The organism is Rhizobium sp. BR 317, assembly GCF_047445835.1.
Classification (GTDB): domain Bacteria; phylum Pseudomonadota; class Alphaproteobacteria; order Rhizobiales; family Rhizobiaceae; genus Rhizobium; species Rhizobium paranaense.
Genome location: NZ_JARWLB010000028.1, coordinates 1 through 57671, shown reverse-complemented (window position 1 = coordinate 57671; position 57671 = coordinate 1). Strand labels below are relative to the sequence as shown.

The window sequence follows — 57671 nt, the reverse complement described above, 5'->3', positions numbered from 1 at the left end:
AAAAACATGTTGGACGGGCACAGGCGAGCAAGAGCCTGCACATCATGATCATAGACGATGCGCTCCATCCGGAAAAACCGCAGCCGGGAATTCCAATCGATCTGAAGACGCAAGATCCGATGGTGAAACGCGCGCTGCTCATCATGCAGCAGAATATCGACACGCCTCTCTCGATCAGCGATATCGCGCGCCGTATGGGAAACAGCAAACGACAACTGGAGAGGCACTTTCGAGCAGAACTTGGCAACTCTCCCCAGACCGTTTTTCTCGGAGTGCGGCTTTCATTGGCGCGCCGTCTGATCGAAACCACGCAGAAATCAGTGGCATCCATTGCCGTCGAATGCGGCTTCTGTGACTCGTCCCATCTCAGCCGCATGTTCCGCCGTCATTTCAATTGCGCGCCGCTCGATATCCGCAGATCGCAGGGTGTGGGTGAAGATCTGGAAGGAGAGCCGCGCGGACCCGCGTACGCGTAAATAGAAGTCCTCTGAGACAACCAAATCGCTCGTACATGCGTGCCAGAATGACGTTGCTGTGGCCAAGTAGCGGTGCGCATGGCGCATTCATTCAAGTCAACTGGCGCGAAAGTTCCGGAAGCATTTGCTGATGTAAGTATACTGCCGCCCAGTCTTTCTCTTGAAGTGGCGGCTAACGATATGACGCGTTTTAGCGCATTTTCTCTCCTCAAGAATGCCCTGACGGGGCACAAACATTGGACCGAGCAATGGCCCGACAGCCAGCCGAAGGCCGAATATGATGTGGTCATCGTCGGTGCGGGCGGCCATGGTCTCGGGGCGGCATATTACCTGGCCAAGCAGCATGGCATCACCAATGTCGCCGTGATCGACAAGGGCTGGCTCGGCGGCGGCAATACCGGCCGCAACACGACGATCATTCGCTCCAACTATCTCTATGACGAAAGTGCTCGCCTCTTCGATCACGCCGTCGACCTTTGGGAGGGGCTGAGCCAGGAACTCAATTACAACGTCATGTATTCGCGCCGGGGCTGCCTGATGCTGGCCCATACGGTGCATGACGTGCAAAGCTTCAAGCGCCATATCCATGCAAACCGCCTTAACGGCGTCGATAACCGCTGGCTCAGCCCAGAAGAATGCAAGGAATTCTGCCCGCCGCTCAGCCTGTCGCCCAATGCGCGTTATCCGATAATGGGCGGAGCCTTGCAGGAGCGCGCAGGCACGGCGCGTCACGATGCCGTGGCCTGGGGCTATGCGCGCGGTGCCGCCGCACGCGGTGTTGATATCATCCAGAATTGCCCGGTTATCGGTATTCGCCGCAAACCGGACGGCTCCGTCGCGGGTGTGGAGACCGTCAAGGGCTTCATCAAGGCGAAGAAGGTCGCCGTTTCGGCAGCGGGTCATACGTCTGTCGTCATGGATACCGCCGGGGTGCAGTTACCGCTTGAAAGCTTCCCGCTGCAGGCATTGGTTTCCGAACCGGTCAAGCCGATTTTCCCCTGCGTGGTCATGTCGAATGCCGTTCACGCCTATATCAGCCAGTCCGACAAGGGCGAGCTTGTTATCGGCTCCGGTACGGACCAGTACACGTCTTACTCGCAGCGCGGCGGACTGCCGCTGATCGAGCATACGATCGCCGCGATTGTGGAAATCTTCCCGATCTTCAACCGCATGCGGATGCTGCGCAAATGGGGTGGCATCGTCGATGTGACACCCGATCGCTCTGCCATTCTCGGCAAGACGCCGGTCGAAGGCTTGTATGTCAATTGCGGCTGGGGGACCGGCGGGTTCAAGGCGACGCCAGGCGCGGCGCATACCTTCGCCTGGACTATTGCCAAGAACGAGCCTCATCCGATCAACGCACCATTCACGCTTGATCGTTTCCGTACCGGCCGCCTGATCGATGAGGCCGCCGCGGCGGCTGTGGCGCACTGAGGGAGCTCACCCATGCTTTTGATCCGTTGCCCCTATTGCAATGAAACCTTGCCCGAGGCGGAGTTCACCTATGCCGGCGAAGCGCACATTGCGCGCCCGCTTGATCCTTCCTCCCAGACCGACGCGCAGTGGCAGGAATACCTCTTCATTCGCACCAACGTGAAAGGGCCGCATTACGAACGCTGGCGGCATCTGCATGGCTGCGGCCGGTTCTTCAATGCCGTGCGCGACACGGTCAGCGACCGCTTCCTGACAACCTATCCGGCGGGCAAACCTCGCCCTGAACTTGCTCCGCTGCCCGGGGTGCCAACCGATCTTGAGGTGCTGAAATGAACCAATATCGTGTTTTCGGCCGTGGCCGCGTCGATCCGGGGCGTCCCGTCACCTTCGCCTTTGACGGCAAGACCTATCGCGGCTTGAAGGGCGACACGGTTGCCTCCGCGCTCCTGGCGAATGGCGTCCACCTGATGGGACGGTCGTTCAAATATCACCGTCCGCGCGGTCCTGTGGCGGCGGGGTCCGAAGAGCCCAATGCGCTGATCGGCACGCGCCGTGGGCTTGGCCGGTTCGAGCCGAATACCCGCGCCACGGTGCATGAGATCTGGAACGGGCTCGAAACCACGTCACAGAACAGATACCCCAGCCTGAAATTCGATGTGGGCGCGGTCAACGATGCGGCCTACATGCTGTTTTCGGCCGGCTTTTACTACAAGACCTTCATGTGGCCGAAGAGCTTCTGGAACAAGGTCTATGAGCCTTTCATCCGGGCGGCCGCCGGTCTTGGCGTATCCCCGACCGAGGAAGACCCTGACACCTATGCTTCGCGCAACATGCATTGCGATGTGCTGATAGTTGGCGCGGGGCCTGCCGGCCTGGCGGCGGCGCGGGCGGCGGCGGTCGATGGGTTAAAGGTGGTCGTGGTAGATGAAAATCCCGAGGCGGGTGGCACCTTGCTGTCTGAGCCTCAGGTGCAGATCAATGGCCGCCCGGCATGGGACTGGCTGGCCGCGGAATTGAAGGCTCTGAAGGGGATGGGGGTGAGGATCATGACCCGCACCACGGCCATCGGCTATTACCATCAGAACATGATCGGCCTGTGCGAACGCTTGACCGATCATCTGGAGGTTTTGCCCAAGGATACGCCGCGCGAGCGCCTGTGGCGGGTGCGGGCGCGGCAGGTGGTGCTGGCGCAGGGCGCGCTGGAAAAGCCGCTGGTCTTTCACGGCAACGACCGTCCGGGTGTGATGCTGGCGGGAGCGGCGCAGACCTATCTCAATCGTTATGGTGTCAAGGTCGGCAATGCGCCTGTCGTCGTCACCAGCCATGACAGCGCCTGGTATGCAGCTTTCGATCTTCACGATGCGGGCGCGCGCATTCAGGCAATCGTCGATACCCGCGCCGATGTGCGGCAGGATCTGGTGAACCAGGCGCGTACCCTGGGTATTCCGGTCAAGCTGTCCCATACGGTGACGGCGACGTCGGGGCGGCTGCGCGTAAGTTCGGTCCGGGTGAATCCGGTTCGTGGTGGTTCGGTCGGCGCGGGGCAGGCGATCAAATGCGATGCCCTGCTGATGTCCGGCGGCTGGACGCCGTCGCTGCATCTCTTTTCGCATACCCAGGGCAAGATCGCATGGGACGACGATCGCACCACCTTCCTGCCGGCGATGACACGCGAAGACTGCGTGATCGCGGGAGCGGGGCGGGGGCTCTGGGGCGTCGAGGCGGCGCTGAAGGACGGCGCTGAGCGTGGCCGCGAGATCGCCGCCGCGCTCGCCAAGACAAGTGCTCCGGTCAGCTACACGGTGGCCGCCGATCGCAAGGGCAGTGGCGTGTCGCACACCGAACTGCCGACGGACCGCTATCCCGGCAAGGCAAAGGCCTTTGTCGACTATCAAAACGATGTKACTGCCAAGGACCTGCGTCTGGCGGTACGCGAGGGAATGCGCTCGATCGAGCACGTGAAGCGCTACACCACCAATGGCATGGCGACCGATCAGGGCAAGATGTCCAACATCAACGGCCTGAATATCGCCGCCGATGCGCTTGGCAAACGCCAGCCTGAGGTTGGTCTGACCACGTTCCGGCCGCCCTATACACCAACGACCTTCGGGGCGTTTGCAGGTTATCATCGCGGCAATCATTTCGAGATCACCCGCAAGACGCAGATCGACGCCTGGGCCGAGGCACATGGGGCAGTCTACGAACCGGTCGGACAATGGCGCCGCGCCCGGTATTTCCCCAAGCAGGGCGAGGATATGGACGCCGCCGTCAGCCGCGAATGCCGCGCAGTGCGTGCGAGTGTGGGCATCTTCGACGCTTCCACCCTCGGCAAGATCGAAGTTGTCGGCCCGGATGCGGTCGAGTTCATGAACCGCATGTACACCAACCCCTGGACCAAGCTCGTGTCGGGACGCTGCCGCTATGGCCTGCTTCTGGGCGACGACGGCTACATCCGCGATGATGGCGTCATAGGGCGCATCACCAAGGACCGCTTCCATGTCACCACCACCACCGGCGGCGCGGCGCGTGTCCTGAACATGATGGAAGATTTTCTCCAGACCGAATGGCCCGACCTGAATGTCTGGCTGACCTCGACCACCGAGCAATGGTCCACCATCGCGCTCAACGGTCCGAATGCGGCCAAGCTTTTGGCCCCGCTGGTCGAGGGTCTGGATCTCACCGATGCTGCTTTCCCGCATATGTCCTGCGCGGAATGCACAGTCGCAGGCATTCCGGCACGTCTCTTCCGGGTCAGCTTCACCGGCGAGGTCGGGTTCGAGGTGAACGTGCCCGCTCCCCTCGGCCTGAAGCTCTGGAAGATCCTGTGGGATGCGGGGCAGCAATACGGCATCACGCCTTATGGGACCGAGACCATGCATGTGTTGCGCGCCGAGAAGGGCTACATCATCGTCGGTCAGGATACTGACGGCACGGTCACCCCCTATGACGCGGCCATGGGATGGGCCGTGGGCAGCAATAAACCCGACTTCGTCGGCAAGCGCGGTCTTGCCCGCCCCGATCTGGTGGCGAAGGGTCGCAGGCAGCTTGTGGGCCTGCTGACGGAGGACCGTTCCAAGCTCGAGGAGGGTGCGCAGATCGTCTTCGATCCGAAACAGCCACTTCCGATGACGATGGTAGGGCATGTGACGTCGTCCTATCATTCGGACGCGGCCGGCCGGCCGATTGCGCTGGCGCTGGTCGAAGGCGGGCACGATCGAATGGGCGAGACCGTCCATATCCCGATGCCCGAGCGCACCATCGCCGCGAAAATCACCGGGACCGTCTTCGTCGATCCCGAAAACATCCGCCTGAAAATCTGATCCGGAGCCGAAGATGAGCGTAAAGATTTCTTCCCTCACCCCCGGCATTTTGGTCGAAACAAGAGCGGCGCGGGTCAGTGTTCTGCCCGAACGGGGGCGCCTCTCGCTGCGCGCTCGTGGTGATCTCAAAGCACTGAACACGGCTTTTGGTCTGCCCTTGCCCGATATCATAGGCCGGCGCGCCAAGAATGCCGAAGCCGAGGCCGTTCGGCTTGGTCCTGACGAATGGATAATCCTGTCCTGCCCGGAGCAAATGGCCAAGCTGATTGCTGCATGTGCCGCGATCTATGAGCATCACCCGCACAGCCTGGTCGATATTTCCGGGCGTGAAGTCACACTGCTGATCGAAGGGCCGATGGCTGCGGAGCTTCTGACCCTTGGTTGCCCGCGCGACATTGAAACCATCCCCGTCGGCGAAAGCCGCAGGACAGTCTTCGACGGGGCCACGGTGGTGCTTTGGCGTGATGCCGAAGACCGTTTCCGCATGGATATCTGGAACAGCTTCGCGCCGCATCTCGGCCATCTGCTGGAAACTGGCTGTAAGGAACTTGCCGCCGAACACGCGTGATCCGTAAAGGGTCCTCGCTACGTTTCGACGCTTTCCCGAGCTGAGCATTTCCGAAACGTTTGTCGACTGTGGTTCGCCAGATTCTGAGAGGAATCGCGACAGACATCATTTCGCGGAGAGGGTTGGCGTTGCTCTGAAAAGGTCGAACGCAGCCTTGGAGCCAGGAGGCTGGCCTCGGCGGTGGCTCCCAACGCTCGGAATAGGTTCTCGAAGATTGGGCAATTGCGAGACTAGAGCAAAGTGCGTTCAAGCGGGAACGCCTCTTTGCTCTAACTCTTGTTCGACACATCTTGCCGGACTTTGATGTGCCCGCGGGGTCGCKAACCTTTAGTGCGAGAAGCCGGCGGCCGTCTCGCTGAGGCTCTTGCCCTTCGTCTCGGGCGCTAGCCATTGCGACAGGGCGGCTCCGACACCGGCGATGCCGGCAGCAATCAGCATCGTCCCCGATGTGCCGAGGTTGGTCATGGACCACGGCAGCAGGAAGGTGCCGAGGCCGGCCCCGACGCGGCTGACGGCGGCCGCAAAGCCTGTGCCGATTCCGCGGATCTCCGTCGGGAAGACCTCGCCCGGGTAGATGCTGGTCAGCGTGCCGTACCCTGCATTGAAGAAGGAGAATGTGAGGAACAGGGCGAGCACGACCATCGCCGGCGCGCCTGCCCATAGGCCGAGAACCGCAAGCAGCACGGTGGCAATCCATTGTGGTGGTGCGGTCAGCGTACGACGGCCGCACTTTTCGATCAGGAGAACCGTGGTCACGCTTCCGGCMAAAGCGACAGCGGAGAGCCCCACCCCACCGGCCAGCCCACCGCCGAGGCCGTATTTCTGCAGCACGCTATCGGCGAATGTGGCGATCGCGAAGTATGGCGTGACGGCGCAGAACCAGAATCCCGATACGAACAGAGTGGCTCGCCAATACCGACGGGAGAACAGCATCCCGAAGCTGCCCTTCTGGTGGCTACCTTCGTGCTCCATATCAGCCGTGTCGGCGGAGCTTTCCAGATATCGGTTGGCGATCGCGCGGGCCTGTTCGGTACGCCCCTGGTTCCAAAGCCAGCGTGGCGATTCCGGCATGCCGAGCCGACCGAGGAATAAGGCTACCGAGATCAGCGTGCTTGTGCCGAGGATCAGTCGCCAGCCGAGGTCCGTATACTCGTTGAGCAAATAGCCCACGATGAAGGCAATCATGAATCCGGCGTACCAGGCTATAAGCGTCAGGCCCATGAGCCTCCCACGCAGCCGGGCAGGCGCGAATTCCGACATCAATGGCCAGCCGACGGAATACTCGGCGCCGATCGCGATGCCCATCAGCAGACGCACGATGAATAGCTGCATGGGCGAGTCCACGAAAAATTGCACGGCGCCGACGAAGAGCTGCATCATCGAGGACAATAGGAACAGCGCCATGTCCATCATGAACAGCGGTTTGCGGCCATATTTGTCGCCGGCCCAGCCCCCAAGCGGAGAGCCGATCAGAATGCCGAACAATGCGCCCGCGGCGATCAGGCCCTCCCAGAATGGCGAAATGGCGAGATCAGCAGTCATTTTGCCAGACACCGGTCCGACGATCCCGAGGATATAGCCGTCCAAGAACATGCCGCCGGTAAGAACGATGATCATCCTCAGCATAAAGCGTCGTTTGAACGCCGCAGACGTTTCCTCCTCGGCGGTTTCGATCGAAATCGCCGCTGTTTTGTCCAATATTGACATGGTGTTCCTCCTTATTTTCCTTGGGGCTGGACTGTGTGGATGCGCTCGGATCGCGCTGCATGGCGGTTCGCATGCGCCGCCAGATCGCTCTTCCGCCTGCTTTGGCTAAGCGGCTGCGCTCCGCTCGTTGTCGATCCGATGTCCGAAATCAGGATCGAACTCGTCGTGAGTCGAGAGACGTGCAGAGAGATCGTCGGGATGGCGTCGAGGACCGTGATTTCGGCGTCGGGGGCGGTTAGCCCCAACAGCTCATCAATAGCCGGCCACCAAAACGCCAGCCGTATCGTCAGGCCGAGGCGTGATCGTCCTGGTTCGTGAATAGCTTTTTCACGGTGGGGAGCGGCGAAAATTTCAGCTCTAGGCGGTGCCGGAAATGCATATCTTCCATCGGCAGTTTCACCGCCTGGAACTTCTGCTCTGGAATGTGAATACGGCTAGGTATGAAAGGATGGTTGTAGCCTTGCATGTTTCCTCCGATGCATGCAGCGCGTCCGCGGGCGGACTGTTCCTCGCGCTAAAATTGCCTTTCCTGGCATGTCTGCACAACACTCGTTTAGGCAGAAAAGAATGCCAGATGTGCAGCCAATGGATGGCCTGGATGGGTGGCGGCTGGAGGAGGTGGGTAGGTCTGGCCTACCCGGCGGGCAGTCAATCCAGACTTGCGCCGGTGCTCGTGGGCACAAAGAGGCAATGGCTGTGGCGTGATTGTTCGCTTCGCACTTGCGAAAATCGCGGATGTCGATTCGGGCCTGTAGTCAGAAACTCTGGCTATCGACCGGGCGGTTAGTGCGCCCGGTCGATAGAGTCGTCAGTGAAGCCGTATAAGGATCATTAGGCTTTGGCTGCCGGAGCAAGCAGTCCGGCTTCCTTGAGCAGATTATATTGCTTCAGCGCGCTGTCAGCGAGCAGCGACCGATAGCGATCAATGATGCGGGCACGATGAGCATCGTCGGCKACCGCGTTTAGCGCCCCCACGATCGAAGCGATCTTCTCGCTTGCCAGGCGCAAGTCGGTCAACAGATTCGCATCGTCGGCGACTTGGACCATGTCCGCCCGCGTGACGTAGCCAATTCCCGGCGCGGTTCTCGCACCCTTCGATACATAGCCCTCGGGAAGATCGCCCTTGAGATTTGTGATCGCCCGGTTCCGAATGGCATCGACGATCTGATCCACGGCCTGCTTGGCGCCGGCGACGCGCGTCGGGTGGTCGGTGTCGGCGGCGGCATGCGGCAAGAGTTCCAGCTTGTCCGCATGTTTCGGCAACAGCGAAAGATAGGGTTTCATGGGACCCGTCGGACCGTCCTCGCTTTTGAAGATATCCGCATCGATCGCCGCATGCCGGACCTTGCCCGAAGCCAAGGCTTCGTCAAGCGCATTGACATCAACGAGTTCGCCGCGGTCGTAGTTGATCAGAACGGCCCTGTCATTGAGCGCGAGCAAGACGTTCCGATCGACCAATCCGGCGTTCGAGAATGCTCTCGTGACCGGATCCTGCCGACCGAGGCCGAGATGCACGGAAAGAACGTCGGCTCCGCTGGCTGCGGCAACCGGGCTTTCTGCATATTCGTAGCCTTCAGCCAGAATATTGTAGCGATGGGTCGGGCGAGCGTAAATAACCACGCTCATATGAAAAGCCTTGGCGATCCGTGCGAGTTCGCGTCCGATGTTGCCGTAGCCAAGAATGGCGACTCTTTTGCCTTCGAGTTTTTCCGTCGGGTATTCCGCCAGGTTTTTCCCGGTGTCGAAATCACCCTTGATGACACGCTCATGCAGTTCGCCAACCGGAAGATCGGGCGTTACCTTGAGCAATGCCTTGATCGCCATCTGCGCCGTCGCCCGGCTATTGATGCCCGGCGTGTTCATGAGCGGCGCCTCGCCGCCTTCGCCGTTAGGACCGCCCCAGGAGGCTGCGCCCATATTGCCGGTTCCGGTGCCGATGCGTACCCCGCCAAGGCGGAACTTGGCGTCGGACGGGATGAACGTCGCGGCTGCGATGACGGCATCGTATTGGCCCCGATCGGTTTGAGCGAGGATCTCATCGGCCTTGCTGAGGTGGGGCTGATAGAAGAAGTGGATCTTGCCGTCATTCGCGACGTCTGCCGTCTGGATCGACGTCTCATGGAAAACGCCATTCTTTTCGGCGATATAGGCGGCGAGTTCGCTATGGTCGAGGCGCCCCTTGGCATCGAAGCGCAGGCCGATGGCGTCTGCGATCAATACCTTGAAGGTGCCTGCACGGGTGCTCTCTGCGGAATTGTTGCCGGCTAGGGAATATTCGACCTGGCGGCCTCTCCGCTCAAGCTCCTCCTCCAGGACGACGATCTTGGCCCGGAGATAGGCATATTTCAGATTTTCGAGCAGTGCCGTGATGTCAGACGGTTCGCGAATGCCGCCAATCCATGCCCGGTAATCGCCGGGCGTTCCAGGGAACGCGTTGACATACCGCGCCGCATCGAGCCCGGTCTCATGAGTGCCGTTCGGATGGGTGATACCCTCATAGCCCAGTATCTGCTTCGAGCGGGCGATGATGCGGGCATGCAGGTCGGACGACGAGATGGCGCCGTCGTTGACCTTCAGGAGTGTGACGGCAGCGCCGCGACGCTCCTCTTCGCTGACCACCAGGCTGAACAGCGGGTTCTTTTCAACCAACTCGTTGACGACGATGCGGTTGCCTGCCGAGCGCTTGTTGAGTTCAATCACCGAGCCCACGCGCCGTTCAGTTTGCAGCAGGCCAAAGGTCGTCTCGGCAAATGCCAAGGTGCTGTAGGTATTGATAACCCCGCCGAGCATCTTGTCTTCCTGAGCGTCGTAGAACGGGCCGGCGTCGACCGAGCGCTTGCTGGAAAGCGGCTGCTTCGGATCGAGCGGCGGGGCGATTTTCAACTGACGCGGTATTGCCCAGGAGGGATTGCTCTGGTTGCGTTCGATAAGCGCAAGAGCAGCCGGCGTGAAGGACGCGATGAAGTAGCCGGAGATGCCGCCGATCGCTTTCTGGAACGGCATKAACAGGCAGCACTTGGCCATCACGGCGCGCACCGTCTCGGGCGACCAGGGCATTGCGCCAAGCATCGATGTGGCATCGAAGACCGCGTGCCTGTTTTCGGGATCGCCATCCAGCCACGCCAAAAGTTCGTTGATTTCTTCGTTGGTGTAGGAGTTCGCACCGGTGGTTTCGTGGCCTACACCGACGAAGATGGAGATCCCGAGCTCGGCCAGGCGCTTTGCAGACGGGATTGCGCCTTCTTTTTCCGCGAAATGGATGCGGCTTTCATCGCCCTTTTCGGCAAATCGGTGCATTTCGATAAGCTGGGTTGCCCAGGACTGCCGGAAAAAACCGGAAGCTCCCGCGCCACCGCTTTCCGGTMGCGGCGTGTCGACATAGACCCGCTGGCCCGCGTCGTTGGCATTCAACAAGTGCTGGACGCACACGGTATAGCCGCTATGGCCGCCGCCGAGCCCGACAGCGACCCGGTTGGACTTCGGAAACTCAAAGTAGCGGTGAATTGCCCGCATCATATCCAGCAGGATCTTATCTGCCGGGTATCCACGATGCATGCTTCGCGCCAGCTCAGCCGTTGTGAACGGACCGATGTCCTTTCCGGTATCGTCCAGCTTTCGGTAGGTCTTTTCGATCCAACGATCAAATTCAAAGCGCCGCAGCCTGCTGTCGACCTCATCAAGCGTAGCGTCGGTAATCGGCCCAACGCCGAAGAATGGGTTCGAGGGTATCGGAGGAGCGCCATCCTTTGTCTGTTCAAGCGCATCAAGCCGATTGGCATGCAATTCTGCGTCGGAGATCATGTAAAACCCTCTACTCCCAATTCGGCAGCGCCGTCTGCGCTGGGCCGTTCCGCTTATAGTGTTGGAGAAATCAGCAAAACGCGTCGTGCAGATTCGAACCTATTCGGACCAAAATGCGACATCACGCACGGCAAAGGGCCTAAGAAACAGGGTCATCTTGCCAATCCACTCCGTCTTCGTCGCCTCGTAAGGCCTGCTAAAGACGATGGGCAGCTGGGTTTTCGTTCTTTATCAGACCAAAGTCCCATTCAATCGTAGGACTTACGTCCGAAGACGCAATCTTTGGTCCGAATGCCATGGATTTGTACCAACCGCTGCTCCAGTTCCTCCCGGCAAAGAAAGCGGCGTCACCGCCCGCTTTTGCGAAGCATGCGGAGAAGGTCGATGAACATGAATGACGTCCCCAAGAACGGCATCCCCGCCTCGGCACTCGCTATGATTTCCGTGAGCGACGCCGCCGTGTTGGCCGACGTCCGCGCTAAGGGCTGCAATGATCGTGGGAAGTGAGCGAAGTGCCACAGTCGCGGTCGTGGTGCCAATGTTCAATGCCGAGCGAACAATCGGTGCGACCTTGGCCAGTATCTGCCAGCAGACGCATCAGGCATTGGACATCGTCGTCGTCGATGACGGTTCGTCGGATAGTTCGACGTCGATCGTAGCCGCTTATGCGAAACAAGACCGGCGGATTCGGATGCTCCGGCAGACCAACAGCGGGGTCGCCGCAGCACGCAACACCGGCGCGGCTGCGACTGACGCCGAGTTTCTGGCGTTTGTCGATGCCGACGATTTATGGGCTCCCTCAAAGGTCGCTCTTCAATGGCAAGCCCTCGATAAGGGCGGCCCGTCGGCAGGATTGGCCTATTGCTGGTACGCTCTTATCGACGAGGATAGCCGCGTATTCTCGCTCCATAACCAGCCGAGCGCCGAAGGGCACGTGCTTCAACGCATGTGCAGGAACAATTTCGTCGGCAATGGCAGCTCGATGCTCATGCGCCGATCCGCCTTCGAAAAAGCCGGGAAATTCGACCCCTCGCTGAGGGCTCGGAAAGCCCAGGGCTGCGAGGATCTTCTGATCTGTCTCAGAATTGCGGAGAGCTACGAATTTCGCGTCGTGCAGCAACACCTTGTCGGCTACCGCATGACGAACACGAACATGTCGAGTGACGTCAAGCAGATGCTTCGTTCGTGTGAAATCGTCCTTGCCGAGTATCGCAAGAAATATCCGCAGTACGACGCCGATCTCGACGCGCATTTGGTCKACATGATTCATTGGCTGGTCATCCGCGCCTTTGTCAGCGGGCGGTTTTTCGATGGCTGTGATCTGTTGAAACGATTTTTGGCTTTGGAGCCACGCCTGGCGATTTCGAACCTGCCGAACATGCTGGATGTCTATTGCCGGGCCAGGCTGGTTCCCAATTGGATCAAGGCTCGCCTGAAGAGGTTGCGTAGCAAGAATGCCGAGTTCCGACCTCTCTATACGGAGACGGTCCAGTGACGTCGGGCACTTCCCTCTTCAAGCGATTGCGACGGCTCTTCGGTCTCGCAGGAGCACCTGCGTGGGCCGGTCCGACCATCGTGGGACTCGGGCTCGCCGCGGCGGTCCTCGAAGGTGCCGGGCTCTTTCTTTTCATTCCCCTCATTCAGAGCCTCGGTGCTGCAACGGCGCAGGAGGGGGAATGGCAGCGAATTTTCGACCACCTCCTGGCGCCTGTTCCGCAACAGCATTTGACGGGATTCCTGGTCGGAGTGTTGTGCATCAGCATCCTCCTGAAGAATGCGGTCCATCTCATCAACACCTGGGTGACCCGCTATGTCGACGGCCTCGTTGCGCATCGGCTGAGAGCGAGGGTCTTCGACCAGACGATAAGTTCGTGCATCGACTACAGGGTGGAAAACAAGCGCTCGGATATCATCACGACCATTGCCAACAACACCTGGAAGGTCAGCCAGGCACTGAGCCTCGCCTATCGATTGATGATCTGCTTCTGCACGTTCGTCGTCTTCATTCTGCTTATGCTGCTGATTTCCATCCCGCTGACTTTCTTCTCGATGATGTTCCTGCTGCTTGGCGCCATGGCCATTCGTCTCGCCACGCGCCAGGCCGACGAGACCGGCAAGGCCGTTGTCGAAGAGAACAAGCAGTTCGGCCTTAGGATGTGGGAAAGCATCAACGCGCTGCAATTGATCCGCGCTTTCGCCCAGGAAGACTATGAACGCAATCGGTTCCTGAAGACTTCGGACAACGTGCGAAGACGTCTGCTGAAGCTCGATATGTTATGGGCGACGCCCGGGCCTGTCTCGGAAATCTCGATCACAATCCTGATCGGCGCGCTCGTTCTCGTGGCGCAGTCGGTCGGCTTGGGGATTGCTGCATTGGCCGCCTTTCTGTCGTTGCTATACCGTCTTCAAGGTCCGACCCGGGAATTGCTGCAGTCGAAGATTGCACTGGACGGGCTTACCGGCAGCATCGACGACGTTGACGATTTTCTGCAGAGGACGGAGAGGCCTTTTCTATCGGAGGGGCATCTGCCGGCGCCGCAGTTCGGGAATGCCGTCGAGTTTCGGAATGTCTCGTTCCGCTACGCACCCGGCCAGCCGCTCGCCCTGCAGGAGGTTTCCTTCAGCATTCCCGCGGGCAAGACCACCGCGATCGTGGGAGAGTCGGGGGCAGGCAAATCGACGGTGATGGCGCTGCTTTTTCGTTTTATGGACCCCACCTCCGGTGCGATCATCGCGGATGGCGTACCTCTTCCCGAATTMGACCTTCGCAGTTGGCGCAAGCGCCTGTCGTTGATGTCGCAGGAGGTCCATCTCTTCAACGATGCGATTTCGGCCAACATCGCCTATGGCGACCTGGAGGCTGGCGAGGCTGAGATACGCAAAGCCGCCGAGATTGCCAAGGCGGATGATTTCATCCGACTGCTTCCGGATGGATACGAGACACGGATAGGCGATGAAGGGATGCGGCTGTCGGGCGGACAAAGGCAGCGTGTCGCGCTAGCCCGAACAATACTTCGAAATCCCGATATTCTGCTCCTGGACGAGGCGACGAACGCGCTCGACGCCGAAACCGAACAGGCGTTTCAGCTCGCGCTCGATGAGTATTCGCATAACCGCACCGTTGTTGTGATCGCTCACCGGCTTTCGACCGTTCTGGCGGCCGATCAGATCATCGTCATGACAAAGGGTCGGGTGGTCGAGGCCGGCTCGCCGGATGAACTCTTCAAACGGCAAGGCCATTTTTCCAGGCTCCATGAATTTCAGCACGGCCGCCGCAATGGGCGGGAGTTGGGTGATGAGTTACAAACTTATTGATATCGAGTTGTCGGAGCCCTTGGCGCCGATCGAACTTTCGGCCGAGCAGAATGGGGTCGGCTTGATCGCGCGCTGGCGGGGTCGGCTCATCGCATTTGAAATGATCGAGCTACCGGCCGGATCGGTGCTGACGGCCGAAAGGCTGAAAGCCCTTGCGGACGAGCGCTTTGCCGAGCGCATCCTCGTCGCAAAGCTGGAAGACGAGCTGAGAAAGCGGCAGCCGATGGAAGCGGCGGCGCTGCCAAGCCTCAGCATCGCGATCTGCACTAAGGACCGCGCGCAGCGTCTTTCCCGGCTGCTAGCCTCGCTCGATCGGGTCCGGGCGGAAGCCGCCTTCCAGTTCGTCGAAATCGTCGTGATCGACAATGCCTCGGTGGACACGGCCACGCGCGATGCCGTCGCGGGCTTCAGGGATATCCGCTACGTTTTCGAACCGAAGGCGGGGCTGGATTTTGCTCGAAACGCCGCCCTGCATGCGGCTAGGGGCGATATCATCGCCTATCTGGACGACGACGTCGTAGTGGATCGCAATTGGCTTGCGGGCCTTGCGAAAGCGTGTCGGGACAATCTCGGCGTCGGCGGCTTTACGGGCCTCGTGCTGCCGTTTCGCCTCGACACCGAGGCGCAGATCTTTTTCGAGCGACGAGGCGGGTTTGGCCGAGGCTTTGCTCGACGGGAGTTCCACAAAGCGCGATTTGACAATCCGCTCCATCCCGTGGGGTCCGGCGTTCTCGGTGCCGGCTGCAACATGGCCTTCGACCGTGCATTGCTGATCAGACTTGGCGGCTTCGACGAAGCGCTCGATACGGGAGCGCCGCTTCCCGGAGGCGGCGATCTCGATATTTTTTACCGCGTGCTGCGTTCCGGGCGTCCCATGATCTATGAGCCCGAGTATGCCGTCTATCACGAGCATCGCGAAACCATTCCGCAGCTCAGGCGGCAATATTGGACCTGGGGTCTCGGCATGATGGCTTTTCTGGTCAAAAGCTATCGCACCGACGATGAATTGCGGGCGCAGCATCGCGCCATGGTCCGGTGGTGGTTCTTCGACCAGTTGAAGGCGCTTGCTCGTGCTGCAGGGCGGTTTCGCGGCCATGACCTGCGTTTTGGCATGGCGGAGCTGTGGGGCGGAATCTACGGCCTTGCGGGCGAATATGACCGCTCGCGTGCGCGCATTCAGGCGATCCGGGAGCGCAATCCATGACCGCAGGTAGTTTTGATGTGAGGCATGTCGATCTCGCTGCCGGCGATGCCGGCGGCCATGGCAGGCCCGCATTGTCGATCTTCTGGTGGAAAGACCTGCCGCTTGGAGCGCGAGCGTCCCTGCAGGACGAACTGCCCTACGGAACGCCGCAGCTGCGCCAATTCGCCGCCGAATATGCTGCTGCGCAATTGGAAGCACGCAGCAGCGGGCTGGGCGCACCGTTGCGGGCCACCTATGAAAGATGGCCGAAGCGGGCGCTGTCGCTCGAGGCGGCGCTCGAAGCGGAAAATCTGGTCGAAACCCTCGATGGGTTCGCAACCCCATCGTCCGCTCCGGCGCATGATATCTCCGTGGTGATCTGCACCCGCGATCGCGGCCCGGCCCTGAGCAAATGCCTTGCCAGCCTGGCGGCACAACGCAGCGCTCCGGGGGAGGTCATCGTCGTCGACAATTCCCAAGATGGGAATGCCAGGGATGTGTGCGGGCAATTTCCTAATTTTCGCTATGTCCATGAGCCGCGCGCTGGCTTGAGCCGGGCCAGAAACGCCGGAATTCATGCAAGCCGGCTAAATATCATTGCCTTCACCGACGATGATGTCGAAGCCCATCCAGGCTGGACCGCGGAGATCGCGCGTGCCTTTGCGGAACGGGACGTTGAGGCGTTTACCGGTCTTGTGCTGCCGGCGCGCCTCGATACGGTCGCGCAACGCAGCTTTCAGTTCACCATGGGTGGCTTCGGAAACACTTTCGTACCGCTCACCTTTGACAGGCGTTTCTTTGAAGAGACGCGGCCGAGCGGGGCGCATGTCTGGAAGATTGGTGCCGGTGCTAATATGGCCTTTCGGCGGTCCGTATTCGAGCGGGTCGGCCTGTTTGACGAGCGCCTCGGGGCAGGGGCGGCAGGATGCTCCGAAGACTCGGAGCTTTGGTATCGGCTGCTGGCAACGGGCGGAACCTGCCTCTACGAACCCCGGGCCGTCGTCTTCCACCATCATCGCAGCGACTGGCCCGGTCTGAAGCGGCAGATAAGGGCCTACATGAAGGGCCACGTGGCGGCCCTCGTGGCGCAGTATGACAATTTCGGCGATCGCGGAAACATTGTGCGCATTGGCAAGCAACTGCCGGTCTATTTCGTGAAGACTTTCGTCAAGTCGCTTTTCGAGGGGCCGCCGGGCCGCCTCGGAATTTTGGCCTCCGAAATGCAGGGTTGGCTGGCCGGGCTGCAGTTTCTCCTGCGCTTCGGCTGGAGAATGCGGCGAACCTCGATGGGTGTCGCCGCGACTGCTGACAAGGAAACAGCGTGATGATCAAGAAAGCACCACTTGGCCGGTTTCTATCCGGGAACCCTTATCCGAACGGGCTGACGGACGGTTTGTTCTATCGCGAAAAGATGCGCGCCATCCACCGCGTGGCTCCCGCTGAAACCGGAGGCTTCGGACGGGTGTTGGAAATCGGCGGTGGTCGCAGCGGCCTTGCCAGCATCCTCTATCCGGAAGCGGAGATCGTTACGCTCGATATCGATCCGGAGCTGGGCGAGCATCAGCCTTCCTGGGCGAGATCGACCTTCATTTGCGGAGACGCCTGTTCGTTGCCGCTCGACGATAACAGTTTTGATGTCGTCACCATGTTCGATGTGCTGGAGCATATCGAGGATGATCACCGCGCCGCGCAGGAGGCGTTACGAGTGGTGCGGCCCGGCGGTTATGTCCTCATCTCAACCCCTGAGATGAATTGGCACTATCCCTATTTCAACGCGATGAAACGCTATTGCCCGCATGAGAGCGCGTTGATGCGCGAATGGGGCCATGTCCGGCGGGGATACCGCGACCCGCAACTGACGGCTCTTTTCAACAGGCGGCCGGAACGGCGGGCAACATTCATCAATCCCGCCACGGCGTTCTTTCATGACGTCTCGTTCTCTCGCATTGGACGTCGCCGTCGCAAGGTACTCTATGCGCTAGCGGCGCCCGTAACGCTCGTCGGCTATCTGATGCACCGGCCATCCACGCGTGGCACGGAGACGGCATTCGCTTGGCGCAAATGATCGGCCATCGGACGCCGCAGGTCATAGCGCTCTTCCCATGGGGCGATGTGATCGAGGAGTTTCTCGACCCGATTGGGCTTGAGCTCAATGATTTCGTCGAGCGAATGACGGGAGGCTGGTTGTTCGGCTATGCCGCCGCCTTAAGCTCGGTAGGCCACAAGCCGATCATCGTCTGCGCATCTGAACGGGTGACCAAAATCGAGCGCTACGAGCATTCGGGCACGGGCACGCCGATCTGGGTCGCCCCGGCAAGGCGGCCCCGGCAAGGCCATTCCCCAGCCGCCTACAGCCTGCGGCGCTGGACCGCAACGCCGCTTGCGGCCTTCCAGGAGATTCTTAGCCGCTCCCGATGCGATCTGCTGCTTGCCCAGGAGTATGAGTATATTCGCTTCGACGCGCTTGCGTGGCTGGCGCGGCGTATCAACGTTCCCCTCTATGCCACCTTCCAGGGCGGGGATCGCACGCTGTCCCGGATAGAGGCGGTTGCGAGACAGCTTTCCCTGCGCGCTTGCCGCGGCCTGATCGTTGCATCCTCCGCAGAGCGCGCGCGCCTCGCCAAGGCCTATCCGCGCATTGTGCTCGACATCGCTGACATCCCGAATCCGCTGGATACCGAGGAATGGCAGGCGATGGATCGCATAGAGGCGCGCAACAGCCTTGGCCTGCCGCAGGATTGCTTCATTGTCCTCAATCACGGCCGTATCGATATCCGCCGCAAGGGGCTCGACGTTCTCCTGAAGGCTTGGAGGCGGTTTGCCGACGATTCAACCAGCCAATTGGTGATTATTGGCTCGGGCCAGGATAGCGACGCCTTCGCAAAGCTCGTGCGTGAAAGCGGCTCGTCGAATTTGCGATGGCTTTCCGGCTACACGACGGACCGGCCGTTGATCCGGCGCTGGCTTTCGGCCGCCGACGCCTATGTCACAGCCTCCCGCATCGAAGGCATGCCCGTTGCGCCACTGGAGGCGATGGCCTGCAGCCTTCCAGTCGTTGCCACGGATGCGCAAGGTTTGCCGGATATCCTGGCCGATGGAGAGGCCTCGGGCGGTCTGATGGTGGGGCAGGAGCGGCCGGAGGAAATTGCGCAGGCCCTGGCGCGATTGAAAGACGACAAGGTCCTTCGAGCACGGCTCGGCGCGGCTGCCAGAAAGCGGGTGACGGAAAAATTCTCGATCGAAGCGGTCGGCGCCGCTCTCGATGAGTTTTTKACCGCGACACGCCGGTAAGGGTCACATCCGGCTGCGATACCAGGCGAGTGCCGTGTCGATGATCCCATCGATGTCGGAATGCCTGGGCGCCCATCCAAGCTCCCGCTCGGCCTTGGCGGCAGAGGCGACGAGAGCTGGCGGATCGCCGGGTCTGCGGGGTCCGTAGGCTATGGGAAGTGTATTTCCGGAGACGCGGCCGACGGCGTCGGCGAGTTCCTTCACGGTCGTTCCGTTGCCCGTGCCGAGGTTGTAGACATGCACCCCTCGATCCCGCAATAGCTTCTCACCGCCAAGGACATGCGCACGCGCCAGATCGGTGACGTGGATGTAGTCGCGGACGGCGGTGCCGTCTCGCGTATCGAAATCGGTGCCGTTGATGGTAAAGACCCGGCCCGGCTTGATCGCCGCCTCTATGGCAAGTGGAACGACATGCGTCTCGGGTTCGTGCCGTTCGCCGATTTCGCCATCAGGGTCGCATCCGGCGGCATTGAAATATCGCAGCATCACTGCATTGAGGCCGCGAGCACGGGAGAAATCTTCCACCATCCGTTCGATCATGAATTTCGACCACCCATAGGGATTGATCGGCCACTGCGGATGGGTCTCGTCGATCGGGGTTCGCACCGGAATGCCGTAGGAAGCGCAAGTACTTGAAAAGATCAGCCGGTTGACCCCGGCTTTCAGCATTTCCTCGATGAGCACCAACGTCCCGAATGTGTTGTTCCGGTAGTAGAGTTCCGGAAATTCAACGGATTCGCCGACATAGGCGTAGGCGGCGAAATGGGCCACGACGTCAGGGCGATACTGGCGCAGCGCTGCCGCGAGAGTCTCGGCGTCGGCAATGTCACCCTCGACCAGAGGCCCCCATTTTACAGCGTCACGCCAGCCGCGGGAGAGATTGTCGTAGGTGACGATCGACCAACCGGCCTCCGCGAACGCCTTGCAGCAATGCGATCCGATATACCCGGCTCCGCCTGTGACGAGGACGGTCGTCATTCAGCAGCGACCGCGTGCGAATCGTCCGACGAAAGCAGCTCGTCAAAATAGGCGATCGTTTTGGCAAGCCCGTCTCGCAACTGGAGCTTCGGCTTCCAGCCGAGTTCACGCATGGCAACGCCGATGTCCGGTTGCCGTTGACGGGGATCGTCGGCAKGCAAGGGCAGGAATTTAATCTTCGATCGGCTGCCGGTCAGTTTTATGACGAGTTCGGCAAGCTCCAGCATCGTAAACTCCGCCGGATTGCCAAGGTTGATCGGGCCGGTGACCTCTTCCTTTGTTCCCATCAGGCGAACCAGGCCGTCTATGAGGTCGTCGACGTAGCAGAACGACCGCGTCTGCTGGCCGTTGCCGTAAACCGTTATCGGCTCGTTCTGCAGCGCCTGCACGATGAAGTTGGAAACGACACGGCCGTCATCGGGGCTCATTCTTGGACCGTATGTGTTGAAGATGCGCGCCACTTTGATCTGGAGCCGGTGCTGGCGCCAGTAATCGAAGAACAGGGTCTCGGCGCAGCGCTTGCCCTCGTCGTAACAGGAGCGCGGGCCAATCGGGTTCACCCGGCCCCAATAATCCTCCTGTTGGGGATGGATCTCGGGATCGCCATAGACTTCGGACGTGGAGGCCTGGAGGATCTTTGCACCGACCCGTTTGGCGAGGCCCAGCATGTTGATCGCACCGTGGACGCTGGTCTTGGTCGTCTGTACCGGATCGTATTGGTAGTGAACCGGACTTGCCGGACAAGCGAGATTGTAAATCTCATCGACCTCTACGTAGAGGGGAAAGGTGATATCATGGCGGACGATTTCGAACGACTTGTTGTCCAGGAGGTGCGAGACGTTGCTCTTACGTCCCGTAAAGAAATTATCTACGCAGATAACCTCCTGTTTTTCCTGAAGAAGTCGTTCGCACAGGAATGATCCGAGGAAACCTGCACCGCCTGTAACTAGGATTCGCTTTGCTTGCTGCATGGCCGATTATCTCGCAGCCAACATGGTGACGCGGCTACCGTCTGAAACCGCGACAGGCGTCGGGGCGAGGATGCTGTCTTGGGCGTTCATCTTCATCGACCTTCTCCGCATACTTCGCAAAAGCGGTCGGATACCCCGCCGCTTTCTTCGCCGGAGGGAACTGGAGCAGCAGTCGGTACAAATCCATGGCGTTCGGACCAAAGATTGCGTCTTCGGACGTAAGTCTTGCCATGAGTAGGACTTTAGTCTGATGGCGAGCGGACCTATTCGGCTTGGTCTGCCGAGGCTGTGGTTCCAGGGTTGACACAAGCCGAGCCCCGGACATAGTCTTTGCGACATTCACCAGGGGGGTCCCGGCAAGGGGCTGAGATACTGCTGAACAATACGGCTTTGCCGATTGTGGGCGCAGTGACCCGTTGAACCTGATCCAGTTCATACTGGCGTAGGGACGGTGCAAGCGCTCGAAGGCTTCGGATTCCCGCGTGGATTCTATGCCGGCGTCTTTCCATCATTCCGGCTGATTGACTGGGTCTCCAACTGCAACTTGGAGCCTCAAACCATGAACATTGCCGCAAAAAACCTCACCCCGACTGTCACCACCGGCGCGCTGCCGGCGTCGCGGAAGATCTACATCCCCGGAGACCTTCACACCGATATCCGTGTGCCGATGCGCGAGATCAGCGTTCATCCGACATCGGGCGAGCCGCCGGTCGTCGTCTATGATTCCTCAGGCCCCTACACTGTCGAAGGGGCTGATATCCGCATCGAGCAGGGCTTGTCACAGCTCCGCCGCGATTGGGTACTCGCGCGCGGCGACGTCGAGGCCTATGAAGGTCGCCATGTGCGTCCCGAAGACAATGGCTTTGTCAGCGGCGAGCGGCTGACGCCGGAATTTCCGGCTAAGCGCCAGCCGCTGCGAGGCAAGGACGGCAAGGCCGTTACCCAGCTTGCCTATGCGCGCGCCGGCATCATCACGCCGGAAATGGAATTCATCGCTATCCGCGAAAATCTCGGCCGCAAGGCCAAGGCCGAAGCCCTGATTCGCGATGGCGAGAGCTTCGGTGCCCATATTCCCGATCATGTGACCCCGGAATTCGTTCGCCAGGAGGTCGCGGCGGGTCGGGCGATCATCCCGGCCAATATCAATCATCCGGAAAGCGAGCCGATGATCATCGGCCGGAACTTCCTGGTGAAGATCAACGCCAATATCGGCAATTCCGCCGTCACCTCTTCGATGGCGGAAGAGGTTGAGAAAATGGTCTGGGCGGCCCGCTGGGGCGCCGATACGGTCATGGATCTCTCGACCGGCCGCAATATCCACAACATCCGCGAATGGATCATCCGCAATTCGCCGCTGCCGATTGGCACGGTGCCGCTCTATCAGGCGCTGGAAAAGGTCGGCGGCATTGCTGAGGAGCTGACCTGGGAAGTCTATCGCGACACGTTGATCGAGCAGGCCGAACAGGGCGTCGATTACTTCACCATCCATGCTGGCGTGCGGCTGCATTACATCCCGCTGACCGTCAATCGCGTCACCGGTATCGTCTCGCGTGGCGGCTCGATCATGGCCAAGTGGTGTCTGCATCATCACCGCGAGAGCTTCCTCTACGAGCATTTCGAGGAAATCTGCGACATCTGCCGCGCCTATGACGTTTCCTTCTCGCTCGGCGACGGCCTGCGCCCCGGCTCGATCGCTGATGCCAACGACGCCGCGCAGTTTGCCGAACTGGAAACGCTCGGCGAACTGACGAAGATCGCCTGGGCGAAAGATTGCCAGGTGATGATCGAAGGCCCCGGCCATGTTCCGATGCATAAGATCAAGGAGAACATGGACAAGCAGCTCGCCGTCTGTGGCGAGGCGCCCTTCTATACGCTCGGGCCGCTGACGACCGATATCGCGCCGGGCTACGATCACATCACCTCAGGGATCGGCGCGGCGATGATCGGCTGGTTCGGCACGGCCATGCTCTGCTACGTCACCCCGAAGGAGCATCTCGGCCTGCCAGACCGCAACGACGTCAAGACGGGCGTCATCACCTACAAGATCGCCGCGCACGCGGCCGATCTTGCCAAGGGTCATCCGGCCGCCCAAGTGCGTGACGATGCTCTGTCGCGTGCCCGCTTCGAATTCCGCTGGGAAGATCAGTTCAACCTGTCGCTCGATCCCGACACCGCCCGCAGCTTCCATGACGAAACCTTGCCGAAGGAGGCCCACAAGGTTGCGCATTTCTGCTCGATGTGCGGCCCGAAATTCTGCTCCATGCGGATTTCGCACGACATCCGCGCCGAGGCGCAGAAGGAGGGGCTGGAAGCGATGGCGGCAAAATATCGGGAGGGCGGCGACCTCTACATGCCGATTGACGGCGCCGCACATCCGGCCGAATGACATGCGTGTCCTCGTCAAAGGGGCCGGCGTCGCCGGCCTCACGGTCGCTCATGAACTGCTTCGGCGCGGTGCAGAGGTCAGGATCATAGATCCCAGCCGGAATTTCCGCCAAGCCGCCTCCTGGCTCGCCGGCGGCATGCTGGCGCCCTGGTGCGAACGGGAAAGTGCCGATGAAGCCGTTCTCGAGCATGGCCGCGATTCCGTCGACCGATGGGAAGCAATTGTTCCCGGCAAGGTCGTCCACAATGGAACGCTCGTCGTCGCGCTGAACCGCGATCAAAACGAGCTGAAGCGATTTGCCAGCCGCACGACCGGCTATCGCTGGGTAGAGGAACACGAAATCGCCACCCTCGAACCCTCTCTTTCGGGTCGATTCCGGCATGGCTTGTTCTTCCCGCAGGAAGCGCACCTCAATCCCCGCGAGGTGTTGCAGTCATTGAAGAACGATCTCTCAGCAAAGGGCGTGACCTTTGCCGATGAAATTGAGGATGACGGCGAATTCGCCGAAGTCGTCGATTGCACGGGCGCCGCCCGCATCGGTCAGAACGGGGAATTGCGGGGTGTCCGGGGCGAAATGCTCTATCTGCAGACGGAGGAGGTCACGCTTGCGCGTCCTGTCCGACTGCTGCATCCACGCTTTCCCGTCTATATCGTGCCACGCGGCAAAGGCCTGTTCATGGTCGGCGCAACGATGATCGAGACGGATTTCCAAGGGCCGATCACCGCCCGCTCGTTGATGGAACTGCTGAACACTGCCTATGCGCTGCATCCCGCTTTTGCCGATGCCGCCATCGTCGAGACCGGCTCCGGCATCCGTCCTGCCTTTCCAGACAACCTTCCGCGGGTGTCGCGGGAGGGCAATGTCATCATCCTCAACGGCCTTTATCGCCACGGTTTTTTGCTGGCACCCACCATGGCGGTCGAAGCCGCGGATCTGGTCTTTTCCGAACAGACGAGGCAAAGGAGCCCCCGATGCGCCTGATCATAAACGGCGAACCCGAGACAATTGCCGCAACCACACTTTCGCAGCTTCTGGCCGTGCTCGATTATGAGGGCGAGTGGCTGGCAACCGCCGTCAACGGCGAACTCGTCCATCGCGAGGATCGCGATGATCACCTTCTGAACGACAATGACAGGATCGAGATCCTGACCCCGATGCAGGGAGGCTGAACCATGCTTGATCTCTATGGTACCCAGGTTGGATCGCGTGTTCTTCTCGGCACAGCACGTTATCCTTCGCCGGCMGTCCTGGCCGAAGCTGTCAAGCAATCCAGGACGGAGATCGTCACCGTGTCGTTGCGCCGGGAAACGGCCGGCGGGCGCAATGGCGGCGCATTTTTCGATATGATCCGGGCGCTCGGCGTCTGCGTTCTTCCCAACACCGCTGGTTGCCACGGCGTATCCGAGGCGGTGCTGACGGCCAAGATGGCGCGCGAGGTGTTTCAGACCAATTGGATCAAGCTGGAGGTGATCGGCAATCACGATACGCTGCAGCCGGATGTCTTCGCGCTAGTGGAGGCCGCCCGCATTCTTGCCAGCGACGGCTTTGAGGTCTTTCCCTATACGACTGACGACCTAGTGGTGGCTGAGCGCCTGCTGGAGGCGGGATGCAAGGTGCTGATGCCCTGGTGCGCTCCGATCGGCACTGCGGCGGGGCCACTCAATCCTTCGGCCCTTCGATCCATGCGCGCGCATTTTCCAGAGGTGCCGCTGATCGTCGACGCAGGCATCGGCCGGCCGTCGCATGCGACGGCCGTGATGGAGCTGGGTTTCGATGCGGTTCTTCTGAACACCGCGGTTGCCGGTGCGGGCGATCCCGCCGCGATGGCAGAAGCCTTCGCCAAGGCGATTGAGGCTGGCCGCCAGGCATTCGGCGCCGGCATGCTGGAGCCGCGCGACATGGCGGTTCCGTCGACACCCGTGATTGGAAAGGCGGTATTCGCATGAAGCTCGATCCCTTCTACCTGATCGTCGACAGTGCCGCCTGGATCGAAAGGCTGGTTCCGCTCGGCGTCAAACTCGTGCAACTGCGCATCAAGGAACGCGCGCTACCGGACATCCGCACAGACATCCGGCGGGCAAAAGCAGTCTGCGCGGCGCATGCGTGCCAGTTGATCGTCAATGATTATTGGCAGCTTGCCATCGAAGAAGGCTGTGATTTCATCCATCTCGGCCAGGAGGATTTGGCGACGGCCGATCTTGCCGCTATTCGTGAGGCTGGCCTTAAGCTGGGACTTTCCACGCACGACGAGGCGGAGCTGGCAACCGCGCTTGCGGCGCGCCCGGATTATATCGCGCTCGGTCCGATCTATCCCACGATTCTCAAAGTGATGCCCTGGGCGCCGCAAGGTCTTGACCGTCTGCGCGACTGGAAGAGCCGCATCGGCTCGCTGCCGCTCGTCGCTATTGGCGGGCTGACGGTGGAGCGCATTGCCGGCGTCTTCGAAAATGGGGCGGATAGTGCCGCCGTGGTGACCGACATCACGCGCAATCCCGATCCCGAACAACGGACCCTGGCGTGGATTGGTGCAACCCGGTCATTTCACCGAGAAGGTTGAAACTACGATCTGCTTCCCGGCTTCTGGCCCATCCATTGCACATGGCGCGAAAGGACCGCCGTGGCGACGTCCACATTCCCAGCGCGCAACGCGTTGAGAATGGCACGATGATCGCGGTCGGTCGGCGCTTCCCACTCCGCCCGCCAGCCGGAAAACAGGAAGCGTGCGCTGACCGCATGCAGGTCTTCGATCGTCTTCAGCAGGCGCGGCATGTTGCAGGGAGACAGAATGAGACGGTGGAACGTGCCGTTCGCCTCTTCCCAGGCCTGAACGTCAGTCGCGCGATCGCCGGCGTGGATCGCCTCTTCGGCCTGGTCCAGGATGGCTTTGGTCATATGAGGTGCGGCATTGCGCAGCGCCAATACTTCGAGGGCGGCGCGCATTTCGGCTACTTCGCGCACCTCTTCGACGCTAAAGCCGACCACACGCACGCCCTTGCGCGGCTGGCTGACCACCAGCCCCTGGGATTCCAGGCGACGGAAAGCCTCGCGCACGGGCACATGGCTCGCGCCGAATTCCTCGGCAATGTGATCCTGCCTGAGCTTGGCGCCGGCTTCGATCACGCCTGAAATAATGCGATCCGCGAGTGTCCGGCTTATCCGCACGGCAATTGGATCATCTTTTGCAACGCTCATTGAATTATCATCGGTTTCAGAAGGGGCGCATCGACTCAATGTCCTATGCTTACCTGCCCCTTTGTTGATTCTCCATATTCTTCATACAACTGTAGCTGTTCCACAGCGTCAGTTTAGACCGCAAGGATGACAGCCCCGCCCGCCAGGCCAGCACCGGCGGCGGCCATGAGAAGGCGCTCCCCGGATTTGAATGGTTTGCGGCGATTTTCGACGGAAAGGGACAGCGGAATGGTTGCGGCCGAAGAGTTGCCGAATTCCGCGATCGTGCTGACAAGCTTGCCTTCTTCCAATTCGAGACTATGGCGAACCGCGTCGCAAAGACGGAGGTTCGCCTGATGCGGAATKAAGCGGTCGATGGCGGAGACCGTTACGGCTGCCTCGTCCATCGCCTGGCGTGAGGTGCGTGTCATCAGATCGACAGCGCGGGAGAAGACTTCGCGCCCGTCGCGCATCGTCATTAGTACTTCGTCTGCCGCAGTCTCTGGAGAAAAAGGCTTATTACTGCCGCCGGATGGAATGGTAATCAGATCATAGCCACTCCCATCCGAAGCCATCACGGCTGCCTTGAGGCCGCTTTGACCATCGCGGCACGGAGCAAGTACGACAGCGCCGGCACCGTCGGCAAACAGAACGGCGCTGGCCCGTTCCGCCGGATTGATGCGGCGACTGAGAATATTGGCGGCAACGACGAGTACCGCTCGTCCATGCGCCCGCACGAAGCCATCCGCCAACGTCAGCGCGTAGAGGAAGCCGGAGCAAGCTCCGGCAAGATCGATGGCTCCGGAATTTGGCAAGCCGAGCTTGTGCGCCAGAAGCGGCGCCGAGGGCGGCAAAAGATGGTCCGGCGTCGAGGTGGCAAGCAGGGTCATGGCGATCTCGCCCGGCGCAATCGCGGCATCCTCAAGGGCCATTTTTCCGGCCTCGGCTGCAAGGCCGCTCAGTGTGTCGCCCTCGGTTGCCCAATGGCGAGATCGGATGCCGGTGCGCCTTTCGATCCAGCCTTCMTCGAGGCCGAGTCGGCTTTCGATTTCCGCATTGTGGACGATGCGGGATGGAACGGCATGACCGAATCCGGCGAGGCGGGAGGAGAGAGGCGTCAAGATCCCGTCTCCTCCAGAACGAGCGAGGCGACTTCGTCGATCGCGTCATAGGCGGCGGCGATGTCCGCAGCGCTCGTGCAATAAGGCGGCATCAGGTAGATGACGTTTCCGAGCGGGCGCACAAGCAGCCCGCGTTCGCGAAACAGCTTGCGCATGCGCGGCCCCGCTTCGGCGAGGTAGCCGCCTGACGGTACCGCAAGATCGAGGGCGGCGATCGTTCCGCATTGCCTAACGTTTACAAATCTCTTGTCGTTCCGGAAGCGTTGGAGATGCTGGGTGTGCTGCGCTGCAAGCTCGGCAATCCGGGCTTCCACTGGTTCGTCCTGCCAGACCTGCAGATTGGCGACGGCCGCCGCGCAGGCGATTGCATTGGCGGTGTAGGAACTCGAATGGAAAAAGGTCTTGCGCCGGTCGCGAGACAGATGGGCCTCGAAAATCTCTGCCGTGCAAAGCGTTGCCGCCAGCGGCAGGGCGCCCCCGGTTAGGCCCTTCGAGGTGCAGAGGATATCCGGGGTGACGCCTGCCTGTTCGCAGGCAAAGCGTGTGCCGGTGCKACCCCAGCCGGTCATCACCTCATCGGCGATGAACAGGCAGCCGTATCGGCCGGCAATTTCCTTCAAAGCGGAAAGCACGGCGTTGCCATAGAATTTCATGCCGCCCGCGCCGAGCACCAGTGGTTCAACCAGAATGGCGGCGACCTTTCCCAAACGGCAGATGGCTTCGAATGCGTCGAGCGTCTCCTGTTCCCGGCCGGGTTCGGGGAAGGGCAGGCGGTCGACGCCGAAGAGCAGCGGCTCGAAGGGCGCATTGAACACGCCACGCTCTCCCGCGGACATGGTGCCGATCGTGTCGCCATGATAGCCGTGTTCCATCACAACGATACGATCACGCGCGATGCCACGATTGTGGAACGTGCCGAGCGCCATCTTGATCGCCACCTCGACCGCCGTCGATCCGCTGTCCGAATAGAAGACGTGTTTCAGTTTAGGGGGCGCGAAGGCGAGCAGACGTTCCGCGAGTAGTTCTGCGGGCTCGTGGGTAAATTCGGCGAAGATGATCTGGTCGTAGGCCTTCGTCGCCTCGCGGATTGCCGCCATGATGCCGGGATGGCGATGGCCATGTGTGATCACCCACCATGACGAGATTGCGTCGAGGATGCGATTGCCTTCCTCGTCGAACAGATACGCGCCTTCGGTCGCGACGATGCGCTTCATCGGCGGTTCGAGGGCATGCTGAGTAAAGGGGTGCCAGACGGGCGAGGGGGTCACGCGTTTGCCTCCATCAGGGATGCAATGTCGAAATTCTCGCGGAAGGCGCGGCGTAGGGTTTCGCCCGTCAGGCTTTCCAGCAGAGGCAGCCGTCCCAACACCTTCACTTGCCCGACGGCCGCAATGGTCGCTTGGGTGTCGGCATTTTCCGCGCCGATGAAGGCTACGCCGCAAAGGGGGATATCGCGGCTGCGCAGAGCCTCGATGGACAGCAGCGTATGATTGATGGTGCCGAGCGAGGTTCGGGCGCAGAGAATGACGGGAAGGCGCCACCGGGCGAAGACATCGGCAAAGACCGTATTTTTCGTGACCGGCACTAGCAGGCCGCCGGCTCCTTCGATGACCAGTGGATCGGTGCAGGCTGGCGGCTCGAGCCGGGCCGGGTCGATTTCCACGCCGTCGAGACGCGCCGAAAGATGCGGTGAGAGCGGGGCGGAAAGGCGATAGGCTTCCGGCAGGATATGCTCAGCGGGCAGCCCGCTCAGTCGGGCGACGGCTTCGCTGTCTGTCTCATCTTCCAGTCCGGATTGCACGGGTTTCCAATATCGGGCGTTGAGCGCGCCCGTCAGCGCCGCGGCAAACACGGTCTTGCCGATGCCGGTATCCGTGCCGGTTACTACGAAACGGGCGGTMATCTCCTGTGTTCCTCCATGGCAGCAGCGAGGCAATCCAGCATGTGCGCAATCTGCTCCGAATCGACGTTGAGCGTGATCGACAGCCGCAGGCGCGCGGTGCCCTCCGGCACGGTCGGCGGACGGATCGCGCGGATATCGAACCCTTGAGCCTGAAGAGTTTCGGCAATTCGGACCGCTCGCGCGTTGTCGCCGATGATAACCGGCTGGATCTGCGACCCGCTCGGTTCTATGCCGAATCGGCTCTTCAATCCGTCACCGACAAAGGCGACCAGACGCTCCAGGGCCTCGCGGCGCTCGGGTTCGTCATCCACCATGCGCAAGGCTTCGCGCACGCCCGCCGCCATGAGAGGTGAGGGCGCGGTGGAATAGATGAAGGCGCGGGCGCGGTTGACGAGATAGTCGGCGAGCACGCGCGGCACGGCAAGCAGCGCCCCCGATACGCCCAGCGCCTTGCCGCAGGTATGTAGGGCAAGCACATTGTCCCGGCCCTCCAACCCCGCCGCAAGCCCTCTGCCGCCCGTGCCGAAAACGCCGGTGGCATGGGCCTCGTCGATCACTAGGAAGGCCTCGTGACGATCGGCAATATCGGCGAGGGCAACAAGCGGCGCTTGGTCGCCGTCCATGGAATATAGACTCTCTACTGCAATCCAGGGCCGGCCMTTACCGCCCTCCCTGCGCCAGTTTCGAATCGCGTCATCGAAGGCGTTCGCATCGTTGTGGTCGATGCTGACGGCTGCCGCCTTGCTGGCTGCAATGCCCTCATGGGCGCTGGCATGGATAAGCGCATCGTGAACGATCAGATCTTCGCGCCGCGGCAAGGTCGAGAAAAGCGCGGAATTGGCGGCATAGCCGCTGCCGAAATAGAGCACGCGTTCCACGCCGAAGAATTCGGCGGCTTCCATCTCCAGCGCCTCGTGTTCCGGATGGTTGCCGCGCAGCAGGCGCGAGCCGCCCGCGCCCGCCGGAACGCCGCTTTCCATCGCCGCGATGATCGCCGCCTTGAGGCGTGGTGCGCCCGCAAAAGCGAGAAAATCGTTTGACGTAAAGTCCATGCCACGCTGCGGCGCCAGGCTGCGCAGCCGTGCCTTGCGTCGCAGGCCCTCAAGCGTTGCGGCATAGTCCGAAAGCATTGTCGCCGTCACACCGCCGGCTCCAGCGGCATGGGAGAAAGGCCGAGGCGGCGGAAGAGCGCGGTGTCGTGATCGTCGCCGGGATTGTCCGCCGTCAGCAGCGTGTCGCCGACGAAGATGGAGTTGGCGCCCGCGAAGAAACAGAGCGCTTGCATCTCGTCGCTCATTTCGGTGCGTCCGGCCGAAAGGCGCAGATGCGAGGTCGGCATCAGGATGCGCGCCAGTGCGATCGTGCGGACGAAATCGATCGCATCGACAGGTTCAGCGTCGGCCAGTTTCGAACCGGGAATGGGGATGAGCTGGTTGATCGGCACGCTTTCCGGCGGCACGGGCAGGTTTGCTAGCGTCAGCAGCATCGAGATCCGGTCGTCGACCGTCTCGCCCATGCCCAGGATTCCGCCGGCGCACACCTTGATGCCGGCCATACGCACGGTTTCCAGCGTATCGAGCCGGTCCGCGAAGCTTCGGGTGGTGATGATTTCGGAATAGAAGCGCTCGGAGGTGTCGATGTTGTGGTTGTAGTAGTCGAGGCCGGCTTCCGCGAGTTCGCCTGCCTGTGTCTCCGTCAGCATGCCGAGCGTCATGCAGGTTTCCATGCCGAGCGCCTTCACGCCTTCGACCATGGCAACCAGCGTGTCCATATCGCGGTCCTTCGGGCTGCGCCACGCCGCCCCCATGCAGTAGCGAGTCGCACCCGCATCCTTGGCTTTGCGCGCCTCAGTGAGAACGCGTTCGACTTCCATCAGCTTCGAGGCCTTTAGGCCGGTCGGATAGTGGGCGGACTGGCTGCAATACCCGCAGTCCTCGGCGCATCCGCCTGTCTTGATCGATAGCAGCCGGCTCATCTGCACGGCGTTGGGGTCGAAATGAGCGCGGTGGATGGTTTGAGCCCGGAAGAGCAGATCGTTAAATGGCAAATTATAGATAGTTTTGGCTTCACCCAACGTAATGCCAGGCGATGCTGATGCAGAAATCGTCGAAAACTCCGAAATTTGGCTGGTTCTTTCCACTGCGCACGTCCTCCAGATTCAAATTATGGATAGAAAATATTTTTATCGATAATTTTGCAAGGGGTAACGCGAAAGGAATTGAAGGACGTTATCCAGCGGTCCAAACGTCACGATCTGAAGGTGGCGAAATGGGCGCGATATCTGCTGCGCCAAAAATTCGCCAGTTGGTAGAGCGTATGGACTGCGGGCGGTGCCATCGGGCGCATCGAAATTTTGGCGCGCTACGGGGGATAAGGCACAGCTTGTAGACCTTGCTTTCGGGTCGACAATCTCAAGCAGCGTGTAGTCTTTGATTTTAAAATCCTACGGTGTATTGATCGCATCAGGAGAGCAATACGGCGCACGAAATCAGGGCGATTCGCGAGCGCTGCGCAGACCAAGGAAAAGGCGCGAAATGAAAAAGCTTGTGATTTTGGTGGCCGCCACTGTGGCGGTTTTTTCTGCGTCGGCGAACGCCGCGCCGGTTACGACCAGGGGCGGCTATGAATATGACAGAAATCGACTAAGCGATGCCACGGTTCTCAATTGGAACATCGAGGCATGCAGCCACAGCGGCATCGAACCGGACGCGCAAAAGAAGCTTGCGAAGCTGATGAGCGTTCCGGAGGCTAATGTCCGCCTTGAGTTTTGCCGTCGGATTCTCACCGCTTACGCGAAAGGAACCATCCCCTACGACGACTATGTTCAGTTTGTCCAAGGTCACGTCATGAATCCCAGCATTTCGAGGGCTTTGAGGATCTCCGCTTCCAGCCTGCCGAAGCCGCAGGGTCATGGAGAAGGCGACATAGTTCTTCCGGTTTCGGCGAAAATGGATTCCGGTGAGACGTTCAAAGGCTCCACGATCGCGTCGCACGGCAATGGCCGCTTCTCGGTCCAGTCGTCACGGCATTCGGTGAAATGCTCCGGCGCCTACGACCTGAAGGATCGGCGTCCGACTGTTACTCTTCCGATGAAATGCTCGGACGGTCGCACCGGGCAGGCCGAGGTCACGAGAGCGCCGGACCTCATGTCAGCCTGGGGGAAAGTGAAGCTGTCCGACGGAAGCGCCGGCCGATTGGTCGTTGGCTCAGTTCGGAAGCAGCCTTGACCGGCAGGTAGGGCCCCCCCGGGGGGCTTTATATCTGACCAATCAGGACGAGATTTCTGCAGTGAATGAACCGGGGACTGCCGCCACTCAGCCGGAGAAGAACCAGGGCGCCATCTCTATTGAGGGTGACGAAGACTTCCTGGTCCCTATCAGGAGGACATCACTCGCGGCAGGTCGCCGCGGCAAAAAGCCAAGACGCGCAAGCTTCGGATCAGGTGCCACTGTTACGGGTGTTAACAAGAAACATCCTAGCGAGTAGCGCGGGCACTATGAAAACAAAAGCAGTCAGCTAGTTMGCATCGCGTTTATTCCGACGCCTCTGCCGCCGCGTCGCCAGCCGTCCGAAGCACCATGGCGGCCTGACCGGTAAGGCGTGATCAAGCTAACATTTGGAACGCTCGTCTATGACAATCATTTCTTCTCTGTCTGCCACTGCGATCAAAGCTCTTTCCACAGCCACCATAGCGTCTCTGAGCACGGACGAGGTTGCGGCGCTGAGCACAAGCGCAGTCAATGCGCTGACCTCAGTCCAGATCGCCGCGTTGGATACCGAGGACGTTGCTGTCCTTAGCTCGAAGCAAATCAATGCAATATCGGCGAGCGCCATTGTGGGCTTGGGGCTAGATCAACTGGCCGTTCTATCGTCGGTCCAGATTGCGGGGATCTCCACGGTTGACGTGAAACGGCTGACCACCACTCAGATCGCGGGGCTGTCGACGGAGCAGATCGCGTCGCTGTCGACGACGCAGATCGCCGCTCTCTCTGCCTCAGAGGTCGGCGCCCTGTCGTCGGAGGATATTGTGGCGCTGTCGAGCAGCCAAATCGGGGCCATCAGCTCGTCCGTCTTGTCGAAGCTTTCCACTGCTAATATCGCGTTGCTGACCACCAGCACGGTCGCCGGCTTGACGACGGCGCAGGTGGCTGCGCTGACGACCAGCCAGATCGCTGCGCTCACGACTGGACAGATTGATGTTTTGAGCTCCACACAGATCAGTGCTCTGAGCATGAGGCAAGTTGCCGCTCTAGGCGCCGACGGCGTGGCCGCACTCTCGACCGCGCAAATCGCTGCGCTGAAGACCGCCTCGATCGCCGGGTTCACCACCGGTGAGATTGCGGCACTGTCGACGACGCAGATCGCGTCGCTGTCGACGGCGCAGATTGCCGCTCTCTCTGCCACAGAGGTCGGTGCCCTTTCGTCGGAAGACATTGAGGCGCTGTCAAGCACCCAAATCGGAGCCATCAGCGCGTCGGTATTGCCGAAGCTTTCCACTGCTAATGTCGCGTTGCTCACCACCAGCACGATCGCCGGCTTGAAGACGGCGCAGGTCGCGGCTCTGACCACCAGTCAGATCGCGGCGCTGACGACCAGTCAGATCGACGTTTTGAGTTCCACGCAGTTGGCCGTTCTGAGCTTGAAGCAGGTTGCGGCTTTGGGCACTGATGGCGTGGCCGCACTCTCGACTGCGCAAATCGCGGCGCTGAAGACCTCCTCGATCGCCGGGTTGACCACTGATGAGATTGCGGCGCTGTCCACAACACAGATCGGCGCATTGACGACGACGCAGATCGCCGCTCTTTCTGCTACAGAGGTCAGTGCCCTGTCGTCGGAGGATATTGTGGCGCTGTCGACTAGCCAAATCGGAGCCCTCAGCGCGACGGCCCTCTCGAAGCTTTCCACCGATAATGTCGCATTGCTCACCACCGGCATGGTCGCCGCCTTGAAGACGGTGCAGATCGCGGCTCTAACGACCAGTCAGATTGCGGCGCTGTCGACGACGCAGATCGATGTCTTGAGCTCCACGCAGATCAATGCTTTGAGCGCGAAGCAGGTTGCGGCTCTTGGCACCGACGCCGTGGCTACGCTTTCGACCGTGCAAATCGCGGCGCTGAAGACCGCCTCGATCGCCGGACTGACCACCGATGAGATTGCGGCGCTGTCCACAACGCAGATCGGCGCATTGACGACGACGCAGATCGCCGCTCTTTCTGCCACAGAGGTCGCTGCACTGTCGTCAAAGGATATTGCGGCGCTGTCGAGCAGCCAAATCGGCGCCCTCAACGCTTCGGTCTTATCGAAGCTGTCCACCGATAATGTCGCACTGCTCACCACCAGCACGGTCGCCGGCTTGACGACGGCGCAGATCGCGGCGCTGACGACCAGTCAGATCGCGGCGCTGTCGACGGCGCAGATCGATGTTTTGAGTTCCACACAGATCAGTGCGTTGAGCGCGAAACAGGTTGCAGCTCTGGGCACCGACGCCGTGGCCACGCTTTCGACCGCGCAAATCGCAGCGCTGAAGACCGCTTCGATCACTGGGCTGACCACCGCTGAGATCGCGGCATTGTCGACGACGCAGGTTGCCGCGTTGACCACGACGCAGATCGCCGCTCTCTCTGCCACAGAGGTCGGCGCCCTCTCGACGGTGGATATTGCGGCAATGTCGAGCAGCCAAATCGGCGCCCTCAGCGCGACTGCCCTCTCGAAGCTTTCCACTGCTAACGTCGTGCTGCTCAGCACCGGTACGATCGCAGCTTTGAAGACGGCGCAGATCGCGGCGCTGACGACCAGCCAGATTGCCGCGCTGTCGACGACGCAGATCGACGTTTTGAGTTCAACGCAGATCGGTGCTTTGAGCCTGAAGCAGGTTGCAGCTCTAAGCACCGTCGCCGTGGCCGCACTCACGACGACGCAAGTTGCCTCGTTGAAGACCGCCTCGATCGCAGCGTTGACGACCAGCCAGATTGCCGCGCTGTCGACGACGCAGATCGGTTCATTGACCACGACGCAKATCGCGGCTCTGACCTCCGCAGAGATCGGCGCCCTGTCGTCGAAGGATATCGAGACGTTATCGACCAATCAAATCGAAGCGATTGGCACTCGCGGCCTGGCGGGACTGTCAACCTATGATATTTCCATCCTGTCCAGCGCTCAATTATACGCTATCACGACAGCCCAGGCGGCGGCATTGGACTCGGCGCAAGTCGAGGCGATCATTGCGGCCTATGCTGCCTATAGCTAACGACGACGCCTGCTATGGCGAAATAGCGGGAAGCTGCAGACGTTGGTTTGGAACCACGATCTGCAGCTTGCCGACGCAGAATGATCGGGCAAGCATCAATCGCGATCGATTTCGATGCGAAGATCGCGGATCAGCGCTTCGCGTTTGGCGAGCGCGTCAATGGCGCCGTCGGCCAGCGCTCTGGCAACAAGGTTGAGCAGGCCCTCGCAGAAGACGATATAGGCGCCCATGCTGTTGCTGAAGAAGCTGCTTGCATGCGGCACCAGAAATGCATGGCGGGCAGGCGGGACGAGGGGAGACGATCGGGTATCCGTTACGGCGATGACGTCGAGCCCCCGGCGAGCACCGAGGGCCGCGACTTCGGCGACATTTCGCGTATAAGGCGCGCAACTTGCAACGACAAGGACATCGCCGGGCTCGAGCTGGGCAAGCCCCTCCGCTTCGCCAAGGCGCGGCGCATCGAGCAGGGCGACATCGCTTCTCAACATCGCCAATCCATAGGTAAGAAAGCTCGCGAAAGCGTGAAACTGGCGCACTCCGTAAACGCGCACACGCCTCGCATGGGCGAGTCTGTTCGCCGCTGCATGCAGCTCGGGACCGTCGAGCTGCGCGAGAAAGCCGTCGATATTGATCTTCGATTCGGCCGCCAGTTTCTCGAAAACGTGGATTTCCTCGTCGGCTTCCTCCTTGATCGAAATCAGCCGGCCAGCCTGGCGGCTGTAGAAATAGCGCCCGTCATCGGAAATCGCTTCCCGGAAAACATCCTGAAAATCCCCGAAGCCGCCGTAACCCAGCCGCTTGGCGAGCCGGGTCAAGGTGGATGGGTTGATGCCGAGCCCTTCAGCCAATTCGGAAATCGTGCGGACCGCCGTCTGTTCAGGCGTATCGACAAGTCGGGAGAGAACCCCGAGCGCCTTGCCTCCCAGCGAGAGATCGGTATTGCCGCGTCGGATGTCGACCGTCAGCGCCCGAAGCTCCTCAAGTGTTTGCGGACGCGGGGAGCTTTTCGATGCGCTTATCGTGGTCATTCATCTTGCCTCATGCGGGACTGAACGCATCGCTCTTAAAGCGGAAACGCGGAGAAGTCTCGTTTCCATCATAGATCGTGCAATCGACCTTGTCCGTACCGATCTTGAAATAGGCGGTTGCCAGCGTGTTTTCATTATCCGGATCGTCGGGCTGCTGGCGATAGATCGGTAAGGCGCTTTGTGTCGTATCGTGGAGGATAGCGAGAGGATCGACGTTGCCGCCGGCTTCCGCAATCATTGCATCCGCCCGCTCCTGCCGCGAGTTCGAAGAACCGGTAACGAGCTGCTGCTCCGCGCGGATACCCGCGTGGATCAGATGATTGGCGTGGCTGGAGGGGCTGCGCACGGTCTGGACGGACAGGTGCTTGTGGGTGAACTCCAAGCTGAGGATATCGGCCTCCCCGGATCGGGCAAGCGTCAGATGAAAAGCGCCGGCGCGGGGCGCGGTCTTTACCCGTTCGAAGGCCTCATCCAGAGAGCCGCAATCCAGAAGCGCGCGGGTCACGACCATGCGTGGCAGGCCTTCGCCGGTCTCGCGGGAGCGAATGTTGTTGACCGTCATGACCAAGCCGGCGTCGTTGAGGGCAAAGGTGTGGCCGGGAAGGGATGCCGGATAGACGAATGCGGTAAAGGCTCGGCCCTTGGACGGACGCACGGTCGCGAGAGCGCAACCGCGCCGCAGGCCGGGGTCGCCGTCCTCGTTGTGCGCGACGACGGGTTCAGAGCCAGGGATTTGTATCGTCGTGCAGCCATCCGGGCTCATGGCCCAGATGTCGCCGCGGCAGTTCCACGCGAAAACATCCTCTAGCGGCAATTCCAGGCCGGCTGCTAGCCCGCGCAACTCCTCGAAGTAATGAGGAAAAAGCGTCTCCGTCAGCCGTCTCGCAGCCTGTACCTGATCGTGATTCTTAGAACCGGTCACATGTGCCCAGGCATGGGTGCGGATCAGATGCGCATGGGCGGCATCCGCGCCGTGGCGGCCGAGCTGAAGGCCGATTTCGAACGGCTCGCCGGCAATCGCGATGCAGGAAAGCCGGTGGGATCTATCAATGGACATGCTGGAGGAACTCACGAAGGCGCGGATTTTCAGGATTGTCGAGCAAAGTGGTCGGATTGCCGTCGACCGTGATCTTGCCACCCTCCATGAAGATCAATCGAGTGCCGACCTGTCGGGCAAACGCGATCTCGTGGGTGACGACGATCATCGTCATGCCCTCTTCGGCGAGCGACTGCATGACCTTCAGCACTTCCTGGCGAAGTTCGGGATCAAGCGCCGAGGTGGGCTCGTCGAAGAGCATCAGTTTCGGCTTGACCGCGAGCGCGCGGGCTATGGCCACGCGCTGTTGCTGGCCGCCCGACAATTCGGAGGGATAGTGATGGCCTCGCTCCGCTAGCCCCACCTTCGCGAGCAGTGTTTTGGCCTGCGCGGTTGCTTCGGCTTTGCCCAGGCCGCGGACGCGGCGAGGGCCGAAGGCGACATTTTCCAAGGCCGTCATCTGCGGGAAAAGATTGAACTGCTGGAACACCATGCCCGCTTCCTGGCGGATGAGGCGCACGCGCGAACGTCCCTCGCGCACGCTGATATTATCGACAACGAGATTACCGCCATCGATTTCCTCCAGCGCATTGATGCAGCGCAGAAGGGTGGACTTGCCCGAGCCGGACGGGCCGATCAGCACCACGACCTGGCCGGCCTCGATGTTGAGATTGACATCCTTGAGKACCGTAATCGGACCGAACGTCTTGGTGACGTTTCTGAATTCTACGATGCTCATAGGATGCGCATCCTCTTTTCGGTGAAGCGGAGGGCGAACGTCAGGACGCCGGTCATGATGAGGTAGAGGATGGCGACCGCGGTCCAAATCTCKACCGCGCGGAAATTGGCTGCCATGATCTCCTGCCCTTGCCGCGTCAATTCACCAACGCCGATGACGATGAAAAGCGACGTGTCCTTCAGGCTGACGATGAATTGATTGCCGAGCGGCGGGATCATGCGGCGAAAGGCGATTGGCCCGACGACATAGGCGAGGACCTTCCACATCGGCAGGCCGAGTGCGAGCCCGGCTTCCTTGAGGCCCTTGCTGACGGAAAGCAGCGTGCCGCGAACGATTTCCGCTATGTAGGCGCCCGCATTGACGATGATGGCCGTGATGGCGGCCGTCATGGGGTTGACGCGGATGTCGGCCAGTATCGGCAGGGCGAAATAGATGAACATCACCTGCACGACGATGGGCGTGCCGCGAATGATCTCCACATAGACGAAGGCGATGGCGTTGAGCAGCCAGTTGCCATAGGCGCGCATGAAGCCCGCGACGGCGCCGACGGCGATGCCGCCGACAAGACCCGCAAATGCGATGAGAACGGTCAAGCGAGCGCCGCCGAGAAGAGCAGGCAGGGCATCGATGACCACCGACCAGTCGAATTGCATTGGAATACTCCCGTGGACTGCGCGCCGGCTGCACCGACGCGCATGAGGCTACCGGGCGATCAGAGCTTCGGCTCAGCGCCGAACCACTTCTTGTAGATGGCCGTGTAGGTGCCGTCCTTCTTGAGCTTGGCGAGCGAAGCGTTCACCTTGGCGACGAGCTCACTGCCTTTMGGAAAAGCGATGCCGTATTGCTGCGCCATCATCTGCTCGCCGACAGCCTTCACCTTTCCGGCGCCGGCCGTCTTGATGTAGTAGAGCACGTTCGGCGTATCATGCATGGCGGCGTCGACACGGCCGGTCTGGAGTTCCATGTAGGCATTGTCCACATTCGGGAACTGGCGCAGTTCGGTGTCCTTGAAATTAGCCTTGGCGTAGTCGGCTGCCGACGTGCCGGTCTTGATCGCCAGCGTCTTGCCCTTCAGGTCCGCCGGGCCTGTGATCTTGCTGTCAGTCGGGACCATCAGCAGAAAGCCACTGTCGTAATAGCCGTCGGAAAAGTCGATGACCTTCTTGCGTTCATCCTTGATGGTGATGCCGGCAAGGCCGACATCGACCTGCTTGGTCTGCAGGGCCGGAATGATGCCGTTGAAGTCCATCGGCTGAAGCGTGTAGCTGACGCCGATATCCTTGGCCACTGCCGCCCATAGATCGATATCGAAGCCGACATACTCGTCGCCTTGCTTGAATTCGAACGGCACGAACGCGGTGTCGGTGGCGACGATCAGATCCTTGGCCAGAGCCGGGCTGAAGGAGAGGGCGGCGACGAAAGCGCCGATCAGCAAATGACGAATACGCTGTTTCATGGAAGTTCCCTTTATCGTTGATGCGTCTGAAGTTTGCTCAGATACGCTATATGCAAATATAGAATGCTTTTTGGGATTTGTCGCATTGAAAATTTGCAAAGATGAATCTTTTGCATTGAAATGAATGCATACGAAAAGGGTGGCAATCCATCTTCACGCGGCCATGGAGAACACCGAACATACAAAAGCCCGCGCTGGGGAACAGCGCGGGCCCTCTTCAGTAATTGTCAGCTTTTAAATGGAGGCGATTGCGGCCTCGATGGCATCTCCCAATCTTTCGACAATCGCCTCGACATCGCTCTTCCCGACGATGAAAGGCGGGGCCAGCAGAACGTGGTCTCCGGTCTGCCCATCGATGGTGCCGCCCATCGGGTAGACCATCAGGCCACGGGTCATGGCTTCCTTCTTGATCCGGGCATTGAGTTTCAGCCCGGCGTCGAACGGCTTCTGGGTCGCCCGGTCCTTCACGAGTTCCACGCCACGGAACAAGCCGCGGCCGCGAATGTCGCCGACATGGTGGTGGTTGCCCAACCGCTCGACGAGGCATGTTTCCAGATGGTTGCCCATGTCCCTGACATTGCCGAGCAGACCGTCCCGCTTCAGGATGGTTTGCACTGCAAGTCCTGCGGCGGCGGCCATCGGATGGCCCATATAGGTATGGCCGTGCTGAAAGAAGCCTGATCCGAGTGCGAAGGCATCGAAGATGCGCTTCGACAGCAGCACCGCGCCGACAGGCTGATACCCGCCTCCAAGACCCTTGGCGACGGTCATGAGGTCGGGCGAAACCCCATCCTGCTCGCAGGCGTGCAGCGTGCCGGTGCGGCCCATACCGCACATCACTTCGTCGAGGATCAGCAGCACGCCATATTTGTCGCAGATGGCGCGAATGCGTTTCAGGTAATCGGCGACCGGCGGAACGGCGCCGGCCGTTGCACCCACCACCGTTTCGGCGACGAAGGCGATGACCTGATCGGCGCCGAGTTCGAGGATCTTAGCCTCCAGTTCACCGGCGGCGCGGGCGGCATAGGCCTCGTCGCTTTCCCCGGGCATTTGCAGGCGATAGGCATAGCAGGGATCGATATGATGCGTTTCGATCAGCAGCGGCTTGAACTGTGCCCGTCGCCACTCGTTGCCGCCAGTTGCGAGCGCCCCCAGCGTATTGCCGTGATAGCTCTGCCGGCGCGCGATGATGTGGCGACGCTGCGGCTCACCCTTCTCCACGAAATATTGACGCGCCATCTTCAGCGCTGCTTCTACCGCCTCCGATCCGCCGCTGACGAGATAGACGTGATCGAGACCTTCCGGCGCATCGGCGACGAGCCTGTCCGCCAGTTCTTCGGCCACTTCGGTCGTGAAGAAGCCGGTATGGGCATAGGCGATCCGGTCGAGCTGCGCATGAAGTGCAGCAAGCACGTCGGGATGGGCGTGACCCAGGCAGGAAACGGCAGCACCTCCGGAGGCGTCGATATAGGCCTTGCCGGTGGCATCGAACAAATGAATGCCTTCGCCGCGCACGGCGACCGGCAGGCTGGCATGAATGGATCGATGAAGCAGGTGGGTCACGGTGTTTTCCTGATGTTGCGGGACGTGAGGTGTGTGCCGAGAGCGGCAAGGCGTTCGTCGAATTCGCGCAGCGCCAAAAGCGTCTCGTCGCCGCCGTGCCCGGCAACGAGCGCGCCGACAATTTCGGCGGCCGCGAAAGCCGGCACCATGCTGTGGAAGAAGGAGGGACTGTCGGTCTGAACGATGAGAGCCATGTCCGCCGACTGCGCCAGCGGCGCAACCGGGCTGTCGGTGATGGCGATCAGGCAAACGCCGCGTTCGCGGGCGTAGTCGGCGATCTCGATGGTGGCGCGCGTATAGGGAAGGACGCTCACCGCCACCAGTACGTCCTGCGGCCCGGCCCGGCCGATCGAATCGGCGCCGGTTCCGCCGATCCCATCCAGCAGCGTCGAACGTTTTCCGATAAGCGAGAGAATGTAGTGCAGGTGCCAGGCCGAGGCATGGCTGGAGCGTAGCCCGAGGCAATAGACCTCGCGCGCCGCCGAAATGCGGGTGCTGACCTCGGCAAAGCGTGCAAGCGAACCCGGTTCTGCCAATGAGCCCGCCTGTCTGCCGAAGGTCATCAGCATTTCGCCGGCGAGAAACTGGTCGCCCTTCAGCTTCTGGTGCTGCGCCTGCTCGCTCACGCGACCCGCAAAGTTTGCTGCGTCGCCGCGAACCGCGGCGCGATAGAGCGACCGGATGTCCTCGTAACCATCAAAGCCGAGATGCTTGGCGAGCCGTGTCATCGTTGCCGGTTGCAGCCCCGCCTGTCGCGCCTGCTCGCGCATGGAAAGCAGCGCGATATCGCGAGGATGGTCGAGAATATAGCGGGCGGCCGCCTGCAATTGCGCGGACATGCCGTCGAAGGCTGCAAGGATTGTCTCTTCAAGAGGATTTTTTTCCATGCCGGATTTGTATCCTTTATAGGGCGTTATTGCAACATATGTTTCATTGTGATTAATATGAAACATATGGATCGCAGGAGTTGGCGTGCCGGAGACAACTATCACCGTGGCCCCGAATGGAGGGCGCCGCACGAAACAGGATCATCCCGCCATTCCCTTGACGGCCGCGGAACTGGCGCGCACCGCCCGCGAATGCCTGGAGGCAGGCGCGTCGATGATCCATGTCCATGTCCGCAAATCGGATGGCACGCATCTGCTGGATGCCGATGCCTATCGGTCCGCGATCGCCGCGATCCGCGCCGAAGTAGGGGATCGAATGGTGATCCAGATCACCAGCGAGGCATTGGGAGTATATTCGCCCGCCGAACAGATCGCCGTGGTGAAGGCCGTGCGCCCGCAGGCCGCGTCGCTGGCGCTGCGTGAACTTGTTCCGGATGCGTCCCACGATGCGGCTTTCGCGGACCTGCTTGCCTGGATGCAGCGCGAAGACGTGCTGCCGCAGATCATCCTCTATGAGCCTGCGGAGGCGATCCGCTTGGCCGAATATCGTCAGCGCGGTCTATTGGCGTTCGATGATGTGCCCGTGCTCTACGTGCTGGGACGCTATACCGTTGGACAGACCTCGGCGCCAACGGACCTTTTGCCCTTTCTCGCGCTGGACATGCCGCGTTTTTCCCATTGGAGCGTCTGCGCATTCGGCCGTGACGAAGCAGCATGTGTTACCGCCGGAGCACTTCTCGGAGGGCATGCCCGTGTCGGTTTCGAGAACAATCTTTACCGGGTGAACGGTCATTTAGCCGCGTCGAACGCCGACCTCGTGCGCGACGTCGAGTCGGCCCTTCGGCATCTGGGCCTTCGGCGCTAGCCCCGGTTCATCCGTTACGCCGTGCGAGATCCTTAACTCGCCGACTGATCTTCGGTTGCCCCGGAACAAAGGTTTTTCCTGGAAGCAAGGAAATCGATGAAGGTGCGAACCTTGGCGGAGAGATATTTTCTGCTGGGATAGACTGCATGCAGGGTTGCGGTGAATTTAACCTCATCGGGCAGAACCATCTCCAGCCTGCCTTCGGCAACGTCGGTTTGCGTCATCCATACGGGCAGGAAGACGAGGCCCATGCCTTCGAGCGCTGCGAGATGCAGCATGATTTCGTTTTCGCTTTGCATGATGGGCCGAAGGTTCACCGTTGCCGGACCTTCCGCTCCATCGATGGTAATGCTGCCGTTTGCATTCATGCCGCTATAGGCCAGCAGCGAGTGACCGTTGAGGTCGGCCACCCGGGTCGGGCGGCCGGTGCGCGACAGATAGGCGGGAGAACCCACGAGGTGAAAGGTGACCTTCATCAGCGGGCGCGCAATAAGGCTGGGGTCCAGCCGTTCGGGAGCCGTCGCGCGTAGGGCCAGATCAAATCCCTCGTCCACGAGATTGACGATCCGGCCGCTCAGATCCATATCGAAGCGCACGTCGGGATAGCGTTGATGATATTCGGCAAACGCTTGGGCGACGAGCGTATTGGCAGCCCACACCGGAGCGCTGAGTTTTAGAACCCCGCGCGGCATGACCGTGACATTGCTGACGGCGGCCTCCACCTCGTCGAGCCCGTCGAGCATTTGCTTGGTCTGGTTGAAGTAGAGCAGACCGGTTTCGGTCACGCTGACATGGCGGCTGGTTCGGTTCAGCAACCGGGTTCCGAGCCGGTTTTCCAAGTGCATAACATGCTTGCTGGCCATGGCCGGCGAAAGGCCAAGGCGCTCTGCGGCCGCCGTGAAGCTCCTGAGCTCGGCCACCGTGCAAAAGACTCGCAGACTCGTCAAACTATCCATGGATCATCAACGTATAGGAAGTGTTTCTTCAATGTAAGGCGCATTGATCAACAATTGCGAAAAGTTAACATTGGCTGCAAGAACACGGGCAAAACTCGTTTTCCCCGCGATTTCGCACCCGTGGACTGGTGCGGTTCAATAAGGATGCAGCAGGTGAGCAAGTTTCGGCTTCCGACTTATTTCGTCAGTCACGGCGGTGGTCCGTGGCCGTATATCACCGATGATTTTCGCCGTAACTTTGACAAGCTCGAGCAATCGCTGATCGAGATGCGGGCGGAACTTGCCAATGCGCCCAAGGCGGTGCTGGTGATCTCCGGCCATTGGGAAGAGCAGGGTTTCGCCATCTCCTCCGGCGCCAGACCGGGAATGGTCTACGACTATCACGGCTTTCCCGAGTACCTCTATCATATCAAATATGATGCGCCTGGTTCGCCGGAGCTTGCCAAGCGCGTTCAAGACCTTCTGCATGGGCGCGGAATCGAAGCCAGCCTCGACCCGACGCGCGGTTTCGACCATGGCACGTTCAGTATCATGAAGCCGCTTTACCCGGAGGAGGACATCCCACTGGTTCAGCTCTCCTTGGACGTGGGCTACGATCCAGCCTTGCATCTTGAGCTAGGACGGGCCCTTGCGCCATTGCGCGACGAAGGTGTGCTGATCATCGGCAGTGGCCTCAGCTATCACAATTTGCGGGAAATCAGGGGCACCAGCGGCTACGAGCCGTCTCGCCAGTTCGACGCCTGGCTCCAGCAGACGCTGGTCCATTCGTCTCCCTACGAGCGCGCCGAGCGGCTGCTCAAGTGGGAACAGGCCCCGTCCGCCCGCGCCGCGCATCCGCGTGAAGATCATCTCATTCCGCTGATGGTGGTGGTCGGCGCGGCGAGGGACGAACCCGGTTCCGTCACCTACCATCAGACCGATTTCGCAGGCGGCATTACCGCCTCCAGCTTCCGCTTCGGCCATGTGCCCGCAACCCTTTCATCCAAGGAAGATACACAATGAGCGAGAATGCATCGAAGCCGGTCCTCTATTTCAAGAAGGCCTGCCCCTTCTGCCTGAAAGTGAGGTTGTTCCTGTGGGAAGCCCGCATGATGGAAGAGGTGGAAATCCGTGAATGCGAGCCGGGATCGAAACAGGAGAGTGACATTCGCGCCGAGCTTGCCGGTCACCTCGACAAGGTGAGCTTCCCTGCCGCCCGGCTGGAGCCAGGCCGCTACATCGCCGATTCCGGCGAGATCATCGCGCTTCTGGCGGCAAAATCGGGCTGTGTGCCCGCCGACATGCCCGTGCTTGCCAGCTACATCGAAGGCGCTCTCAAGCCGATGATGAAGCTGTGGAAGGAAAATCTCGAGCTCAAGGCCGCAGCCGCTTGAGCATATCAACAGCCAATCAGGAGTAATGCCATGCCGAACACAACCAAGTGGACGCCTCATATCCTCGCAATTTTGCGAATCGTGACCGCGTTGCTGTTCCTTGAACATGCAACGATGAAGTTCTTCCAGTTCCCCGCCGCCATTCCCGGCGTACCTTATCCGCTGCCCGCGATCATGCTCGTTGCTGGCGCGATTGAGATCGTGGCCGGATTGCTGATAACGGCCGGCTTTTATACACGCATCGCAGCCTTCATCGCTTCCGGCGAGATGGCCGCCGCTTATTGGATGGCTCACGCGCCGCAGGGCTTCTGGCCGGCACTCAACATGGGCGAAGCCGCCATCATGTTCTGCTTCATCTTCCTCTATATCGCCTTTGCCGGTCCCGGCAGTTGGGCACTCGACAATGTCCTGCGCCCGTCCACGAAGCAGGTGTCGCTTACCGAAGGCGCATAATGCCAATGCGCTCCCGTCATGTCACGGGAGCGCATCACCGGCCGACGATCCGGCCGCCCGCTTTCCTGCAGGCAAACCAACTCAGTCCCAATTCAATCAAAGCAACAACAAGCTTTTGGAGGCACGCAATGAAGGCTGCTCTTCTGAAATCCTATGGTGATGTCGATCAATTCGAGATCGGCGAGATTCAAACGCCGAAGCCCGGGCCAGGCGAAGTCCTGATCAAGATCGAAGCATCGGCCGTCAACCCTTTCGATCTCATCCTGCGCCAGGGTTTCATGGCACAGTATATACCGCTTCCGCTACCGGCAGTATTGGGCGGCGATGCMGCGGGCATCATCGCCGCAGTCGGCGAGGGCGTCACCGAAGTAGCAATCGGTGATCGGGTCGTTGCCGACTTCGCGGCCAACGGCAAAGGGGCTMATGCCGAATTCGGCGTCGTTCCCGCCACATCGGTCGCCAAACTGCCGGCGGCACTAAGCTTCGAAGAAGGAGCGGTCTTGGTAAAGGCCGGGCTTACGGGGCGTCAGACTGTGGACGCGCTGGGAGTCAAGGCCGGCGATCGCGTCCTGGTTTCCGGCGCGCTTGGCTCGGTCGGCCGCGCGGCAATCCAATATCTCCAGCAGATCGGTGCCAAGCCGGTGGCTGGCGTCCGGCCCGAACGATTGAGTGAAGCGCGCGCGTTGGCGGGTGAGGCGGTGGATATCACAACGTCACCGGGAAATCCCGGCTTCGACTATGCCATCAGTGCTGCGGCGCCGGTGGCCGAAAATCTCATCGCTCACGTCCGCGACCGCGGCCAAGTCGCGAGCATCGTTCCGGTGCCCGAGGGTGCCAAGACGGACAATCGCGTGACCATCCATGAACTCTATCACCGCACCGATATTTTAAGGGCGGCATTTCCTCTCTTGCGGCATACTCGCCCTCGGCGACCTTCGCGATCAATTCCGACGGCACCATTTCCGGTGACGTGACGGCATCGCTMCCGGCATCACTTCTCGGCGTGGTCGGGGTGAACCAGGTACCGGTCGCCGTTCACGCCGCTGCAACTGCCGCATCATCCGATCCAGTCTCCAACGGCGCTCCTTGCATCCTGCTCCTCGATACCGGGCAGAATGCGCTCTACGTCAATTCAGGCGCGGGAATTCAAAAAACCTCATGTGAGATGCATGTCCATTCTGCCGCCTATCCAGCCGCCACCTTCACGGATGGCGGCAACGGACTGAAGCTTGCGCGCATCTGCATCAAGGGTACTCAGATCTCCTACAACAATCAGCTCAATCCGGCTGTGGAGAAAAATTGCGCGGCTTCGGATGATCCCTTTGCGGGCAAGCTCCCGGCCGTGAGTTCGCTGGGTTGCGATCAGCAATTGGGCGGACATCTGCCGGACAATAAGGCCGTCGACAAGCTCACACCGGGGATCTACTGCAACGGCCTTAGCGCAAATGGCTCACCGCGGATCGAACTGGCGCCTGGTCTCTATGTGATCAAGAACGGCGATTGGTTCTTCAATTCCGGAACCACCTTAGTCGGCGACGACGTGACGCTCTATTTCGCCGACACATCCAAGATCTTCTTCAACGGCAATGTGAATATCGACCTGTCCGCGCCCGCGGATGGAAAATACAAAGACATCTTGATCTTCGAGCAGGCTGGCTTGCAGAAGACCGACATGCTCTTCAATGGCAACCAGAATGCGGTGCTCAACGGCATCATCTATTTGCCCAGCCGAAATGCGCACTTCAACTCCACCTTTGCGATGAACAATGACCGCACTGCCATCGTGCTCGACGACCTGAGCCTCGACGGCACCAACTGGAACCTGACGCCATTGTCAGGCACCGGCGGATCATCGGCAAGCAGCGGGAGCGCATCGCCGCGGCTGGTTCAATAGACGCGGCGGGGAACCCTGGCGACTGAACTTCAGATCCGGCTGGTCGCCGTCCCAGGCCTGGAGGCCGCCGGGAACCTCACGGAATCTCAGGCACTTTGTCCCCATCTTTCCGGAAAGGCACATCGCATCGGCCCTGACCGTCCATGTGACGGAGAGCGCAAACGGCAAAGGGCCGCGTATGCTGCCGGAGCCATCCTTATTGAGGATGACCTTGAGGGTCTTGCCATCGGGCGCGTCGGCCGTCCAGGGAGCTCCGTCGGCGAGTATGGCAGCAGCCTTTTGGGCGGCAAGATAAGCCTGTCCTTCCGTGCCGAATGCAGGACTTGCAGCAAGGATTGCGGCGGCTGCGGCAAGCTTCAGATGCGTTTTCATGATCAATGTTCTTTCCTTGTTTGATTTGTTGCGGGTGGCGAAATGGTGGGGATGTCTATTGCGGAGCCGCCGCTCCCTTGTCGCTCCAGCTCGGCGGTAAGCCCAACTGACCGGCAACTGCTCCCGTGAGGCCCGGTGCCGAACCGAATGCTTTGCAGGCGTCGTATTTCGGGTCGCCGCCGAGCGATGCCTTTATCTTTTGTATCGATGGTATGGCCGGCTTTCCCTTGAAGGGGTCTTGGCCCCTTACCAGCATGCGGCTGAAGTCGCCGCCAAAGGCGGAGGAGAGGGAATAGGCATCGCCGACCGAGGAGATCCGCGCTTTTGTCGTCAGCATGTTTGCCCCGCGCGACCAAAGCATGGCCGCCTTCTGCGCTCCATCCTGACCGACAGCTTCCGCCTCGACGGACAGCCCGCCGAGGCCGATTGGAATCCTTGGAATGGGAATGGCGAGCGCGACTGATGTGCCGAGCGACGCGACGGCGGATGTCGCCGCGGCCGTCCGGTTGGTTGGAACGATATCGGTGACAGTGGCATGCACGACGAGATCCGCCGGTTGGTTCGCCGCCACGACCTGGAAGCGGTCACTGAGGCCGGTACAAAGAGCCCGGTCTATGGCGTTGGCAACAAGCGCAAGACCCTTCGGGTCTAGTGCGCCGCTGTTGCCGAGCTGTGCCGATGTCGGCACGATACGCACTGTGCGTGCAACAAGGACGGACGCTGGGTCTACCCGCAGCTTCGCCTTCGTCAGCGACCCTCCCGATGCAGCCATATCCTTATAAGAACTGAGGGAGGTGCCCTGATGCAGCGGCACGCTGGCACAAGAGGGAAGCGCCGCGAGCAGAATGACGGCTGCGGTCTGCGGGCGGATGTTGGTAAGCCGAAAGCTGGAGGTCATGTGGCAAATTTCTGAACAGTGATCGTCGTTCAGCTTTTAGCCACGCCAGCGTTAATGGCTGTAAAGGCAGTGTAAAGTTGGGTAAAAGCCTGAGAGGCAGATGTTTAAAGACGCTGAGCCTGCTCAGGCACGTATGCTTGCCGGTGCATAGGCCTTCGGCCTTCGGGGAATTTCGAGGGTGATGGCCAAGCCGCCGGCGGCAGGCAGCGATGCGGAGACGCGCCCGCCGTGACGCTCGATCGCCTGTCTGGTGATCGCAAGGCCGAGGCCATATCCGCCTTCCGGCACGGCGTTGTTGCCACGGGAAAATGGTTGGAAAATGCGTTCGAGCTCGTCTCGCCCGACCCCAGGTCCTTGATCCGTCACGCGGATCTTGAGGAGATCGCCAGTCGTCTCACAGGATACCGATATGCTTGAATGTGTTGCGGTATATTTAACCGCATTGCGAATAACGTTTTCGAGTGCCCGATAGATCAGCTCGCCTTCTACTTCAGCCGGAAACGTGCCGCCAACGCCGGGCGTGATCGAGACCTCGCGGGCCTGGGCCTCGAATGCAGCATCGCCCAGGATCTCGTTCAAAAGGTCGATGACATCAAGGGATTGCGTTTTCAGAGGCAGGCTGGAGCCGGCGGTCAGTCTGGCGAGCGTTAGAATCTCGCCCACGAGCACGTCGAGCCGTTCGACCTCCCTATCCATGCGATCCAGCATGACATCGAGTTTTGCAGGATTCTGCCGGAGGACACCCACGGCGGCCTGAAGGCGGGAGAGGGGCGAACGCAGCTCATGGGACACGTCATGAAACAGCCGCTGCTGCGCATCCTGAAGTTCCTGCAGCCGCGCGGCGCTGGAATCGAAATCATGCGCGAGCGCGGTGACTTCGTCCTTTCGGCCGGCCATCTTGTTCCCGATGCGGACGTCGAAACGGCCGTGGGCAAGCGCGCTCAGGCCATCACGAAGGTGCACGACGGGACGAATGAGATATCGGGCGAGAGCCGCCGCGGCGACCGTGCTTGCAACAAAGATCGAAAGCCAGGGCACCAGCAGAGCCAGGTTGTCGATAATATTGAGAAGGAAGTTGGGTTCCGGCGCCACGGAGATCCGGTAGCAAATTCCGTCCTTCAGGACGGATTTCGTCTGCGACGTACTCTCATTTCCGCACGCACTCGCGTCCGCGGTTTTCGAAAGCGTCAGGCCAAGCGGCACCGTATTCTCGCTTGTGCGGACGAAGCGCGCGGCGGCGTCCTCGCCATCCGTTGTGAGCACGTTTGCCGTCAGCTTCAGAATGATCGCGCGTTCCTGATACTCCCGGTCGCGGCCGGGGGGCGGGATCTGAAAGAGGTTGACGATCACGATGATGACCGTGAGCGTCGTTGCAAGCGTCAGCCAGATTGTCGCGAAGAACTTCCAGAATAGCCGGGGCATGATCAATCCACGAGAAGTTGGTAGCCCTGGCCGCGCACGGACTGGATCCAGGATTGTCCGTCCTCCCGGAGCCCGAGCTTTTGCCGAACGCTGCTGATATGGACGTCGATGCGGCGGTCAAATGGCGTGAGCGGCTTCCCGAAGGCCCGCTTCGAGATGTCCTGCTTCGACACGAGCTGGCCGGCGCCGCGAGCGAGGACTTCAAGCAGGCTGAATTCAGTGCCGGTCAGATCCAAGGTCGCGCCGCGCCACTCGGCGGTTCTGCTGCCCGGTGGATCACGAGCTGACCGGCTCTGAGCGTATCGGTCGACACGCCGCTTGCCGGTTGACCTGCCCGGCGCAGGATGGCACGCAGGCGCGCTGCAAGTTCGCCAGGCGAGCAGGGCTTTGGCACATAGTCGTCGGCGCCGAGGTTCAAGCCCGAAATCCGGTCGATGTCATCGCCTCTGGCCGTCAGCATCAGTACCGGGACCTGGCTCAGCTTCCGGACTCGCTGCAGAACCTCGATCCCGTTCATCCGCGGCATCATGATGTCGAGTACGATGATGTCGACCGTATTGCCGGCGGCGGCGGCAATAGCGGCACGACCGTCCGTGTCCGTTACGACCTCATATCCTTCCTCGCTCAGATATTCCTGAAGAAGCGTCGTCAGCTCGACATCGTCGTCGATGAGAAGAACCTTGTTCATTCACGTTACCCGTCATTCCTATCCGCCATTCATACAGCACAAAAGCGAGCGCGGGACGAAGTTTTACTCAGCTTAACATTAACTTGACCGCACTTAACGTTCGCCCGGCTACTGATCGATGTGGCGGCATCGGTCGCGCGGCAGGAACAGCCTGTGCCCATGCCGGAACCTGCAAGGAATGCATCGTTGAACAAGCCATCCATGACATTCGCCGCCGCATTCGTCGCGGCTGCGCTTCTTTTCCCTCTCCCCAATGCCATTGCGGAACAGGCCGCCGTACCTGCAGCCGCGCTCACTGTCTCCCTGGCAGCGCCGGCGCAGCGCGACTGGCCGGAAACCGTTCCCGCGAGCGGCTGGCTGAAACCGTGGCAGGAAGCAATCATCGCCTCCGAGACGAGCGGCCTGCGCATCACCGAGGTTCTGGTCGATGTCGGGTCGGTGGTCACCAAGGGGCAGACGCTGGCCCGGCTTTCGCAGGACAGCGTGCTCGCCGATATTCGCAAGCAGGAGGCGGCCGTCGTGACCGCCAAGGCGAAACTCGCTAAAGCCACGGCCGACGCAGATCGGGCGCGGCAGCTTCGCTCCTCCGGCGCTCTATCCGCTGAGAAAATCACCGAATATTTCGCCGACGAGCAGACGGCAACGGCGAGCCTGGCATCCGAGGAAGCCGCGCTCGACAGCGAAAAGATCAAGCTGGATCAGACAACCATCACTGCCGTCGATGATGGCCTCATAACCTCGCGTTCCGCCGACCTCGGTGCCGTCGTCTCTACAGGCACCGAGCTCTTCCGCATGGTGCGCCAGCAGCGTGTCGAATGGCAGGCGGAAGTATCGGCGCGTTATCTGTCGCGCATTTCCGAAGGCTTGAGCGTTGCGATCAATGGACCGGACGGTCATGCCATTGCCGGCAAGGTGAGACTTGTCGGGCCCTCTGTTAGCACCGATACCAGCCGGGCGATCGTCTATGTCGCGCTTCCGGCCGACGTTCGTCCGCGCACCGGCCTTTATGTCACTGGCAATATCGAGCTGCAGACCACACCGGCGCTCACCGTCCCCGAGACGGCGATCGTGTTCCGGGATGGCATCAGCTACGTCTTCACCGCCGGCGATGATAAGCGGGTTCGACGGATCCGGGTGGAAACCGGCCGCCGCAACAATGGCGAGGTCGAGATCATCTCCGGCATCGACCGGTCGGCGAAAGTCGTCACGTCGGGCGGTGCCTTTCTGTCCGACAATGACCTCGTAAAGATTGCGGAGGCGAACTGATGAACTTCTCGGCCTTCTCGATCCGTAACCCTGTCCCTGCGATCCTGCTGTTTGTCATGCTTGCCGTCGGCGGGCTGTTGGCCTTCAAGCATCTGCCGGTCCAGAATTTTCCCGATATGGACCTTCCGACCATCAGCGTCACCGCCACGCTCGACGGCGCGGCGCCGACGCAGCTCGAGACCGAGGTCGCCCGCACCATCGAGGATAGCCTCGCAGCTCTCAGCTATCTCGATCACATCACCACGACGATCACCGACGGCACCGTGTCGATCAAGGTTTCCTTCAAGCTGGAGAAAGACAGCGAAACGGCCCTCAACGAGGTTCGCAATGCCGTCGACAGCGTCAAGGCCGATCTGCCCTCGCAGATGGAGTCTCCGAGCGTCACCAAGGTCACGGTGCAGAGTTCCGCGCTCGTCACCTATGCCGTCCGCTCGACCGCTCTCAACGAGACCGAGCTTTCCTGGTTTGTCGACAATGATCTGACCAAGGCGCTGCTGTCGGTGCAGGGCGTCGGGCAGGTCAATCGCATCGGCGGGGTCGATCGTGAGGTTCATGTCGATCTCGACCCCAAGACCATGGCATCGGTCGGCGTCACCGCGGCCACTGTGTCGTCGCAGCTAAAGGCCATGCAGGCCGATACGTCCGGTGGTCTTGGCGAAGTCGGCGGCAACCGCCAGACCTTGCGCACGCTGGGCGCCCTGCCATCGGTCGAAGCACTGAAGGGGCTACGGATCCCCCTGGCCAACGGCCAGCAGGCCCGTCTTGACGACATCGCCTCGGTCAAGGATAGCTTCGCGGATCGTTCCTCGATGGCCTATCTCGACGGCAAGCCGGTGATCGCGGTCGAGATCAAGCGTTCGAACGGCTTTTCCGACAGCGGCGTCGCGTCTGACGTCGGCAAGGCGATCAAGCAATTCGCAGCCGCCCATCCGAATGTGCAGATCGATGAGGCTTACAGCACGATCGGGCCGATTATCGATAATTATGACGGCTCGATGCACATGCTCTTCGAAGGGGCGATCCTGGCGATCGTGGTCGTCTGGCTCTTCCTTCGGGACTGGCGCGCGACGATTCTCTCGGCAGTGGCGCTGCCTCTGTCGGTCATACCGACCTTCCTGGTCATGTATTTCGCCGGCTTCAGCCTGAATATCGTCACGCTGCTTGCGCTGTCGCTGGTGGTTGGCATCCTGGTCGACGACGCTATCGTTGAGATCGAGAACATCGCCCGCCACCTACAGATGGGCAAACGGCCGATCGATGCGGCGATGGAAGCGGCCAATGAGATCGGGCTTGCCGTCATCGCGACCACCTTCACGCTGGTCGCCGTCTTCCTGCCCACGGCCTTCATGAGCGGCATACCGGGCCTCATCTTCCGCCAGTTCGGCATCACCGCCTCCGTCGCGGTGCTTGCCTCGCTCGTGGTGGCGCGTCTGCTGACGCCCATGATGGCAGCCTATTTCATGAAGGCGCATCCGAAAGAGGAGAAGGACGGGCGCATCATGCGCGCCTATATGACGATCGCCAAGGCGGCTCTGAAGCACCGGAAGACCACGATTGCCGCAACCGCCGTCGTCGTGGCGCTTTCGCTCGCCACCATTCCCTTGCTGAAATCGGGCTTCCTGCCTGCTTCGGACGATGGGCGCACCCAGGTGACGCTCACCATGCAACCCGGCGCCACCATCGAGCAGACGGATGCGATGACCCGCAAGGCTGCGGATATCGTCGGCAAGCTGCGCGACGTCATGCATGTCTTCTCCTCGGTCGGTTCGACATCCTCCAGCAATGGCCCTGATACCAGCTCCACGAGTGATGTCGGATCGGCCACGATCGTGGCAGTCCTGACACCCATCTCCGATCGGGATCGAAAGCAGTCGGAAATCGAAAATAGTATCCGGCAGGCGCTCTCCGCTCTCCCCGGCGTACGGGTGGAGGTGGGCAGCGGCGGCAATGGCACGAAGCTTGAGATCACGCTCGCCAGCGACGATGCCAGTGCGCTCGATAGCGCCAGCACGGCGCTCGAGGAGCAGTTGCGCACGCTGCATGGCATCGGTGCGGTMACATCGACGGCGGCAAGGCAGGCGCCGGAAATTCAGATCACGCCCGACTTTGCGCGCGCCGCAGCACTCGGGGTAACGTCGAATGCAATCGCCAGCGCCGTGCGCGTGGCAACGAACGGGGAATATTCCTCCGACCTGCCGAAGCTCAACCTGCCGCAGCGCCAGATCCCGATCGTCGTCCGCTTCTCGCCGGAAACGCGCACCAGTCTGGACGACATCAAGACCATGCGGGTGGCCGGCACCAATGGCAATGTCGATCTCGGATCGATTGCCGATATCCGCATCGGCGGCAGCCCTTCGGAGATCGACCGTATCGACCGGATGCGCAATGTCACGGTCTCCGTCGAACTCAACGGCCGCATTCTKGGCGATGTCAACCGCGAGGCGCAGGCGCTGCCGGCGCTTCAGCACCTGCCGCCGGGCGTCACTCTTGTGGAGCAGGGCGAGTTGCAGCGCAGCTCCGAGCTGTTCCAGAGTTTCGCGCTTGCGATGGCGATCGGGGTGTTCTGCATCTATGCGGTGCTCGTCCTGCTCTTCCATGACTTCCTGCAGCCGCTCACCCTATTGATGGCCCTGCCGCTCTCGCTCGGCGGCGCGCTGGTGCCACTCGTGCTGACCGGAACCAGCTTCTCGATGGCAGCGGTCATCGGGTTGCTCATGCTGATGGGCGTGGTGACGAAGAACTCCATCCTGCTCATCGAATATGCGATCATGTCGCTTCGCCAAGGCATGTCCCGATTTGATGCCCTCGTCGATGCCTGCCACAAGCGGGCGCGGCCGATCGTCATGACCACCATAGCCATGGCATCGGGCATGCTTCCCGTTGCACTCAGCCTGACGGGCGGGGATTCGAGCTTCCGGCAGCCGATGGCCATCGTGGTGATCGGCGGCGTGATGATGTCGACGCTGCTCAGCCTCATCGTCATCCCGGTCATCTTCACCTTCGTCGACGATCTGGAACAGGTGCTCAAGCGGCTCCTGCGGCGGGTTGGGCTGAGCCATGAAAGTGCCGACGACGAGGCGCCGCAGGCATCCAATGACCGCGAGGCGATCGCTTTCAAGCCCGATCAGAAGCAGGCACGCAGCCACAGATGATCCCTTCTCAAGACGTCATTGGTCCAATGCATCTGCGCCGAACAGAAGCAGGACTTGCCGATGCTCATGGCAACTTCTTCGGTCGCGTTCCTCCCCCCGGAACGAGGCCGCGGGACGTGTACCCCCCGCAGGCGGCGTCATGCCGCCTGCGCGTCCTGCCGTCCGAAGGAGAGGGGCTGTGAGCTTCCGATCGATCCGGTTTTCTCGCAGCAGTCCGATGCGGGCGCTCATTCTCGTACTGTCCTTTCTGCTCATCCTGTCCGGATGCATGCAGACCCTCGACAGGGCTCTCGATGCGAATGAGGCGGGCAAGGCCGCCATTGCCGGCTACGGCGAAATCCGGATCTATCTCGATGCCCGATTCAACGAAGCACCGCGCGATTTCCATGATTGGGCACCGGTGACGACGCGCAAAAAAGCCGCCGCCCTGATGATCTCAGGCGGCGGTGCGGGTGGCGCGTTCAGCGTCGGTGTGCTTTCGGCTTGGAGTGCTGCGGGGACCCGTCCACAGTTCGACATCGTGACGGGCGTCAGTACCGGCGCCTTGATCGCCCCTTACGCCTTCCTGGGATCGGCCTATGACGATACCCTCGTGCACCTCTATACCAGCGGCGTTGCGCAGGAGTTGGTCCGGACCAAGGGCTTCGTCGGGCTGTTCGGGTCGAGTCTGCTGCGAGCCGGACCATTGAGAGGGATGATCGAACGCTATATCACGCCGGCGATCCTGCAGCAGGTGGCCGCCGAGCATCGCAAGGGCCGCCGCCTCTTCATCCTGACCACCAATCTCGATAGCCAGCGCGCCGTCATGTGGAACATGGGCGCGATTGCCAATAGTGGGCGCCCCGACGCTTTGAAGCTGTTTCAGGATGTTCTGACGGCATCTGCGAGTATTCCCGGCGTTTATCCGGCAGTCATGATCAAGGCCGAGTCCGGAGGGCGGCATTTCGAGGAGATGCATTCGGACGGCGGGTCGGCCTCGCAAGTCCTCATGATGCCGCAGGCTTTTCTCACGAGTTCCGATCGCCTAATGCCCGTCAAAGGGCAGGGCATCGATTTCTACGTGATCGTCAACAATGCGCTCATGCCCGAGTTTGCCGTCACGCCTGACAGGACTCTTCCGGTGATCGTGCGGGCCTATTCGATCTTCATCAAATCACAGACCCAGAGCGCGCTGACGGCGCTCTACAACTATGCACGGCTGACCGGCGCCGGCTTCCATCTCGCCTCGATCGATGCGCAGGTTCACTATTCGACGTTCGATCCGTTCAACACCAATTATATGCGGGCGGTCTATGCTCTGGGATATGCCGAATTCACCGCGGGGACCCTGTGGAAGGAAAAGCCCGTCTTTCGCTGACGGGCTCCTATCCTGGATTAGTTTTTGACCTCAGACGACACCGCCGAGGCAGACATATTTGATTTCGGTGAACTCCTCGATGCCATAGCGCGATCCCTCGCGGCCGAGGCCGGAGAGCTTGACGCCGCCGAAGGGGGCTTCGGCCGTCGAGATCAGGCCGGTGTTGACGCCGACCATGCCGTATTCCAGTGCCTCGGCGACCCGGAAGACGCGAGCAAGATCCTTGGCATAGAAATAAGAGGCAAGACCGAATTMGGTGTCGTTGGCCTGGGCGATGACATCGGCCTCGTCCTTGAAGCGGAAGAGGGGAGCGACCGGCCCGAAGGTCTCTTCCTTCGCGACAGCCATCGCCGGCGTGACATCGGCAACATCGGCAAGCACCGTCGCCTCATA

The 57671-nt window shown here is 60.7% G+C and carries 51 protein-coding genes, 1 pseudogene and 1 riboswitch (1 of these 53 running past the window's edge); of the genes and pseudogenes, 28 read left to right on the top strand and 24 right to left on the bottom strand.

Features of this window, described 5'->3' with window-relative positions; all coding sequences use genetic code 11:
• From QD357_RS28850 to soxG, 5 genes are all read left to right on the top strand, one after another.
• A protein-coding gene (locus QD357_RS28850; RefSeq protein WP_414125595.1) for a GlxA family transcriptional regulator crosses the window boundary here: on the top strand, positions 1-476 show its 3' portion. Its footprint begins 589 nt before the window's first position; 476 of the gene's 1065 nt are visible here — the last part of the coding sequence; the start codon falls outside the window, past its left edge; its stop codon occupies positions 474-476.
• 180 nt (positions 477-656) lie between these two features.
• The gene (locus QD357_RS28845) at positions 657-1910 is read left to right on the top strand and encodes a sarcosine oxidase subunit beta family protein (RefSeq protein WP_183938860.1); all 1254 of its coding nucleotides are present in this window, start codon (positions 657-659) and stop codon (positions 1908-1910) included.
• A gap of 12 nt (positions 1911-1922) precedes the next feature.
• Complete coding sequence (locus QD357_RS28840; protein ID WP_183938861.1) at positions 1923-2243, top strand: sarcosine oxidase subunit delta; 321 nt, start codon at positions 1923-1925, stop codon at positions 2241-2243.
• Positions 2240-5230, top strand: coding sequence for a sarcosine oxidase subunit alpha (locus QD357_RS28835; RefSeq protein WP_414125588.1), 2991 nt, complete (start codon positions 2240-2242; stop codon positions 5228-5230). Before QD357_RS28840 ends, QD357_RS28835 begins: the two co-directional genes overlap by 4 nt.
• A gap of 13 nt (positions 5231-5243) precedes the next feature.
• Entirely contained in the window at positions 5244-5798 is a 555-nt protein-coding gene (gene soxG, locus QD357_RS28830) for a sarcosine oxidase subunit gamma family protein (protein WP_414125587.1), read from the top strand.
• A 327-nt stretch (positions 5799-6125) separates the two neighbouring features.
• On the opposite strand, the gene QD357_RS28825 is transcribed toward soxG, so the two are convergent.
• The 3 genes from QD357_RS28825 to QD357_RS28815 all read right to left on the bottom strand — a co-directional run bounded on the left by QD357_RS28825 (position 6126) and on the right by QD357_RS28815 (position 11306).
• The gene (locus tag QD357_RS28825) at positions 6126-7505 is read right to left on the bottom strand and encodes an MFS transporter (RefSeq protein ID WP_414125586.1); all 1380 of its coding nucleotides are present in this window, start codon (positions 7503-7505) and stop codon (positions 6126-6128) included.
• Between the two features lie 286 nt (positions 7506-7791).
• Entirely contained in the window at positions 7792-7971 is a 180-nt protein-coding gene (locus QD357_RS28820) for a hypothetical protein (protein ID WP_183938867.1), read from the bottom strand.
• 365 nt (positions 7972-8336) lie between these two features.
• The gene (locus tag QD357_RS28815) at positions 8337-11306 is read right to left on the bottom strand and encodes an NAD(P)-dependent oxidoreductase (protein WP_414125585.1); all 2970 of its coding nucleotides are present in this window, start codon (positions 11304-11306) and stop codon (positions 8337-8339) included.
• Between the two features lie 384 nt (positions 11307-11690).
• On the opposite strand from QD357_RS28815, the gene QD357_RS28810 reads away from it, so the two are divergent.
• From QD357_RS28810 to QD357_RS28780, 7 genes are read left to right on the top strand one after another with little or no spacing between them, the layout of a single operon-like run.
• Positions 11691-11813: a hypothetical protein gene (locus QD357_RS28810; RefSeq protein WP_414125584.1), complete on the top strand. Its 123-nt coding sequence runs from the start codon at positions 11691-11693 to the stop codon at positions 11811-11813.
• Positions 11797-12801, top strand: a complete 1005-nt coding sequence (locus QD357_RS28805; RefSeq protein WP_414125583.1) for a glycosyltransferase family 2 protein — start codon at positions 11797-11799, stop codon at positions 12799-12801. The genes QD357_RS28810 and QD357_RS28805 overlap by 17 nt, the downstream gene beginning before the upstream one ends.
• Entirely contained in the window at positions 12798-14621 is a 1824-nt protein-coding gene (locus QD357_RS28800; protein ID WP_414125582.1) for an ABC transporter ATP-binding protein, read from the top strand. Before QD357_RS28805 ends, QD357_RS28800 begins: the two co-directional genes overlap by 4 nt.
• Positions 14602-15825 (top strand): glycosyltransferase family 2 protein, encoded by a 1224-nt coding sequence (locus tag QD357_RS28795; protein WP_414125581.1) that lies wholly within the window; start codon positions 14602-14604, stop codon positions 15823-15825. The genes QD357_RS28800 and QD357_RS28795 overlap by 20 nt, the downstream gene beginning before the upstream one ends.
• Positions 15822-17129, top strand: a complete 1308-nt coding sequence (locus tag QD357_RS28790) for a glycosyltransferase family 2 protein (protein ID WP_414125580.1) — start codon at positions 15822-15824, stop codon at positions 17127-17129. Before QD357_RS28795 ends, QD357_RS28790 begins: the two co-directional genes overlap by 4 nt.
• The gene (locus QD357_RS28785; protein WP_183938879.1) at positions 17129-17869 is read left to right on the top strand and encodes a class I SAM-dependent methyltransferase; all 741 of its coding nucleotides are present in this window, start codon (positions 17129-17131) and stop codon (positions 17867-17869) included. Before QD357_RS28790 ends, QD357_RS28785 begins: the two co-directional genes overlap by 1 nt.
• Positions 17866-19095, top strand: a complete 1230-nt coding sequence (locus QD357_RS28780) for a glycosyltransferase family 4 protein (RefSeq protein ID WP_414125594.1) — start codon at positions 17866-17868, stop codon at positions 19093-19095. Before QD357_RS28785 ends, QD357_RS28780 begins: the two co-directional genes overlap by 4 nt.
• 3 nt (positions 19096-19098) lie before the next feature.
• On the opposite strand, the gene galE is transcribed toward QD357_RS28780, so the two are convergent.
• On the bottom strand, positions 19099-20073 hold the full coding sequence (galE, locus tag QD357_RS28775; RefSeq protein ID WP_414125579.1) for a UDP-glucose 4-epimerase GalE: 975 nt from the start codon (positions 20071-20073) through the stop codon (positions 19099-19101).
• Positions 20070-21044, bottom strand: coding sequence for a UDP-glucuronic acid decarboxylase family protein (locus QD357_RS28770; RefSeq protein WP_414125578.1), 975 nt, complete (start codon positions 21042-21044; stop codon positions 20070-20072). Before QD357_RS28770 ends, galE begins: the two co-directional genes overlap by 4 nt.
• Before the next feature lie 334 nt (positions 21045-21378).
• A riboswitch (TPP riboswitch) is annotated at positions 21379-21511 on the top strand.
• A 92-nt stretch (positions 21512-21603) separates the two neighbouring features.
• On the opposite strand from QD357_RS28770, the gene thiC reads away from it, so the two are divergent.
• From thiC to QD357_RS28745, 5 genes are read left to right on the top strand one after another with little or no spacing between them, the layout of a single operon-like run.
• Positions 21604-23430 (top strand): phosphomethylpyrimidine synthase ThiC, encoded by a 1827-nt coding sequence (gene thiC / locus QD357_RS28765; RefSeq protein WP_414125577.1) that lies wholly within the window; start codon positions 21604-21606, stop codon positions 23428-23430.
• A 1-nt stretch (position 23431) separates the two neighbouring features.
• Entirely contained in the window at positions 23432-24412 is a 981-nt protein-coding gene (gene thiO / locus QD357_RS28760; protein ID WP_414125576.1) for a glycine oxidase ThiO, read from the top strand.
• Positions 24403-24600, top strand: a complete 198-nt coding sequence (gene thiS / locus QD357_RS28755) for a sulfur carrier protein ThiS (protein WP_183938888.1) — start codon at positions 24403-24405, stop codon at positions 24598-24600. The genes thiO and thiS overlap by 10 nt, the downstream gene beginning before the upstream one ends.
• Before the next feature lie 3 nt (positions 24601-24603).
• The gene (locus QD357_RS28750; protein ID WP_414125575.1) at positions 24604-25377 is read left to right on the top strand and encodes a thiazole synthase; all 774 of its coding nucleotides are present in this window, start codon (positions 24604-24606) and stop codon (positions 25375-25377) included.
• On the top strand, positions 25374-25988 hold the full coding sequence (locus QD357_RS28745) for a thiamine phosphate synthase (RefSeq protein ID WP_414125574.1): 615 nt from the start codon (positions 25374-25376) through the stop codon (positions 25986-25988). Before QD357_RS28750 ends, QD357_RS28745 begins: the two co-directional genes overlap by 4 nt.
• A 2-nt stretch (positions 25989-25990) precedes the next feature.
• On the opposite strand, the gene QD357_RS28740 is transcribed toward QD357_RS28745, so the two are convergent.
• The 6 genes from QD357_RS28740 to bioB form a co-directional block, all read right to left on the bottom strand.
• Positions 25991-26623 carry a GntR family transcriptional regulator gene (locus QD357_RS28740; RefSeq protein ID WP_183938894.1) on the bottom strand — a complete coding sequence of 211 codons (633 nt, stop codon included), beginning with the start codon at positions 26621-26623 and terminating at the stop codon, positions 25991-25993.
• A gap of 113 nt (positions 26624-26736) precedes the next feature.
• The gene (locus QD357_RS28735) at positions 26737-27723 is read right to left on the bottom strand and encodes a beta-ketoacyl-ACP synthase III (protein WP_414125573.1); all 987 of its coding nucleotides are present in this window, start codon (positions 27721-27723) and stop codon (positions 26737-26739) included.
• A complete protein-coding gene (locus QD357_RS28730) occupies positions 27720-28991 on the bottom strand; it encodes an adenosylmethionine--8-amino-7-oxononanoate transaminase (RefSeq protein WP_414125572.1) in 1272 nt (423 codons plus the stop codon). The genes QD357_RS28735 and QD357_RS28730 overlap by 4 nt, the downstream gene beginning before the upstream one ends.
• Complete coding sequence (gene bioD, locus QD357_RS28725) at positions 28988-29626, bottom strand: dethiobiotin synthase (RefSeq protein WP_414125593.1); 639 nt, start codon at positions 29624-29626, stop codon at positions 28988-28990. Before bioD ends, QD357_RS28730 begins: the two co-directional genes overlap by 4 nt.
• On the bottom strand, positions 29608-30768 hold the full coding sequence (locus tag QD357_RS28720; protein ID WP_414125571.1) for an 8-amino-7-oxononanoate synthase: 1161 nt from the start codon (positions 30766-30768) through the stop codon (positions 29608-29610). Before QD357_RS28720 ends, bioD begins: the two co-directional genes overlap by 19 nt.
• Positions 30765-31748 carry a biotin synthase BioB gene (gene bioB / locus QD357_RS28715; RefSeq protein WP_414125592.1) on the bottom strand — a complete coding sequence of 328 codons (984 nt, stop codon included), beginning with the start codon at positions 31746-31748 and terminating at the stop codon, positions 30765-30767. The genes QD357_RS28720 and bioB overlap by 4 nt, the downstream gene beginning before the upstream one ends.
• Before the next feature lie 412 nt (positions 31749-32160).
• Here bioB and QD357_RS28710 point away from each other — a divergent pair, with 412 nt between their 5' ends.
• Together QD357_RS28710 and QD357_RS28705 are read left to right on the top strand one after the other, a co-directional pair.
• Positions 32161-32853: a hypothetical protein gene (locus tag QD357_RS28710; RefSeq protein WP_414125570.1), complete on the top strand. Its 693-nt coding sequence runs from the start codon at positions 32161-32163 to the stop codon at positions 32851-32853.
• A gap of 404 nt (positions 32854-33257) precedes the next feature.
• Positions 33258-35873, top strand: a complete 2616-nt coding sequence (locus tag QD357_RS28705; RefSeq protein ID WP_414125569.1) for a beta strand repeat-containing protein — start codon at positions 33258-33260, stop codon at positions 35871-35873.
• Between the two features lie 95 nt (positions 35874-35968).
• On the opposite strand, the gene QD357_RS28700 is transcribed toward QD357_RS28705, so the two are convergent.
• The 7 genes from QD357_RS28700 to QD357_RS28670 all read right to left on the bottom strand — a co-directional run bounded on the left by QD357_RS28700 (position 35969) and on the right by QD357_RS28670 (position 42582).
• Positions 35969-36901: a MurR/RpiR family transcriptional regulator gene (locus QD357_RS28700; protein ID WP_183938908.1), complete on the bottom strand. Its 933-nt coding sequence runs from the start codon at positions 36899-36901 to the stop codon at positions 35969-35971.
• 10 nt (positions 36902-36911) lie between these two features.
• Positions 36912-37958 (bottom strand): C45 family autoproteolytic acyltransferase/hydolase, encoded by a 1047-nt coding sequence (locus QD357_RS28695; RefSeq protein ID WP_414125568.1) that lies wholly within the window; start codon positions 37956-37958, stop codon positions 36912-36914.
• Entirely contained in the window at positions 37948-38670 is a 723-nt protein-coding gene (glnQ, locus tag QD357_RS28690) for a glutamine ABC transporter ATP-binding protein GlnQ (protein WP_414125591.1), read from the bottom strand. Before glnQ ends, QD357_RS28695 begins: the two co-directional genes overlap by 11 nt.
• Positions 38671-38672: 2 nt before the next feature.
• Entirely contained in the window at positions 38673-39329 is a 657-nt protein-coding gene (glnP, locus tag QD357_RS28685) for a glutamine ABC transporter permease GlnP (protein WP_183938914.1), read from the bottom strand.
• A 59-nt stretch (positions 39330-39388) separates the two neighbouring features.
• Positions 39389-40132 (bottom strand): glutamine ABC transporter substrate-binding protein GlnH, encoded by a 744-nt coding sequence (gene glnH / locus QD357_RS28680; protein ID WP_183938916.1) that lies wholly within the window; start codon positions 40130-40132, stop codon positions 39389-39391.
• A gap of 234 nt (positions 40133-40366) precedes the next feature.
• On the bottom strand, positions 40367-41695 hold the full coding sequence (locus QD357_RS28675) for an aspartate aminotransferase family protein (RefSeq protein ID WP_183938918.1): 1329 nt from the start codon (positions 41693-41695) through the stop codon (positions 40367-40369).
• On the bottom strand, positions 41692-42582 hold the full coding sequence (locus tag QD357_RS28670; RefSeq protein WP_183938920.1) for a MurR/RpiR family transcriptional regulator: 891 nt from the start codon (positions 42580-42582) through the stop codon (positions 41692-41694). The genes QD357_RS28675 and QD357_RS28670 overlap by 4 nt, the downstream gene beginning before the upstream one ends.
• An 85-nt stretch (positions 42583-42667) precedes the next feature.
• On the opposite strand from QD357_RS28670, the gene QD357_RS28665 reads away from it, so the two are divergent.
• The gene (locus QD357_RS28665; protein ID WP_414125567.1) at positions 42668-43447 is read left to right on the top strand and encodes a 3-keto-5-aminohexanoate cleavage protein; all 780 of its coding nucleotides are present in this window, start codon (positions 42668-42670) and stop codon (positions 43445-43447) included.
• Between the two features lie 32 nt (positions 43448-43479).
• Here the strand turns inward: QD357_RS28665 and QD357_RS28660 are convergent, their stop codons facing one another.
• Positions 43480-44403: a LysR family transcriptional regulator gene (locus QD357_RS28660; RefSeq protein WP_183938924.1), complete on the bottom strand. Its 924-nt coding sequence runs from the start codon at positions 44401-44403 to the stop codon at positions 43480-43482.
• A 153-nt stretch (positions 44404-44556) separates the two neighbouring features.
• Here QD357_RS28660 and QD357_RS28655 point away from each other — a divergent pair, with 153 nt between their 5' ends.
• The 5 genes from QD357_RS28655 to QD357_RS28635 all read left to right on the top strand — a co-directional run bounded on the left by QD357_RS28655 (position 44557) and on the right by QD357_RS28635 (position 48123).
• Positions 44557-45405, top strand: coding sequence for a class III extradiol ring-cleavage dioxygenase (locus tag QD357_RS28655; protein ID WP_343069983.1), 849 nt, complete (start codon positions 44557-44559; stop codon positions 45403-45405).
• Positions 45402-45776, top strand: a complete 375-nt coding sequence (locus tag QD357_RS28650; protein WP_183938928.1) for a glutathione S-transferase N-terminal domain-containing protein — start codon at positions 45402-45404, stop codon at positions 45774-45776. The genes QD357_RS28655 and QD357_RS28650 overlap by 4 nt, the downstream gene beginning before the upstream one ends.
• 30 nt (positions 45777-45806) lie before the next feature.
• Complete coding sequence (locus QD357_RS28645) at positions 45807-46229, top strand: DoxX family protein (RefSeq protein WP_183938930.1); 423 nt, start codon at positions 45807-45809, stop codon at positions 46227-46229.
• Positions 46230-46357: 128 nt separating this feature from the next.
• Positions 46358-47203, top strand: coding sequence for an NADP-dependent oxidoreductase (locus QD357_RS28640; protein WP_414125566.1), 846 nt, complete (start codon positions 46358-46360; stop codon positions 47201-47203).
• Positions 47204-47241: 38 nt separating this feature from the next.
• Positions 47242-48123 carry a hypothetical protein gene (locus QD357_RS28635; RefSeq protein WP_414125565.1) on the top strand — a complete coding sequence of 294 codons (882 nt, stop codon included), beginning with the start codon at positions 47242-47244 and terminating at the stop codon, positions 48121-48123.
• Here the strand turns inward: QD357_RS28635 and QD357_RS28630 are convergent.
• From QD357_RS28630 to QD357_RS28615, 4 genes and pseudogenes are all read right to left on the bottom strand, one after another.
• Positions 48079-48495 carry a hypothetical protein gene (locus QD357_RS28630; RefSeq protein WP_414125564.1) on the bottom strand — a complete coding sequence of 139 codons (417 nt, stop codon included), beginning with the start codon at positions 48493-48495 and terminating at the stop codon, positions 48079-48081. The two genes, QD357_RS28635 and QD357_RS28630, sit on opposite strands and share 45 nt — an antisense overlap.
• 55 nt (positions 48496-48550) lie before the next feature.
• Complete coding sequence (locus QD357_RS28625; RefSeq protein ID WP_414125563.1) at positions 48551-49393, bottom strand: DUF3313 domain-containing protein; 843 nt, start codon at positions 49391-49393, stop codon at positions 48551-48553.
• A gap of 123 nt (positions 49394-49516) precedes the next feature.
• Complete coding sequence (locus QD357_RS28620) at positions 49517-50815, bottom strand: ATP-binding protein (RefSeq protein WP_183938938.1); 1299 nt, start codon at positions 50813-50815, stop codon at positions 49517-49519.
• A gap of 2 nt (positions 50816-50817) precedes the next feature.
• Positions 50818-51503, bottom strand: a pseudogene (locus QD357_RS28615) (response regulator).
• Between the two features lie 159 nt (positions 51504-51662).
• Here QD357_RS28615 and QD357_RS28610 point away from each other — a divergent pair.
• The 3 genes from QD357_RS28610 (at position 51663) to QD357_RS28600 (ending at position 57278) form a co-directional block, all read left to right on the top strand.
• Positions 51663-52769 carry an efflux RND transporter periplasmic adaptor subunit gene (locus QD357_RS28610; RefSeq protein WP_183938942.1) on the top strand — a complete coding sequence of 369 codons (1107 nt, stop codon included), beginning with the start codon at positions 51663-51665 and terminating at the stop codon, positions 52767-52769.
• Entirely contained in the window at positions 52769-55921 is a 3153-nt protein-coding gene (locus tag QD357_RS28605) for an efflux RND transporter permease subunit (RefSeq protein ID WP_414125562.1), read from the top strand. The genes QD357_RS28610 and QD357_RS28605 overlap by 1 nt, the downstream gene beginning before the upstream one ends.
• A gap of 217 nt (positions 55922-56138) precedes the next feature.
• Complete coding sequence (locus QD357_RS28600; protein WP_414125590.1) at positions 56139-57278, top strand: patatin-like phospholipase family protein; 1140 nt, start codon at positions 56139-56141, stop codon at positions 57276-57278.
• A gap of 30 nt (positions 57279-57308) precedes the next feature.
• Here QD357_RS28600 and QD357_RS28595 read toward each other — a convergent pair.
• A partial coding sequence (locus QD357_RS28595) for an aldehyde dehydrogenase family protein (RefSeq protein ID WP_414125561.1) occupies positions 57309-57671 on the bottom strand: 363 nt, incomplete at its 5' end.

What these genes read in the sequence shown, in the direction of transcription:
- QD357_RS28670 (WP_183938920.1), bottom strand. Translation starts at nt 42,582, where the DNA reads ATGGAAAAAAATCCTCTTGAAGAGACAATCCTTGCAGCCTTCGACGGC.
- QD357_RS28790 (WP_414125580.1), top strand. Translation starts at nt 15,822, where the DNA reads ATGACCGCAGGTAGTTTTGATGTGAGGCATGTCGATCTCGCTGCCGGC.
- QD357_RS28630 (WP_414125564.1), bottom strand. Translation starts at nt 48,495, where the DNA reads ATGAAAACGCATCTGAAGCTTGCCGCAGCCGCCGCAATCCTTGCTGCA.
- galE (WP_414125579.1), bottom strand. Translation starts at nt 20,073, where the DNA reads ATGACGACCGTCCTCGTCACAGGCGGAGCCGGGTATATCGGATCGCAT.
- thiO (WP_414125576.1), top strand. Translation starts at nt 23,432, where the DNA reads ATGCGTGTCCTCGTCAAAGGGGCCGGCGTCGCCGGCCTCACGGTCGCT.
- QD357_RS28625 (WP_414125563.1), bottom strand. Translation starts at nt 49,393, where the DNA reads ATGACCTCCAGCTTTCGGCTTACCAACATCCGCCCGCAGACCGCAGCC.
- QD357_RS28650 (WP_183938928.1), top strand. Translation starts at nt 45,402, where the DNA reads ATGAGCGAGAATGCATCGAAGCCGGTCCTCTATTTCAAGAAGGCCTGC.
- QD357_RS28795 (WP_414125581.1), top strand. Translation starts at nt 14,602, where the DNA reads ATGAGTTACAAACTTATTGATATCGAGTTGTCGGAGCCCTTGGCGCCG.
- QD357_RS28840 (WP_183938861.1), top strand. Translation starts at nt 1,923, where the DNA reads ATGCTTTTGATCCGTTGCCCCTATTGCAATGAAACCTTGCCCGAGGCG.
- QD357_RS28785 (WP_183938879.1), top strand. Translation starts at nt 17,129, where the DNA reads ATGATCAAGAAAGCACCACTTGGCCGGTTTCTATCCGGGAACCCTTAT.
- QD357_RS28740 (WP_183938894.1), bottom strand. Translation starts at nt 26,623, where the DNA reads ATGAGCGTTGCAAAAGATGATCCAATTGCCGTGCGGATAAGCCGGACA.
- thiS (WP_183938888.1), top strand. Translation starts at nt 24,403, where the DNA reads ATGCGCCTGATCATAAACGGCGAACCCGAGACAATTGCCGCAACCACA.
- thiC (WP_414125577.1), top strand. Translation starts at nt 21,604, where the DNA reads ATGAACATTGCCGCAAAAAACCTCACCCCGACTGTCACCACCGGCGCG.
- soxG (WP_414125587.1), top strand. Translation starts at nt 5,244, where the DNA reads ATGAGCGTAAAGATTTCTTCCCTCACCCCCGGCATTTTGGTCGAAACA.
- QD357_RS28810 (WP_414125584.1), top strand. Translation starts at nt 11,691, where the DNA reads ATGAACATGAATGACGTCCCCAAGAACGGCATCCCCGCCTCGGCACTC.
- QD357_RS28660 (WP_183938924.1), bottom strand. Translation starts at nt 44,403, where the DNA reads ATGGATAGTTTGACGAGTCTGCGAGTCTTTTGCACGGTGGCCGAGCTC.
- QD357_RS28710 (WP_414125570.1), top strand. Translation starts at nt 32,161, where the DNA reads ATGAAAAAGCTTGTGATTTTGGTGGCCGCCACTGTGGCGGTTTTTTCT.
- QD357_RS28700 (WP_183938908.1), bottom strand. Translation starts at nt 36,901, where the DNA reads ATGACCACGATAAGCGCATCGAAAAGCTCCCCGCGTCCGCAAACACTT.
- QD357_RS28600 (WP_414125590.1), top strand. Translation starts at nt 56,139, where the DNA reads ATGCGGGCGCTCATTCTCGTACTGTCCTTTCTGCTCATCCTGTCCGGA.
- QD357_RS28845 (WP_183938860.1), top strand. Translation starts at nt 657, where the DNA reads ATGACGCGTTTTAGCGCATTTTCTCTCCTCAAGAATGCCCTGACGGGG.
- QD357_RS28620 (WP_183938938.1), bottom strand. Translation starts at nt 50,815, where the DNA reads ATGCCCCGGCTATTCTGGAAGTTCTTCGCGACAATCTGGCTGACGCTT.
- QD357_RS28645 (WP_183938930.1), top strand. Translation starts at nt 45,807, where the DNA reads ATGCCGAACACAACCAAGTGGACGCCTCATATCCTCGCAATTTTGCGA.
- QD357_RS28820 (WP_183938867.1), bottom strand. Translation starts at nt 7,971, where the DNA reads ATGCAAGGCTACAACCATCCTTTCATACCTAGCCGTATTCACATTCCA.
- QD357_RS28695 (WP_414125568.1), bottom strand. Translation starts at nt 37,958, where the DNA reads ATGTCCATTGATAGATCCCACCGGCTTTCCTGCATCGCGATTGCCGGC.
- QD357_RS28610 (WP_183938942.1), top strand. Translation starts at nt 51,663, where the DNA reads ATGCCGGAACCTGCAAGGAATGCATCGTTGAACAAGCCATCCATGACA.
- QD357_RS28745 (WP_414125574.1), top strand. Translation starts at nt 25,374, where the DNA reads ATGAAGCTCGATCCCTTCTACCTGATCGTCGACAGTGCCGCCTGGATC.